The sequence below is a fragment of the Sporolactobacillus mangiferae genome, assembly GCF_023336505.1.
Taxonomy (GTDB): domain Bacteria; phylum Bacillota; class Bacilli; order Bacillales; family Sporolactobacillaceae; genus Sporolactobacillus; species Sporolactobacillus mangiferae.
The window spans coordinates 1-52,082 of sequence record NZ_JAMAST010000019.1; the positions used below are offsets into that span (position 1 = coordinate 1).

Sequence of the window (52,082 nt, forward strand, 5' to 3'; positions counted from 1 at the left end):
CCTTCTAAGACAAACGCATCGTCACGCACTTCCCAGATAGAAAATCAGCAATGATCTAAGAAATGTCTTTAGCTTCGCCAAGCTTTTGGCAGGGCGAAGCCGCCGTCGCACTTATACGATCATCCGCTGAGTTTTAAATTTTCTTATAGCATTAAAGAAGAGGCAGCAAAAACAGAAGTGAAACGTTTTTGCTGCCTTTTATGTGTTCAGTCATGAGAACCTGAAAAAAAGAGCTCTCGATCAGTTCATCTTACCCATCATGTCCATCATTTTGGTCATCATTTCATCACATTTGTGCATACAGCTCATCATTTCATCCTTGTTCATCATCTTGTCATCCATCATGTCCATGCTCGACATTCGTTCCATCATCATCTGCATGCATTTCATCTGGCTCATCATCTTATTCATTTCCATCATCATCATCATGCTCATCGGCATCATCATTGATTTGTTCATCATGTCCATCTTTTCCATAGTAAATCCCTCCATGATTTGTTTTGAGGAGCGTTGTTCGCCGCTGTGAGTCGGTGGACAATCTTTCCCGCATCCTTAATTTACCATGAAAAAGTGCCCGCTTCAAAGTCGTTCAACCCTTCGCTAAAAAAAGCGAACGTCAAACAGGGCGCGATTTACTAGTCTCACGCCCATTTCTGAAGATAGAGTGATAGAAAATTTCTATCACATATGAGTTAAACTCTTATTTTTCACGTTATTCATTTACAGACACTTGGGTTCTGAAGTTTTAACCGATCAATTTCCTTCCCCAGCTCGATTCGGCGATGTTTTAACGCAAACAGTTCCGCACTCATCTGGTCTGTTGCCCTACCGTTCAATTCCCGGATTTGACGGTACAGATAGAGAATTCGGCGGTTCACGGATACAAATTGTTCTTGAAGTGCTCGCTCTGTCTCCTGTCCGTGTTTGTCAGTCCCGCCAGTCAATCCGGCCAGCTTCAGTCTAATCTCTTCCTGCCATTCAGAATCACGAAGTCTTTTTGCCAGTAAATACAGATCCAGACAATCATCAATTTGCGTATTCTTCATCCTTGTGAACATTTAAAATACCCCTTCTTATCTTCATTCCGGAATTAGCACGGTGCTGCTTTTTCATCGCCCGTTGCTGAAACTTCATAGGGCCGGTCCCTCCGCCTCTCTCGATAAGAATGATCCGGCATCTTTTCAAAATGAAAAGCGGCATTTTTCCGTAAGATTTGGAAAAATAACCGCTGTAGCCGTCCGCATTATTTTTCTTATCTCTCAGAATAGATCTGCTGGAATTAACACCATGCACATAAATGTGTTGGTTGTCGGGTTTCATAGGGCCAGTCCCTCCACCACTCTCGATAAGATTATTTTATTGTTTAAAACTTAACGCATTTGATTAAGTTTGTCAATAGATTAATCGTTAGTTTTCTTATCGGATTTTATTGGTCTCTGTTTTGATAACGGAGCCGGCGATAAAGTCGCTCGTGCCCTATTGTACATATTGACCATCCGCTTCGCTATCGGCACCATCTTCCGCCCTTCTTCAGTCAGACGAACATGCTGGTTGCTGCGATCAAAAAGCGTGACATTCAACTCCCTTTCCAGAGCTTGAATACGTGAAGTCACTGAAGGCTGCGAAAGAAAGAGCTGCCTGGACGCGGCGTGATAGCTGAGGCATTTCGCGACCATCAAGAAGGTTTTTAATTGATCAATGGTCATGACTTATCACGATCCTTTTTTTGCCTTCCCAGATTCGAAAACTGCACCTGTCTGACGCGTCGTTTTATGAACGAAATGTCACAAACATTGGTTGGTTTAGATTTTACGACCTTCAAAAGAAGTCGTCAATGATTATTCATATTATATTTATATGTTTTATGTGTTATAGGGCGATTTCATGTCCAAACGGTGGCGGATTGAGGAAAACCCGTGCAGCAGAAGAATGAGAATTGAACTTTCACGTTGCCAAAGTGTTCATGAAACAGGCGAAAATAATACAGGAAACGAAAAACGGCCGCTCCCTTTATTCGGGGGGCGACCGTTTTGTTTTAACGACTCAGCCGATACGGCGATTTTTCTCTCTGATCTGACCAAGCTCAGCTTCCAGCTCCAGACGGCGCTGTTTGAGCGCATACAGTTCATTTTTCATCGATTCGGTGAGGGCGGCATTGCGCTGGCGCAATTGCTGATACAAACCGAGGATTCGGCGATTGACATAGCCAAGCTGCACACGCAGATCACTTAATCGCCGACGTTCGAGATCAGCATTTTCTTTGATAAAAGCAGCCAGATTCTCTTTGATCTCCTTTTGCCAGGCATGATCATTCATTTTCGCGGCGAAGAGGTACAGGTCCAGATAGTCATCGATTTTGGCATTCATCAGATGATTCATCACGTATTGCATCCTCCTTTTGTCTGCTTGATCTTTTTTCGTACGCACTCGTTGCCGATAGCGACAGGTGTCTGAGAATGCGACCATCTCTAACCGCAATTCTGACGAAAAAAATGTATTTGTCCATCATACGATAAGAATCGGAAAATAGTTACCTTTCACAATCATTTGAAAAATAAACAGGCAAATGACCCTGATCACCGATTCTCATCATTTTCGTCAGCCTCCATGAATTTTTTCTTATTTTAACGTGAACTGCATGATCTGTCAAAATATACTTCTTATCTAGTGAATTGAATGCGTTCGAAGCGCGCGCACGGCTTCCCGGTATATATGAAGAATATTTTCGGCATACGGGAGGAGCGCTTTCCCCTGATCGGACAGAGCAATTTTTCGTCCTTTACGAATAAACAGCGAAGCATTTAATTCTTTCTCAAGCATTTGAATCCGCATGCTCACTGAAGGTTGCGTGAGAAAAAGTTTACGCGAAGCATGGCGAAAACCATTATGCCTGACTACAGCAAGAAAGGTCTCGATTTGTTCAATGCTCATCGTACATCGCCTCTTTCTGTCATTTCAATGGATGTTCCGAAATGCCATGTTTTTTATCTGAGCATTTTCTATTTGGAGCGTCGAGCAATGAAGATCCATAATTCAAAAAAATTAACGGTAGGAAGCTGATCTCAGCACTTTTTTAGCCAGTTCTTTCTGATTGATAAACGACTGTATTTCCGTTTCTTCCTTTGCTGTTAAACTAACAAACTGAATCCCGTAATCCACTGTGTCACAGTCGTGTTTCATTTCCTTGCGCATGACGCTCCCCCTGACTCTGATCAGGGTACCATCCTTTTTTTTGAACGACAGGATTAAAAGCACTTTCTCTCTGATTGGAAAATTAATGGAGCATCTGATCTTCATTCCGCTCTGGCTGATATCGCACATTTCGACATCAAATGATTTATTGTTCAGGCGTTGCAGCGCCTGATCTCCGAAATCAATGACCCGCACCGTGCATTTCTGGTCTTCCAGTTTAAGACGATAATGACGTCGCTTTTCTTTGCTGTTCATACCGATCACTTTTTCTGCGGCATTTGCTTTTTCTCTGAGTTCCGTGATCAGTTCGTGATTCTTTTGTAAATTTCTACGATAATGAATGATAAACGCGCCAAGCACAGCCGCCCAAAACAGTCCTTCAATGATTACACCTGTCATCAGAATTGTATTGTCAGACATGCTCATCACTCCTCGATATCTTCGATATGTGCTGCGGCTTCCCGAGCGCGTATCCCTGAGCATAGAGAACGCCCAGTCTTTGCGCGCAGCCAATATCATTCGCTGTCTCCAATCCTTCAAAGATCAGTTTGACATTAAACTGGTGACAGTAATGCACAAGAAACATGACATAGGCTTGCTTCTTTCTGGAACGGAGCAGATCGACTGAAAAATAGCGATCAAGTTTAATGTAATCCGTGTCGATTTCGATGGTTCGGTTAATATCGTCCGAACCCTTGCCAAAATCGTCCACAGCAATCATAATACCCATTTGCTGCAGAAATCGGAGTGTATCTGACATTGAATTGAAATCGGTTATTTTCTCGTGCTCAACAATTTCCAGAACGATCTGGCCAGCGGGAAGAGCATAACGTTCAATCATCTGGAGCATAAAAGAGGAAAAATCTTCATGCATGATCGTTGACGGATACACATTCAGAAACAGCTTCCTGCCCTTTTTTACGGGCCCATGACGCGCAAACATATGTATGGCTTTTTGTATCGAATGGACATCAAGTTCGAAAAGCCGATTTTTCCGAATCGCCGCTGTGTAGGCATTTTTCGGATCACGAAAGTTTTTGGAGCGAAAGAGTGCCTCATAACCTTCAACCTCTGAAGTCTGCAAATTAACAATTGGCTGATAATGATGAAAAAAACGCTCACTTTGGAGTAAACGAAAAAACCACATGATTCCTCGCCTCTTTGTTCAACAAAACGACGCACCGAATAAATGTGGAAGTCAGGCATGATTGTATCCGCTTCCATTCGGCAACCCGGCCGCCATAGTTCCTCACCTTAGGCCCGTAGCTTTGCGACCCTACTTTTCAATAGGAGTGCCATTTCGATTGAATAGATTTAGTGTATGTACATTCTTACATAGTAGTTCTTAAGATTCAAGTTCTTTAGACCTATTTTATCTCGATATAAAACTTTTCTATCAGAAAATCAGAGAAAATAAGTTCAAAAATTGTAAAAATAGAGTATCAAAATTCAAATTCATAAGGATGGAAAACAAATACAGGGGATGCACCTCAGAGCTTCCGATAGGGATTTAAAAATCTGATTCTGCGTGCATTGTCGGGAAAACAGCATTTGCGAGGTTTCGCCAGTCTTCGCCAGAACGCCCAGCCAGGCAACTGCTTTGTTGCTGAGAGCGGGACTTTTTCACTATGGACTGGCTTATTTGTTTGTTTGTGAAAGATACAGACTGCTTACATAACTTTGCTTGCTGAAGGATTCAAAAGGGCTTAGATAACCTGGCTTTGCCAAGCCTCTGGCGAAGGCAAAGACGCCGTCGCACTTAAAGTGTAAATTCAAGAGTACAAAAAAAGAAACACGGCAGGTCCGTGTTCATTGGGGAGGATCGGTTTTCATTTTTTTCATGATATCAAGCATTTCGTCCGAAAGTGCACTGCTTGCCGCATCGCTGTTTTCTTTTTGGATAGCCTCATAAATTTCGCCACGATTGACGTCAATTTCCCGTGGTGCCGAAATGCCCAACTTGACCTGGTCACCGGAGACCGCAACGACTTTCACTTCAATGGTATCGCCGATTTGAATCGATTCACCTTTTTTTCGCGTCAGAATAAGCATCGGTCACACCTTCTTTTCCTGAAGGTTTGCGTTAATCGGCGTCCGGAGTGAATAACCGGATCGCTCCGGAATATATTGTTTGCCGATTCTGTCCTTAATATTAATAATGATCGGTGCTCTAAGATTAACCGTTGACTGCGAAAAAGGCTGCCGCACACTGACAATGACCCAGACCGTCACATCCTCGTGCGACTGAATATGTAACTGATCAATAAAATGATCGGGAAGATCAACACTGTAGTCCTTAAAATAAAAAAACGGAGAAGTAATGATGAACGCAACATGTGCTTCATTCACTGACTGGAGAACGGAAAACAGTTCGCCAAACGGCTGAATGACATACTGTTTATTCTGCACAAAACCGGGAATGCCGGATGAAAACCGAACAATATCCGTTTCTGTGATTTCCTGTTTTCCAAAATACTTCGTCTGAATCATCATTTTGTCGCGACTATCCTTTCTCATCCACATACAATCCGACTGCCTGAATGTCAAGCGAAGGATAACGTTCCATCGAAATCGTCACCTGTCCGGGTTGAAAGGCATATTCGGGAGCCTGCGGTTCTGCGCGTACAATCGGCTTGTGTGTCTGCCAGTTAATCTTAAGACTTCCAGGCACAACATCATAGCGAACGGCCTGAAAAAGCGGGGTACTGCCTGTTTCATAGTGAGTACCGATCACACTTAATTCTACATGGTCAGCCGCCTGCTTGGCAATTAAATTTTTCCCTTTATTACGTTCGATATGCAAAAGCTCATTTCCGTCTCTTGCCCGTCGCGCAATTCCTTCCAGAACCGCCTGTTTTCCAGCATCTGCTGCTTCTGCAACACGTACTCGAGCCGATTTCAGATTAAGATTATGCCATGCTTCTGTCTGATCAATTCGAACCTGTGCAGGCTTGCGCTCAACGGTCATCTCCGCTTTGGGCTGCTCAATCGTCTGCGTCGCCTTCGGCTGATGGATCGTCAGCGCAGCCTTCTGTGTCTGGATTGAAATTCTGCCGAATACTTGATGCATCTCCAGATGAGGATCTGTACTCATCATAATATCACCATCTCACATGAGACCCTGCCGCGCACCATTATTGTAAGAAGTCGACAAGCGAGGTCTGTATGATTCTTGCACCGACGGAAAGGGACGCGTTAAACACATTCTGCTGTTGATTGAGGTTAACCAGTGTCTCTGCATAATCTGCATCCTCATTGCTGGACATTACTTTGGTGGCCACCGTTTTCTGCTGGTCCAGACGGCTGCTGATCAGTTCAACGCGGTTCGTTTTGGCACCCAGATCTGCCTGCGCATTGATGATCTCAGTTAAATGCGTGTCAATTGTATCCAGATAACCGCTAATCTGACTTTCATCCGCCGTTCCGGATTCTAAATCAGATTTTAAATTATTCAAATCATTAAACAACCCTTCCGTAAACACCGTATTGGGGTCAACATTGATGGTCATTTGAACACCGTCATTAACTGCTACGCTGTAATCGGGATTGGCCAGAGCTTCAGCATTTGCCGTAATCGTTCCGTCTGCTTCTTCCGTCAATAAAGGCTGATCGGAATTACTGCCGCTGAAAATATATTGATTGCCAACCTTCGTGTTCCCTAAAGTCACCAGCTGCTGCGTCAGCTGATCAACTTCCGTGGCGATCGCCTTCCGTTCATCTGCAGTCTGTGTGCCATTGCTTGCCTCATTCGTCAGTTCACGGATCTTCGTCAGCACATCATTCGCCTGCTGCAGCGCGTCATCGGAACTGTCCAGCCATTTAGTGGCGCTGGTTACATTTCTCTTATATTGCTCGACATGACTGACATCAGTGCGATAGGCAACGCCCATGGAGGCAACAATCGGATCCTGAGACGGCCGGCTGATCTTCTTTCCGGTCGACAGCTGATTCTGATAATCAGAAATTTTACTGTATCCATTCGAAATATCCTGCAAAATATTGTTACTCATCATTCCCTGTGTCACACGCATCAATGATCAGCTCCCCATCTTATTGATCAGCGTATCCAGCAGCGAGTCAAGTGTGGTGACCACTCTCGCTGAAGCGCTGTACGTATGCTGAAACTGGATTAAGTTCGTTAATTCCTCATCTGTTGACACGCCGCTGACGGACATGCGCCGATTCTGCGCTGCCTCAAGTGTTGTCTCGGAATTGCTCTTGAATTGATTGGCCGATTGAGCATTAACGCCGATTTGCCCGACAAGACTCTCCAAATATTTTTTCAGTGTAACCGGGTCATCCCCATTGCCGTCAACATCGTAAGTATTGCTTGCAATCACATCCGCCATCGCGGTCGCTCCGCTGTTGTCGCCGGTCGGTGAACCGTTCTTGTTTGCCGTAATGTCATTGCCTGTCAGATCTTCATTAACATGAATATTGGCCGCGGTGACGGAACCGCCTTCACCCTGGAAAAATTCTGTGATTCCCGAAGAGACTGATCCTTCAGTAGTTGCATAGGCGTTATTAAATTCTGCAGCCAGTGTACTCGCCATATTGTCCAAACTCTTCAGCACACTTGGATAGTCCGTTGTATAAGCGTCAACCAGCCCCTGAAGTTTGCCGGAGAAACCGGTGAGCGATTGGCCCGCCATTGAAATGGTGACTGAAGGGCTCGTTGTATCTGCCCCTGTGATCTCCGGATCATCCAGATGCGTTGTCGTCAGGTTAGCACCATCCACCAATTGCGCAGGCGGATCATAAGAAGCCCCATCACCATTAACAATCTCAATGGAATACTTGCCCTCAGCGAGTTTCGAAGGATTGCCACCGCTTTTGTCAGTCGATACTTTGACGTTCACGATTTCCGACAATTTATCAACCAGTGCATCGCGTTTATCATATAAATCATTTGGAAGCTCTCCGTTGGCCTCCTGCTTTTCGATTTCCTGATTTAACGTGTTAATCTGATCCGCATACTGGTTCACCAGATCAACATTTTCCGTGATCTGACTGTTCAGGTTGTCCTGCACCTTGCCAAGCGACTGCGAAATATAATTGAACGTGTCCGCCAGTGCAGCTCCCTTTTGCAGCACAACCGTACCTGTTGAATCTGTGTCACTTCCAAGATCCTGAAGTGCGCTCCAGAAATCGTCAAGCGTCGCTGAAATTCCCGTATCCGTCGGTTCATTAATGATATCTTCCATCTGACTGTATGCATCGCTGATGGTGCTCCAATAGCCATTCAGATTCGTATTGTCCCGGACCTGAAGATCCACGAACTGATCACGGATCCGGGTAATGGATTCATCAATCACACCTGTTCCGATTTGACCTGCTCCTCTTGCAGCATTGATACCAATGCTTGGATAAGGCAGCCATGTCGCCAGATTAACGCGCTGGCGGGAATAACCGTCGGTGTTTGCATTGGATATATTGTGACCTGTTGTCTGAATGGACGTCTGCGTCACTTGCAGCGCCCGCTGCATCATATTTAAACTTGAAAAAATCGGAATCACCGATCAGCACCTCCGCCTGATTATGTTCGTGAATCAATGCGTCCGCCAAAGCCTGGAGACGCCGCATGCTCATGTCTTGGATTATCATAATTGCCCAGCTTTTTTTTCGGTCCGAACAGGCTGAGATTGAGTCTGACCCATATCAGCGAATCGTGCAGCAACTGCTGATTCAGGGTATTTGCCTGTTTCAATGCATAAACGCGGCTCGCCAGCGCTAAATAAATAGTCTGCCATTCCTCGCGTTCTTTTGCGTCCATCACCGCCTGTGACCACTCAGTGAACGTTGCATTTGCGTGCGATGAACCAAGATCTTCCTGAATCACAGCTGAACGCTCTTCTTCAAGCCGGCGCAATCGGTCAACAAGTACCGTCTCTTCCCTGGTCATTCTGTCGACTGACTGCACATCACCGTTTTTTATTGCTTCCTTTTTTAAATCGGCAAGTCTGAGCAACGCATCATGTTCCTCGGTCATCGTTTTCAGTATTGATTTCATGTGTGCAACGGTCATGCCTGCTCACCTCTCATTGCCTGTTCCAATAGTGGTACATTTTTTCCGCAATGTTCTGAGCCGGAACCTCATAAGTTCCGTTCTCAATCTGCGACTTCAGCTGCTCTATTTTTTCATTCCGTGTTTCATCGAATTTATGGGACCCCTGAAGCCTTTTCGCGGCCGTTGATATTTCAAGTCTGTCATCTGTCTTCGCTGGTTTTGCAGGCTGTTCACCTGAACCGGCTGCTGTCTGGTAGGCACTTGAGTAGGCCTGTACAGATCCGTATCCACTGATTTTCAATATACTCACCTCATCTCCAGAGGATTATGCTTTCCACATTTTATATCGGCATCTGCGGAAAATTATTTAATTCCGCCGCACGTGCCTTTCCGTATGGTATGTCTTTCCTCTGATTTCCTCAATGATTTTCTTTTGTCTCCGGTTACTTTCAATGTCCCGTTCTAATTTTCCTCTGCAATCGTCGCACAGTGTCCCTGTTTGAATTAATTTCCCGCATGAACGGCATGGATAACCAAGATTCGGAAACACGGTCGTTTCGAGACGTCCCTCACGAATCCATTGATAGATCAACTCGGTTTTGACACCGGTTGCTTCGTGAACCTGTGGCACCGTGGCGGTCCTGTTCTCCTGCCGGCGTATAAATTTATAAACGATTTCAAACATTTTTTCCTGTTCTTTCAGGCAATCAGGACAATAAGGAGAGGAAACACGGACGAACAGCCGACCGCATCCTTTACAATTTTCGAGTTCTGGCAACGGGATTCCTCCTCATCTGTAAAACATTCTGCTGTAATCTGAATCTGACTTTATTATCGGTATGGAATCGGTAAGTTTTAGGCAAACAGTTTACCTATTCGTCATCTGGAAGAATCACTTCATGTGCCGAACAAACCTGACCATATGAAAAAATCAGTTGTTATGCGCACGGGCGACTCATTCGTAAAAAATGCGGGCCTTTTCACCGTGAGAAACGAAAACTTCGTACTGAATGATCTTAAATCAAGTTTATCCGCATAACCGGCATTGAAAGGAGCGGGCAGAATTCATAACTATAGGCCGCTCGCTCTTATTAAAGCACGGGAATAGATGGAAAAACAAGCAATCAGCTACTGCAGCACACTAAATTTATGATATTCACAAAGCTGAACGCAGGGATCGGGATCGAACATGGGGCGGAAACCAGGGCGAGCTCGTACATTATCGGTCTGTTTCTGAATTGTATCGGTCTGTTTTGGGAGTTTATCGGTCTGTTCCTTAATTGTATCGGTCTCTTTGCATATTGTATCGGTCTGTTTCCCATGACCGCCGGCTCTGTACTGACTCGCGCACCGAAAAACAGGCACCGCCCTCAATGAAGAAGGCAGCGCCTGCTAATGTTGAAGCTCGATGTGTCTACCGAATCCACCATAATTGGCCAATCATGGAAAGATTTTAGTTTTCAGCCGTGAATCAAGGTAAGCGAATCGACGCTTAAGGGATGGGCTGGAATCAATGTGTGCGCAGCCAGACGCATGGTTACACCCGTCGTATAGATATCATCAATGAGCAGTATTTTTTTATTTTCCAGCAGATGGATGCACTCTTTGTTTAATTGAAATGGAGATTCACGGGAGGCCAGACGCTGACGTCGATTTTTCTTGCTCTGCTTCATTTCGTGCTTCTCGCGCACAAGCCCCTGCACAATGGGGGGCCCAATCAGTTCGGCGAGCACTTCTGCCTGGTTGAAGCCGCGTTCCCGAAGCCGATGCGCGCTCACGGGAATGGGGATGATCACAAATTGTGAGCTGTCCGTCATGAAAAGCCTCTGCCGCCAGGTACTTCCTTTCTTCACGATCCGGTGAAAGGCACATCTCAGGTCACATGCAAAGCCGGCCGCCAAAGCAGTGTCTCCACGAAATTTAAAGCGCGTGATCATTTCCTTAATCAATGGATTATAACTGAACAATGCATTATTCGTCCCATATAGACCATTTCGTCCACTATGCTTCCACCAGATGCAATCCTGGCAAATGTGATGTTTAACGGCGGTCGACTCAAGCAGAGAAAGATCCCGCCCACAGCATCGGCAGCATGCATCCGGCGCAATCGCGGCCAGACGTCCGCGGCATGTATCACAGAAGGACGGTGTATCATCTAAAACGAACACGGTTTGAAAAGTCAGGGGTTTTAAAAAATCAGCTCCGCAAAATAAACAGCGCATTCTACTTAAATCCTCCGGCACGGTTCATCTGCTCAATCTGTCTGCGTGCACGAATCATGGCCAGCGTTTTTCCATTATGAAAAAAGACAACGTCACCCCTGGGACAATCACCAGATCGACCGACGCGCCCGGAAATCTGAACAAGCGCACGATCATCGAATACCCGATCATCAGCGCCGAATACAGCGACTTCAACACCAGGAACCGTTACCCCGCGTTCAAGAATCGTTGTGGTCACAAGAGCGGCCAACCTGCCCTCGCGAAAATCGGCCAGCTTCTCATGGCGATGCGGATCGTCAGCATGAACTCCGGCAATACGCGTGTACCCGGAACGCTGCAGAAGTTCCGTCAGTTCATGAACGAGCGCTATGGACGGAACAAAGATAAACGCCTGCCGTTTCTGCGTGATTCTCTCTCTTAGCCAAAGACTGAGCGGATAAGGAAGCCAGCCCTTGCATGCAGCGTGCGCCCCGTTCCCGATCCATTGAAAGCGTGGAACGGGAAGCGGATAACCGTGATAGCGGCGCGCAAGCATGACGCCACGCAGTTTTCCTGATAAGTACGCATTTTTCAGAATGTCCGGAGGTGTTGCTGTCAAAAAGATAAAAGGCGCGTTCGGTTTTGCGGCTTTCCGTACAGCATAGTCAAGCATCGCATCAAAATGATAAGGAAATGCATCCACTTCATCGATGAAAACGCAGTCAAATCGATTGGCACTACGAATCAGCTGATGTGCGGTTGAGATTACCAGCGGCGCATCGGGAATCGTTTCCTTACTGCCAGCATAAAGCCCACTGACTGGGATATCCGGAAATGCCGCACGGATACGCGGCAATAATTCACGCACCACATCCGTTCGTGGCGTGGCCAGAACCACCCGATGCCCTTTTTTCAGCTGTTGTTCCAGTGCCGAATAAATGATTTCGGTTTTGCCTGCTCCGGCAACCGCCCAGATCAGAAAAGATTCGCGCGCTTCAAGAGCCTGAAGCAACGCCTCCGCGGCTTTCTGCTGATCAGAGGACAAGCTGCCCTTCCAGTGGCACAGCGGCCGCCCGATTAAGACATCTTCAGGCAGTCTCAGTTCCGGCACAGGGCCGCACCATGTGACCAGTTTTGTGCATGCACGCACAATGCCCATTGTCAGGCAATGCCGGCAGTAAACACATTTGCTCCCGCATCTGGCACAGCTACAGACAGCAAATGACTCCTGTTCACGGTTGCCGCAGCGGACACACAACCATTTTTTCTTTCCAGTTAATAGATCAAAAATGTTTTCATTCAAGGGGATGATGCCGTGGCGGACGGAGACATAACCGGCATTCACGTATTCCTTAAGACGCTTTTCGGGAAACGGGAGCTCTTCAGCGCGAAACTCCCGCCCATGCAGCGCATGCTGCACTTCCGTAAAATCATTTGGTGTGGGTACGGATTTACGGGAAAGCAAAAGCATAGGCATACCTACCTTCTTTCGGAGAATGAGTGAGGACTTTTTAAAAACAAAAAAGGGGCAAGAATTGAGGATTTTGCATGTCGAAAAAAACAGCGTACATAAAAATGAGGAAAATCAAGCACATTGAGAGAAAATTGTACTCTTAGTTACTATTCGACATCTGCTGCTTGAATCCTTCAAAAATCATGTGAATTTTTATTTCAGCATTAGAAACTTGGCTTTGCCAGGCCTTTGACACGGGCGAAGCCGCCGCACTTATAATCCTATTAAAAAACCGCGTGGTCTGCACGCGGTTCATCATGACTTGATTTAATATATTTTTACCCAGCCGTTCTTAATCGCTTCAACTACAGCCTGGGTGCGATCCTCAACACTCATTTTCTGTAAAATGTTGCTGACGTGGTTCTTCACTGTTTTTTCACTGATATACAAATATTCGCCGATTGCCCGGTTGCTTTTTCCATCCGCCATCAGCTGCAATACTTCGCATTCGCGATGAGTCAGAATGTGCAGGGGCGGACGGTACTCCAGATCCCGAAATCCGGAAAGTTCAGTGGAGTACCCTTGTGTCGCCAGTCTCCGAAATTCATTGACTAAATTGTGTGTCACTTTCGGGTGTATGTATGCGCCGCCCTGTGCAACGATCCGCACAGCATCAATCATTGAATCTGCATCCATCTCTTTGAGCAGATAGCCGAGCGCACCCGATTTGAGCACGTGGGTCACATAGCTTTCATCATCGTGGATTGAAAGGATGATCACCTTCAGGCCGGGATGATTTTTAATCAGCTGCCTTGTTGCTTCAACGCCATTTAATTTTGGCATATTGATATCCATAAGCACGACATCAGGATTGGATTCCTCAATTAATTTTTCTGCAGTACTTCCATCATCGCCTTCAGCAACGACTTCAAAATCGGTTTCCATATCCAATATTCTTTTTACGCCTTCCCGAAAAAGACGATGGTCATCAATCAGTGCAATCGTTGTCACTTTAGGCCGAACATTTGTCACAATTCTCTGCTGTCTGACAAGCGTCACCGCTGATCCCGTGCCGCAGCAGTTTTTCACCTCTCTTTTTTTCTGTCGATGCAGACAGCGTCCGGGATTGACCCTGTCTGCCTTTCTCGTTGCCGCATTATTCAAGTATGTCTTCACTCTGAAGCGGGATATGAACCAGCACTTTGGTCCCCTTCCCCATTGCCGAGTGGATCATCAGCTCACCGTTCAGCAATTCGGTTCGCTCCCTCATGCCAACCAGGCCATAGCTGCCTTCTTTTGTCTCTGTCATGTCGAAGCCAATTCCATCATCCTTAACAAGAATCAGTACTTTATCTTTTCGGTATTCAATCCTTATGTTGATGACCGACGGTTTCGCATGGATGCATGCATTCTGCACCGCTTCCTGCACTAACCGGAATAATGCGGCTTCAATTCTCGATTGCAGCCGTTTATCTTCTCCGACACAGTTAAAGTTGATGTGTACAGAAGGATAGTCACCATTTACGCGATGAAGATATTTCTGCAGCGTTGGAACAAGTCCGAGATCATCCAGGCTCATTGGGCGCAAGTCGTAGATAATTCTGCGTACCTCGGCAAGTGCTCCCTGAACCATTACCCGATACTTCTGCAATTCGGCATGTGAAGCTGCCATACCTTCTTTTTTGCCAACACGTTCAACAACATCCAGCCCCATCAGAACCTGTGCCAATGTCTGAGCCGGACCATCATGAATTTCACGCGACAGCCTCTTCCGTTCTTCTTCTAGTGCTTCGATTACCTTGAGCCCGAACGCGCGCTGCTCCCTTGCGCTTGCGATCACCTCGCCTACTTGTTTCAGGTCACTTGTCAGATAGTTCAGGACAACAGTCACTTGCCCGACCAATGTCTCTGCTTTCTGAATGGTGGCCTGCAATTGAACGAGGCGGCGTTCGAGCTCATTTCTTCTTTTTTTCATCTGCCGTTCCATCTCGCGCACGATGGACAGTTCATTCTGAATTGAATTCGCGTTCTCATAGGCATGGCGAATATCTTCCTCGCCATACCGGGTAAACGCCTTACTGATCTCGGCTAACTGTCCTCTCGATTTTCTTGCTTCAATCTCAAGTGTGTCGCTTCGATCAATAATTCCGTTCAATTCCTGTTTGACCAATTGGAGTTCTTTAACCAGTGCGTCATACTCTTTTCGTGATTCTTCGCCGATCTCGAAAATCTGAGTTTTACTGTCGCTCACATTATCAATCATATTATTGATAATCAGATCAAGATGCTTGACATCCAGATCAACAGGTTTACTGGCTGACATAATTTCCCTCCATCATAACTGTAGCCGAACTGTTTCAGACGTGCTACCCGCATTGTGCCTATCTGTGTATGGGTATTTCGCACTAATTAATAAAGAACAAATTTTCAAATGCGGAAGCCATTGCTCCTGTTCCACATTTTAAATCTAGCAAATTCGACATAGTGAAAAGTTAATGCTTATCTATACCCATTGTTGATGAACAAAAATCAGATAGCAAGTGTAAATGTTACCATGATGCGCTTCGCCGTCAAAGCGCTATGAATAAATATCCGATTATTTGGACCTATTTTAAGATGGATTTTCCATGTACTATAAGAAGTATAAGATTTTACAGCGTTGATACAACGATTAGCGCCATTTCATCATGAAGCCGTCTCAGGACACAAAAGCACGAAGCATCCGCGGTCGCTGAAGGCAAGTTTTCTAACACAAATTTGAAAAGATAAAAGATTTAGTGGAATTTAGTGTAAGTGCAACTATGCCTTCGCTTTCGCCGATGGCTCACCGATGGCAAGTTTTCTAACACAAATATGAAAAAATAAAAGATTTAGTGGAATTTAGTGTAAGTGCAACTATGCCTTCGCTTTCGCCGATGGCTCACCGAAGGCAAGTTTTCTAATATTCCAGTTTTTTCTCGCCTACGGACGAAACAGTCAATAGACCTGTCGAAAGTAAGTAAAAGTGGAAAATTGCACGTTTCTGGACCCTCGCGTCTTTTTCTGCCATCAACCCGAAGCACTTAACCGAAATGGGAAAGAGAGGGAACATTCATGACACTCATGACTTATCTTACCGTCCGATCTGTTGCCAAAGCAGAATCTGAGATTAAAAAATCACGCTTTATTTCCTCTGTATATCCCGTGGAGAGCGAAACAGAAGCGGTACAATGGATCGAAAGCGTTCGCAAGGAACACTGGAAAGCAAATCATAATTGCTTTGCCTATATCATAGGAAAGAAACAGGAAATTCAAAAAGCAAGCGACGACGGCGAACCTAGCGGTACGGCTGGTGCACCAATGCTTGAAGTACTGAAGCAACGCAGCATCTGCAACGTGCTTGTCATTATCACTCGCTATTTTGGCGGGACAAAACTGGGTACCGGTGGTTTAATCCGTGCATATGCCCATTCAACAAGTGCCGGGTTAAACAAGGCAGGGATCATCAGGCAAGTGCCTTCGGAACAATGGACTGTCACCGTTGACTACCATCAGAGCGGCATGCTGGAGAACAAGCTGCGTGAATCTCCTTATACCGTCAAGAGCATCGGCTACAGCGACAAAGTGACTTTTGATCTGTTAACAGACCAGAAGGATCACTCAGCGTTTATTGAATTCATGACCAATTTGACGAACGGTCAGGCAGAAATCGAAAAGAAACGCGAATTATATGTGCAGGAAGCGTTACCGTCCACAGGCGAAAACTGACTGGCCCGTAAATTTACGGAGACACAAGAAACAGATATATACAATTATTTTGCGAATTTTGCCGAAAATACACTGAATTACATTGATGGAACAGACGGACTTCGATAAAATAAGACTATTGCCTGTGAATATGACCAACGGTCTATTAATTAAGCAACGGTCGGATTGTTTTATAAGAAAACTTGGCTTTACCAAGTCTCTGGCGAAGGCAAAGAGGCCACCGCACTTATACTATAATCCGCTGAAGACTTTAAACTTTTTTAATAATATTAGAAAAACCGGGCAAAAAGCTCCCGGTCCTATTTTCACAGAGCGTACTTTCACAGGACGTGATGGCTTTCGCGTTGCATACAGGACGTATGCGACCTTAGCGAAATTTCCTTACATTGTTAGTAGAAGTTTCTTTTACAACCAGCGAGAGTTCCTTCTCTATCATGATTTATTGATTTATGCCTGTTGGATGCATATCGCTGGCGGTCTTGCATCTCGGCTTTGATGCACAGACGTGATACTTTTTTTGGTTTATTATTGAGTAATCATATACTTTCTAAAAAACTGGCGCCTATCTGTGAAAGACTAAAAACCCGGAGGAGAATACGTCAAAGATGGCACTAAGCAGAACAGAGACTCGAAAAAGCAAAAAACATACTAAGCGGAAAATAATCGTCTGGATTGTTATATCGGTATTTCTCCTGCTGGTCGGGAGTGGCGCGGCATATGGATATTATTTATCAAAAAAGCTCGAAAATGTAACTTCAAATGCGCAAAATAAACTGGCACGTGGCAGCAAGTCAGATCTTCGCGCGGAAAAAGTAGATCCGGTTAAGGATGATTTTTCTATCCTGTTTATCGGAATCGACAAACGAAAAAACGAGCCGAGCCGTTCCGATGCACTTGTGCTCGCAACCTTTAATCATGAGTCCAATCAGGTGCATATGGTCAGCATTCCTCGTGATTCCAAAGTACAGATCGTTGATCCAACCCGCACACATGATTACGGCTTTTCCAAAATCACGCATGCGCATGCGTATGGTGACGCAAACAATAATCAGGGTGCTGACTATACAATCGCCACGGTTGAAAATCTCTTTAAAGTACCGGTGGATTATTATGTTCAAGTCGACTTCAAGGCATTTATAAAAATTATTAATGCACTTGGCGGTGTTGAGATGGACGTTCCGGTAAAACTGGTGACGCAGAACAGCAACGATAAGAAGGGTAAGGATGCCGTTGTACTTGAACCGGGCAAACAGCTGCTCAACGGTGAGCAGGCACTTGCACTGGTCCGCAACCGAAAATCTCCAGGATCAGGCGGTGATTTCGGACGCGGAAAACGTCAGATGGCCATGATCGAGGCGATCGTTAAAAAGAGTGCAACTTTGTCCTCAGTGACCAAGTACAGCAAGGTTATTGATTCGCTTGACAATAATTTTGAAACCAATCTGACTTTTGGGCAATTGCTCAGCCTGCGCCGCTATGCCGGCTCACTATCCAAGATCGATTCACTGCAATTGAAAGGTACCGACGACATGAGTTCCGGTGTCTATTATTATGCGCTTGACGAAGATTATTTGAATCAAGTGCGGGATGAACTGAAACAGCAATTAAATTATTCAACAGCTTCCGAGAGCAGTGATGATGGGGAAAGCAGCAGTACGGCACCAGCAACTGCGGATGAAGATTCTTCAGGTATCGTAAATGATTCATCCGGCAGCGCAAGCAATCAATGAAAAAGGAATCACCATTAAAAATGGATGACGCCCAGTCTTTGGTGAGCGCGAAGACGCCGTCGCACATTCACAAAATTTATCTGAATTCTATCTTGTAAAAAAAGTATCTGATCTAAAGCAAGTGCATTTAGATCAGGTGCTTTTTTATTCACTGTACGTGATCGTGATTATCCGCTCAGCGATTGTATAGAAAAAGCCTGCTCAATATCAGACTTTCTTTCATTTGCACTGATATATTTACACGGATAATAATCGGTTAATCGGCAAACACGTAAATACAAATGATCATCGATGACAATGTATGGCTCCTGATCAATCCTGATGAGAGCCTTTTTCTTAAAATGTCGTTTATGGCAGATAATGAAAAGTTCATCTGTCTTATACCAGACGGCTCTTTTTCGATCCAGAAATTTAATCATGACAACCTTTTTTCTCATTGTAACTTCCTCCCCTGATTCTTCTGTACTTGAAGCCGTCATCATGGGGCTACTTAATTATCCATAATCTTTTCTTACATTAATTAAATTGACTGTATCCATGCACTTCAAACATATTTTTGCATATAATAATTATTTAACGGGAAAAACGCTTAAAAGTTTGTGGCATAACCAGCATTCTCGGCCATTTCAATAATACTCCCCATTGTGCGCGCTCATGTTTTTTGCTGCAGTTAAGCTCCACTGTTGTTTTTTCGTCTTACGTGACGGTCTTCATCTTTCACAAAAAGGGAGATTCTTCAGCCATTCTCTCATCCAAAGAGACCGTTTCAGTTATGCATTTATCACCCATAAAATGATCAGACTAAGGAAATAAGGCTTACTACTTACATCGGTGTTTTTTCCATATTTTACATTCACATATTGTTACAATTTTCACAATAACGAAAATGAATGCTTCTATCGAAAATAACAGGAAAACAGGGCTACGCCCGGTTCTTTGCCATCGATCCGCTCGTTTGCCGCGAGGAGTCCAGGAACCTCCACGGGCATGCCTGGTCCTTAATCTCCAGCCACATGTCATGGGTTCGTGTCTTTATGTTACTGAATCGGCGCTTCAGTAGTTGCTCACTTGCCATTGGCGCGCCGCGAGCTTCCTCGGGCAAACTGGAATCTGCGGGATCATGCTGGCACCTGATCAAAAGGAACGTTCCGCTGGCGCCAGCGCACTTTCGTGTCTGGTCTACACTCTTTTTATGCTTAGCTAAAATCTAAACTTTCTTATAGTACAAAAAAAACGGCTCATAAAGAACCGTTTCTTCAATATATATTTTCACTATTATTCGTTCATTAATTTCAGACAGTGAAAACATTCATTATTTGACTTTTGCCAGTCCCAGGATCCGCTTGTATGCATTAAGAAGCGGTTTGTAATTTGCGCTGACAAGCCCTACGCCTTCCACTACCAATTCAATGATCAGCATCACACTGATAATAATGATCAGCGAGCCGAGCAAAGTGGAGGTTGAGAACAGGATCGCGGCCAGCGCGAACATCGCACTCATGCCGTAAATGAGGACTACGGTCTGCCTCTGCGTAAATCCATAACGCAGCAGACAGTGATGCAAATGTGATTTGTCGGGTGCCGTCAGTGGCTTTCGATTGACCAGTCGGCGAATAATAGCGAACAGTGTATCTGAAATGGGAACTGCCAGAATGATGATCGGTACAACAAGAGAAAACAGGGTCACATTCTTAAATCCGAGCAGCGCAAGCACCGAAATGACATATCCGAGAAAATAACTGCCCGTATCGCCCATGAAAATCTTCGCCGGATGAAAATTGTAAGGAAGAAAGCCGAGCGCGCTGCCCAGTAAGAGTGTGCTGACTGTAAAGACGAACATATTGCCCTGGATCAGAGACAGTCCAGCCATCGTCAGCAGGACAATGCTTGAAACACCAACGGCAAGTCCGTCAAGACCGTCGATCAGATTGATCGCATTGGTAATGCCCATAATCCACAGCAGTGTGAGCGGAACACTGAGCCAATATAAATGCAGTACCCCATTGAACGGAAGATTGATGAAAGAAACCTGAATGCCGCTCTGCACAATAACCAGAGCAGCAAAAAAATGAGCAACAATCTTCACTTTTGGGGACAGAGAATACAGGTCATCCAGAACACCAGTCAAAATAATGATGACGCTGCCTATTAGAAGCGGCAGTGTAAAGCTGCTGTCCGGCCACAGGATCAGCATTCCTGCAAGAAAAGCCAGATAAATAGCCAGCCCGCCCATTCGCGGCATAATTGTCTGATGAACTTTGCGGGCGTTCGGAAGATCGGTCGCACCGATACGAATCGCTAATTTCCTGACAAGCGGCGTCAAAGCAACCGCAGCAAGAAAACAGATCAAGAATGTCACATAGACCATCTTTCAGTCCCGCCCTTATCAATAGATTCAGATTTGCGCTGCCAGATAAACACAGGCAGACTTGCAAACTTTCTTAATCGAAATTATACCACAATGTAAAGACAACGTGCCTAAAAACTTTACAATATTTTAACGGTCAACACAATCCGTTAAAATTAGTTTACAATATTGAATGGGCTGTTGATCAAAATCGGGATTTTTTTGATGATTCCAGGTCACTCTTTTTGCTGATGATCAACTGAAATAAACAACGCATATTCGAGAACTATATATCATATCTGCACGTTAAAGGATGGAATGGCAATGCATGAAAAAAAACAAGTAGGCACACTCTATATGAATGATTTTCAGACAAAGCGGGAATTCGCGGCCCTGTTTTCCCAAAATATGAACCGTCATCAACCCATGAATCTCTATTTTCTTAATGATCATGGATTTAATATTGCTCAAAAAGACCCGGAGTATAATGAAGTGCTGAACCGCGCGGACTATTTACTTAATGACGGGATCGGAATCAAGCTCGGCGCAAAATTGTGGGGAATCCGTCTCCGTGAGAATTTAAACGGTACGGATCTGATTCCCGTGCTTCTCGATCAATGTGCCAGAAATCACTGGTCGGTTTATCTGCTCGGTGCCGCGCCAAAGGTTGTCCGGGCAGCCGCGCAGAAACTATCAGAGAAGCACACGCATCTGCACATTGCCGGCATCCATGATGGCTATTTTGACTCAGACGAGCAAATCATCGCGGAAATTAATCAGTCCGGAGCCGACGTCCTGCTCGTGGGCATGGGCATGCCGCTTCAGGAAAAGTTTATTGACCGGAATACGCATGCGCTCGCTCCACTGGTACGTATCGCTGTTGGCGGTTTTTTCGATTTTGCCTCCGAGACAAAACCACGTGCACCTAAGCTGATGCGCCGTCTGAACCTGGAATGGCTGTTCCGAATGGCACTGGAACCGCAGCGGATGTGGAAGCGCAATGTTGTCGGCCATGCGCAATTTTTCGCAAAAGTACTTTGGCTGAAGTGGAGCAGCCGCCACTAAGATTCATTGCTCTGCCGTGACATGATATTTCGGTTACTGATGAGAAATGAGCGGAGAGATTTAGCAACAGTATTCATATCCCCCCCTTTTTTACAAGGTTAATGCTAGAATAATAGAGGATGAACTTACTGACGAAGGAAGGATCTGCATGGAACAGAATTTTTTTATTCAGAACCGGAAGAAACTGTATGAATCCCTTGAGGATCAATCGCTGACCGTTCTTTTTGCCGGCGAAGCGGCACACCAGTCCGCTGATGAAAGTTATCCGTTCTATCCGAACCGGAATTTTTATTACATGACCGGCATTGCAGAACCAAAGGTGATCTTTGCCGCGGCAAAATTTAATGGAAAAATTGAAGAAACACTGTTTATTGAACGTGCGGATCCGTGGATGGCGCGCTGGGTCGGTGAAACGATTACACCAAATGAGGCTCAGGAAGCTTCCGGCATTCAGAACATTGAATTGCTTGATAAGTTTGAGAGCTATGTACGCGGCCAGTTTGACAATCGTGTGTATCAGCATCTCTATGTCGATCTTGAGGCGAAATCATGGGAATTCACGGCAAAACCTTCGAATAAATTCGCATCCGAGGCTGCTGTTATCTACCCTTATTTAACCATTCATAATTTATATCCTGTTCTTTCACGTTTTCGAGTGGTCAAAACGGCTGAAGAAATTGACTTGATCCGCGAAGCTGGAAAAATTACTGCAGACGGAATTAAATATGTGCTTGCCAATGCAAAACCGGGCATGAAGGAGTATGAACTTGAAGCCTACTTCAACTTCGTTCTGAAGAGCCGCGGATGTACCGAATTTGCTTTTCCTACTATTCTCGCAAGCGGTTTTAACGGAACGGTGCTTCATTATTCGGCAAATACGGGAACAGCCGAAAACGGTGATCTTGTGCTTCTCGATCTTGGTGCCCAGTATCAACTGTACAATGGGGACATCAGTTATACATTCCCGATAAACGGCCGCTTTACCCCGCGCCAGAAAACCATTTATGACATCGTCCTGCGCTGCAATCAGGAAGTGACAAAAATGGCGAAGCCTGGGATTGCCTTTAAAGACCTGAACAACTTCACAATCCAGTTCTATACTGAAGAGCTGTCAAAAATCGGATTGATCAGAACGCCTGAGGAGTTGCGCAAATACTACTTCCACAGTGTCAGTCACTCACTTGGTCTGGATACTCACGATGTCGGCCCATATCGTGAGATGGAGCTCGTTCCCGGCGAAGTGATCACAAACGAACCCGGACTCTATATCCCTGAAGAAAGCATTGGCATTCGTATTGAAGATGATCTGCTGATTACAGACACAGGCGCAGAGGTATTAACAACCGGTCTGCCGCGCACTACGGAAGAAATAGAAAATTTCATGGCGGGCGGCCATTCTGATCTTTAATGGTCCGGGCAACGACTCATAATGAATCCTGTGCGGGTGCCTCAGAAGTCTTTTATGACGCTGAGACATCCTTTTTCTATTTCAAGAGAAGCAGCATATCTGCTTCGTTCTGACATATGATCTGCCCATCTGTTACAATGAAAACGACGCTAACGAAAAGGCGGGACCATGGATGAAAATACGTAAAATTGTCATTGCGCCTGATTCATTTAAGGAGAGCCTGACCGCCCTTGAAGCTGCTGAGGCGATCCGCGACGGCCTGAGACAAGTATGGCCGAATGCCGAGTATGTGCTTGTTCCGATGGCTGACGGCGGCGAAGGGACGGTGCGTGCCCTTGTTGACGCGCTTCACGGTGAAATCATCACCCAGACAGTAACCGGTCCGCTGGGCACCCCTACCGCAGCGTTCTATGGACTGATCAATCATGGACACACGGCCGTGATTGAAATGTCTGCGGCAGCGGGAATCGAGAAAACAGGCCCCGAATCCCGCGATCCGCTTCATGCAACCACATACGGTGTCGGTGAATTAATTCGCTCCGCATTGGATCATGGGGCAAACCATATAATTCTCGGATTAGGCGGCAGTGCGACGAATGATGGCGGATGCGGCATGGCACAGGCGCTTGGTGCCCGCCTTCTTGATAACGGTGGAAATGAATTGTCTGAAGGCGGAGCTTCGTTGATCCATCTGGAAACGATCGACTTATCGCGGATGGACCAGCGGTTGAATCATGTGCGTGTTGAGGCCGCTACGGACGTCACCAATCCTTTAACCGGACCTGAGGGCGCATCTGCAGTGTTCGGGCCGCAAAAAGGTGCAACCCCGGACATGGTTCGCCTGCTTGATCAGGCACTCACCCGCTTTGCACGGATTGTAGCGCGCGACTATCACATTGATATTAATTCCCCTCCAGGCAGCGGAGCAGCTGGTGGTCTTGGTGCAGGAGCCCTTTTCTTTTTAAAAAGCTCCATTCGGCCGGGCATTGACTTAGTCATTAAAGAATCTGGATTAGAACAAAAAATGGCGGATGCTGCACTGGTCATTACGGGTGAAGGAAAAATTGACGGGCAGACTGTTTTTGGGAAAACCCCTGTCGGAGTCGCACAATGCGCCAAAAGGGCACATCTTCCGGTTATTGCATTGGCAGGATCACTGGGGGAAGGCTGCGAGGCTGTATATGATCATGGCATAGACGCACTGCTGCCGATTGTTCCCGGTCCGGTTTCTCTTGATCAGGCACTGCACCATGCGCGATTTAATTTAATCCGAACGGCTGCGAATACCGCGCGTCTTTGGCAGCTTGCCGGCTACGGCCAATCATTTTAATTCACCTGGATACCTGCATGCAGGGTATCCAGGTGAACATTAGAAAACTTGGCTTTGCCGAACCTTTGGCACGGGCGAAGCCGCCGTTGCGCGGCCATGGACGGCCTAATGTCCGATAAGCCGCAGGACGCGGCGTTTTTTCGGACCGCTTATACTATGTTCCTTAAATTTTATATACTTTCTTATAGTAGAAACAAAAAAGGTGGTCCATCCGCCAATAAAAATGGCTTTGAGACACACCTTGATTACTGTTTATGATTTGTTCAGTCCCCATTGCTTGCTGACGTAATCGATCCAGATTTTTTGTCCGGAGGCATTCATTGTCTCCCCATCCTCTTTAACAACATCTGCTCTCTTCGCACCATCCGGCCAGTCGGACAGATAATCAAGCAACGGCAAGTCCTGCTTCCGAATAAAGGCACTTAATTCGTCAATGCGGTCATTCATATATGCCTTATTAGAAGAGTAGTTTGGCAGATTCACAAGAAATGATGCTTTAGGATAGGCATCGTTTACTTTTTTCTCCAGAATCAATGCCGCTGTCCGTGTATCAGCCGTACTTACCTGACGATCGTCATTGTAAACAAGCGGTGTAAAAATAACCAGATCCGGTTTTCCATCAGCACTTTGTACAAGATCCGCGATCTTAGCGCGATTCAGAGCAAGTGAAGTGGTTTTTCCCAAGTTTTTTGCAGTAACCTTAAAAAATGCTTCACCAAAGGTCTGATCAAGTCTTTGCTGAAGCAGAGGCGCAAGCTGCTCCTCATTGCTCGTTCCAAGCAAAGCAACACGTACCTGCCCATTTTCCCGATTGGCATTCTGCGCCGCACTGCGCAGTGCTTTCGGCAACTTTTTAATCCGATCTGAAAAACTCTGGCCGCTGCCCGTTTCGTCAATATTCGAGGCATCTATCTGTCCCTGCTGGCTTGCTTTTTTCACTTCATTCACTTTATGATTCCAGTACAGCCTGCCTCCGATCAAACTCGAAAGGCAAAGAATTGTGACGATAATAAGCCATATACGTTTCACATCTGCCCACCCTCAGTTTTCTGCATTATGTACGATGTATGATAAAAATAGATTCATACAATTACTATATCGATTAAGAGGGCCGGATGCAATCTGTTATCTGTCTTGTCTCACCGTTTTTTCTCAGTCACTCTCTGTGGCCTGCTTCTCTTCGCGAATCACCACAATGTTGACACGTCTGTTCATTGATTTATGTTCCGGTGTGTCATTCTTCACGACCGGACGATATTCACCGTAGCCGACAAAATGCATGCGTTCCGGTGAGAGACGGTCATTTTCAATCAGAAAGTTCATCACATTCTGGGCACGTAACCCGGACAACTCCCAGTTCGAATGGACGCCGCCGTCATCGTTACGAAATGGGGTATTATCGGTATGCCCCTCGACACTGATCTCGTTCGGCACATGATTCAGAATACTTCCAATACGTCCCAGAACCACTTTTGCACCCTTTTTCAGATCGGCCTTGCCAAGATCAAAAAGAATTTTTTCGCGGAAAGTCAGCTGTACACCTCGTTCTGTCTCCATTAACGAGACTTCCGGGTTCAGGTGATTCTCTTTGATATACGCGTTCAGCTGAATGTACAGCGCGTCCAGCTTCTTTTTGTCTTTTTGTTTTTCGGACTGGCTGATCGGCTGTGATTTTTCTGCCACAGGGACAGACGAAGACATTTTTCCTTTGTCTCCGTTGGAGTTGCCGATAACCTGAAGTATGGAATTCCCCTGAAAGGACGTTTTCAGGGATTCCATCAACGCATCGAATTTCTGATTCTCAACACTGCTTATTGAATACATCACGATAAAAAAGACAAGCAGCAATGTGATTAAATCTGAATAGGTAATCAGCCAGCGTTCCTGATTATGGCTCGGTTCCTCGGGCTTTGAATAACGCCTTCTCTTTCTCTCTTTCATGGCTGACCCGCTTCTTGGAACGCACGTCCGTTGTTGACATGGTTTGCTGATATGCCGCCAAGCTGTTCTTCAACAGTTCGGCGTTCTTCATCTGTCAGAAAGGCATAAAGCTTTTTCTTAAGAATCATCGTGCTTTCTCCGTACTGGATTGAGAGAATCCCTTCCGTTTTAAGTTGTCTGGTTAATATATCAATGGCAAGATTATTCTTGATTTTTGTATGAATCGGCAGGTAAATAACATTTGCGCTCGCCACGCCATACAAAGTTGCGATAAAAGCGACGGCAATGGCCGGACCGAGCGCAGAAGTGTCTTCCAGACTGCCAAGGACGTGAACAAGCCCCATAACCGTGCCGATAATGCCCATCGTCGGTGCATAACCGCCGGCGGATTCAAAGATCCGGGCTATGGAGAGGATCTTCTGTTCATAAAGTTCCATATCGCGATTCATAATATCGTCAATGACATCAGAATCAACACCATCGACAACCATTTGAATGCCGTTTGACATAAACGAATCGTCCGCAAATCGATCCTGTTCGCCTTCCAGTGCGAGCAAGCCTTCACGCCGTGAAATATTGGCCAGGTTAATCATTTCGACAACTGTATCGCTCGGACGCTCCTTTGGGCGTGTGAATGCATATTTTAAAATAAAAGGGGTTTTTGCCAGAATTTTCCCCGGGAAGCTGACAATTACTGCTCCAATCGTTCCGCCAAATACAATTAAGAAGGCAGTAATTTTCAGCAAAGCGACCAATTCGCCGCCTTCAAGCAAAAAACCGATAATTAACGAAAGCAGACCGACCAGCAGGCCGATGACTGTTGCTACATCCATGTAAGTCAACCCTTTCCGCTGCTCTAATACCAATCACTTTTTTTATCGGCTATTTACAGGATATATTCAAGACTTTTTTTAAAATCAATTCGTCAGACCTATGACCCGAATCATAAATGGGTATTTTGGACTGTTTGCCAGTGCCTCGTTCTGGAGATGCACTTCGAAAGTTTCATTGTATGGATTCTCATTTTTCCACTTCCGTTTTTTTACATCCCTTGATACAATGTTAATTGTGGTTCGTTGTCGAAATATGGCTGATAATCTTTGGTGCAATGCACGCATCAGGAACCACCCCCGCTTGGATCGCTGCTTTCACTGGCGAACCACAAACAGAGATTTCATATATCACAGACTTCGATTCAGTGAACGGGAGTGTCGGAAACCTATGCCAAAAGTCGTAAATCTTGAGTGCCTAAAAGACGGCTGTGTTCTTGCCAAAGATATTTATTTCAATTCCTCCGTACTCTATCGAACCGGGATGCTGATCACCTCCGAGCTTATTGATTATCTTAAGCGCATCGGTGTCCGATCAGTCACTATTTTCGATGCACCTCCAATTGCTCCCTTTCGAAAGCAGTTTACCCCTCAATCACAACTGACTGAAAATGAGCGTAAAGAACTGACATCAAGATTTCAGAATGAGATGACACAGATCGCGAATGAATTGCGCTATGGACGTATTCTGCATTCCGAATCCTCCTATCATTGGCTCCATGCCATTTATGTGAAATTTTTTTCAAACCCGACCGTGCGCTTTCTCATGGACGCTTTAAAACAGTGGGATCCGGTTTGCTATATTCATTCGCTTGACGTCTTCGTACTGACCAGTCTTTATTTCAAACATGTGGGCTGGACCGTCAGCCAGGATTTTATGCTCGGTTGCCTGCTGCACGATATTGGCAAACTGTACACCCCCATTGAGATCCTACTGAAACAGGGGAAACTGACGCAGCGCGAATACCATAAGATTAAGCAGCATACCACAGACGGTTATCAGCTGATGTACCATATGCACTTTCCGGAGGAGACATGCCGTGTCGTCCGTTCCCATCATGAGCGTTTAGATGGAAGCGGATACCCGGATCATTTGCACATCGAGGCAGACGATCGCGCGTTAAAATTAATGATGATTGTCGATGTATACTCCGCGTTAACGTTGAATCGTTCTTATCGAAAGCCGATGCACGCAACGAAAGCGATGCAGATTATCCTTGCTGACAGTGCCGAACGCCATCTGTTCGATCTGAACATTTGTTACTTATTTATAAATTTTATACATATATTTCCCCCCGCAACTCGTGTGCTGCTGACTTCCGGTAAGCCCGGCGTTATTCTTGCCAATCCTTCCGGTTCAGACATCCTGCCACGTATCAAGCTGGAACGCAGCGGAGAGATTGTCCAATTGCCCAGCGACTTGTCGCTGACTATTGAAAGCATCACAAGCTGGGACAGCAGTGAGGTCGTGCTGCAGGCAAGACAGACCTGGAAGGACTATATCCGGTTCCTGATTAACGGTGACAGCGTCAAAGCAGTAGACTGCCTCGACACGCTTTCCGACGGCATGCGCATTGAGGATGTATTTGTCAGGCTTTTTGAGCATGCCTGGAACGAAATACAGAAAGGAACGGTCCTTCAGCACTTTATGGTGAGTGAGTCAATGTCTGCTGCGATGACTCTTTTACGACTGCTCAGCTGGAAAATGTTAAAAAACCTGCATCAGCTGCCAGGCAACAATATGGGGCATGTCATCGTTGCGAACCTGAATGCCTTTCAGGGACTTGTGCCAACAAAATTAATCGACGACCTGTTTACTCTGAACGGATGGAAAACAGAATTTCTACCAGAGATCGATGAAGTAAGCGCCATCTATGCCCGCCTTCGCCGAAGCAAAGCAAACTACCTGGTCGTCTCACTTATTGATGGAAGTCATTGTGCTTTGCTGAATACATTGCTTTCGCAGATAGCCAGTGAATTCCCGAATTTAACTGTTTTCGTCCATGTTCCCGGCAGGCATGTGGATCTATCCGATCAATCAATGCCAGAGCATCTCCTGATCAGTACGTGTCTCAGCGATGTCATTACGCATATCAGGCATTTCTTTATAAAAGGCTCCGTTAAAAAGTGAGATTGTTTTTAGTACCAGGTATTCCTTTAGGTGTGGTTTTCCGGCCATTAGGTGCGGTTTTCCGGTCGTTCGCGACATTTTACCGGTCATCGCCGTTCTCACAATCTCCGAACATGAACCGTTGATCCATTCCTTTGGTATCCATCGTTGCCGTGGGCGCCCCACGTGCCCTGGCAACGTGGCAGCAATGAAAATGCCAGCGGCCTATTGCGCGAATACTTTCTCAGGGGGCACGACCTGAAGCAAGTTTCTGACGCTGACGTTCAACATCATGTTGATAAACTGAACCACCGTCTACGCAAATGTCTGGGATGGCGAACGCTTTTTGATGCCTTTTATTATCGGGTGTTGCACTTAGTTTGACAATTCAAAAGCACAAAAAAAGAAATCGGCATCTTCTTCCAATGCCGATCCTTTTCAAAGGCTTAACGCGAACCCTGCAGCTGCAGTCATATGATTTTCAGCAGTTGCAGGTTTTTTTACTGTCTCAGTTAATGTTTGCTGTATTTGCCATTGTTTTCACTTTCGCCGCTTTTAATGCAATTAAATACGTACGTACCATTGGAAGAAACGCGGTCTTCAAATCACTGGCCCAATTGTTCATTAATCATGTCATGTACCCTTTGCTTCTCGGCAGAGCCCACGACTAAATAATAAATACCGTTGATTTTCTGGCCCTGGCCCTTGACTTCGTAGTCAATCGTATGCTTGCGCGTATCACGATAATTGAAGGCGAGGCTCTTCATATCATCAAAGGTCAGGTTTGTTTTCACGTTGTCCCCAAGTGCATCGAGAATCTGCGAATAGCGGGAAACCGAAGAGACATTGGCCATTTTATTGACAATCGCCATGATGACATCGCGCTGTCTCTGATTCCGACCGAAATCGCCCTGAGGATCCAGATGGCGCATACGTACATAACCCATCGCTTTTGCACCGGTATCAAGAGTAATTTCACCACGCGCATAATGATAACCTTTCTTATAGTAACCTTCATCATGCCAATCCAGTTTATTGTTGACGGTTACGCCGCCGACTGCGTCAACCAGGCTGCTCATACCTTCCATGTTAATCTTTATGTAAAAATCAAATGGAATATCACCGATGAATTTTTCGACCGTGTTCTGTGCCATTTTTGTTCCGCCATATGCGTAGGCGGCATTGATTTTATCAAAGGTCCCTTTTCCAACAATCTCCGTGCGGGTATCGCGCGGTATGGAGACCATCTGCATCGTATTCGTTTTAGGATTAAGCGTTGCTACTATAACTGTATCTGAACGCCCACGGTCCCCCTTGCGCTCATCAACGCCAAGAAGAAGCAGATTAATCGGTTTTTTCTGATTAATCGCGTCGTGATTTCCCTTGCCGGCTGATGCTTCGTACATGTCGCCTGCCGTTGACGCTACCGAATGATACATCCACCAGGCATAGCCTGCCCCCGCTGCGAACAGGACGACAATAATGCCACCGATCGTCAGTAAAATTTTCTTTTTCATCTTCTCTACCCTTTTCTTCTTAAATTCACAAATCAACGTACAATTCGCTGATCTGTCTTTGCAGATGCTGTCTAAACGAATCATACCATGTACCTAATATAATGTGAATCTTTTCCTGTGATTAAAAACCAGGCTGAAAAGCCAGAGGTTCGCAGTACCAAAAATAAAGAGCCCGTTAAAATCTGCGGTTGTTTTTCATCGTCTATTGCCCTGTGCTCGCTTGCCGCGGGCGATCTGGAAGTCTCCGCGGGCAGACCAATTCCTGCGGGATCTTCCGGATCGCTGATCAACAGGAACGCTCCGCAGGCGCCAGCGCGCTTTTTAGAAAACTTGGCTTTGCCAGGCCTTTGGCGAAGGCACAGATGCCGTCGCACTTATATGGTAATCCGCCGAATGTTAAACTTTCTTCTAAAATAAAAAGGCGCACAGAAATTCATCTGTTGCGCCTTCTCTTCTTTATTAAGTAATAAATCAGTCAACGACTTCGATTTTGTCCTTGCCGCCGAACTTATCGTACCAAGGTGTCGCATTTTCGGCAAGAATTTCATTAAGATCTTCAATGTTTTTCTTACCTTCAGTTCTCAGCCATTCTACAGCGCCAGCTTCTCCGCCCTTGCCGTAAGCTTCAACACCGCCGCGCCATGTTGCACGGCCACAAAGTACGCCGTTATACTTGGAGCCAGCTTCTTTGGCAAAAACAAGTGTTTTCTGGAAGAGTTCAGCCGATACGCCAGCACTCAGCCAAATATACGGAATCGGTGAAGTCTTTTCTACTTCAAGGAAGTATTTCTTTGCTTCTTCAGCAGAATATACTGGTTCATTCTCGCCAACGCCTTCAACGCGGCTCATGTCAACCGGAACTTCCAGCTTGAGCACGTCAACGCCGTAGCGCGGTTCGGTGAAGACTTTAACCGATTCGATAACTTTGTGCGGTTTAACTTTTGCATATTCTGCTTTGTCCGAGATTTTTTCATCGTAGGTAACGATTTCAAGGAACAAAGGAATCTGTTCTGCTTCGCATTCGGAACCAACGCGTTCAACAAATGCTTTTTTTACATCGTTGATTTCATCCGGTTCATCAGGATCAAAATAAACGAGCAGTTTTACAGCAGTACCGCCGTTCTCTTTGATACGTTTTACGGACCAGTTTGGCAGCAGATCCGGAATACGGCCAGGTTCGGTTGCGTCATAGCCGGTCTTTTCATAGGATGTCAGCAAACCGCTGGAAGCCGCACGTGCTTTTCCGGCCGGAATGCCAAATTCAGGATCAAGCAGGATTGCGCTTGCATATGGAGTCAGTTCTTTAGACACAAGTGTTTTGAAATCCGAGAGTTCTTCAACCGTAGCGTCGGAGCCTTTAGCCGCACCGATCATTTTCTTCAGAGAACCACGCTGATCAATTGCAAGAGCAGCGATCACACCGTTCTTATCAGACAATTGTTCGAGAAATTCAAACTTGCCTTTAGAAATTTTAACCATTACTTATAACCTCCAAGAGTTTGTTGGACAACAGCAATGTCCGATGCTATTGCTTAAACAGTCGCTGCAGCGAGCAGCAATCTTTTTATCTCACAGCCTTCATTTTACGTCATTTTCTGTCATAAAGTCAATTTGGCAAATTCAATAATCCTGTGAACAAAGTTTCAGGAACCACATATCAGCAAAAAAATATTTTCAACGCAAAGCTTCTGGTTCCATCGCTCTCCCGCCCTGTCACCCAAAAAAAGTTTGATAAAGCAGAAATACATTCAATGAGATCACTACTGCGGCAATGCACCAGGCGACAGCCGTAGTTCGTTTTTTATTGACAAGATCGCCCATCAGCGATTTATTGCTCGTAAAAATAATCAGCGGAATGATGGCAAGCGCAATGCCAAAAGAGAGAACAACCTGGCTCATGACCAGCGCTTTCGTCGGATTGGCGCCAGAAATAATCAGAATGAGTGGCGGCAGCATCGAACAGATACGGCGCAGGAAAACCGGAATTCGTTTATGAATAAAACCCTGCATCATGATATCCCCGGCCAATGTCCCCACCGATGAACTTGACAGCCCTGCTGACAGCAGTCCAATACCAAACAGAATGCCAGCTGCCGGTGCAATGTAATTGCTGAATCCATGAAAAGCCAAGGTCAGATCATCAATGATTTCTCTGCCGAAGAACGTTGAACCCGCGACAGCAAGCATAATAGCATTAATCAGTCCGGCAATGATCATGGCGATCAGAATATCAACCAGCTCAAATCGAAAGATCTTCTTCCGCTCTTCTGCATTTTTGCCGATGACACGGCGGCAGGTCAGCCCGGAATGCATATAAATGGCATGCGGCATGACGGTCGCACCGAGTATACCTGCAGCAAGCATCACGCTTTCTGTTCCCTGAAAGCGCGGAACGAAGCCTTGAACGAAGGGCCTGAATTCAGGTAATGCAAAGAGTATTTCAAAACTGAATGCAAGGACAACAACAAAAACCATTAATGCAATGACCAGCTCAAGCGGACGATAGCCTCTGACCTGGAACATGAGAATCAGCAGAGCACAGAGTGCCGTTAAGATTGCTGCCGGAATCATCGGCAGGCCAAAAACGAGATGAAAACCGAGAGCCGCCCCGATAAACTCGGCAAGATCGGTTGCCATGATCATAATTTCACCTTGCACCCAGTAAAAGAAAGTGACTTTCCCGGGCCAGCGATCACGGATAATTTCCGGGAGGTTGTGCGCCGTCGCAATACCGATTTTGGCTGACAGCGTCTGAATCAGAATAGCCATCAGATTAGAGATCACGACGACCCAAAGCAGCAGATAACCGAATTGAGAACCCGCCTGAATATTGGTTGCATAATTGCCCGGATCAATATAAGCAACCGCCGCAATAAATGCCGGTCCGATAAAGGGAAGCATCTGCCGCCATCCTTTGGTTGCGCCGACTGCCTGTTCGTAAGACTGCATATGGGGAACCGACCCATTTTCCTCGGAAGATTGTCCGCCGTTCATCATCTTTTTGTTCAAGCGGTTCAGTCCGCCCGCCGCCTGTTCCTGGTTGGACATGACGTTCCTCCTTTTTTCGCTCAAAGAATATAAGTTTCACGCAAGAAACTTATATGCCTATCATTAAATTACTTGATTCGCCCGTATATTGCAACTTGTTTTTTTAAAAAGTAGATTTCGGGAAAATTTTATTTCATAAAAGGAAGCCGTTCAGCGGTGTTTCTCGGGGAGGCGGACCATGCACATATAAACAAAAACAAAGGCACAGAGCACGCCGTTCAATGGATAAAGCGTGGCAATCAGCGAGCTGTAACTGAATTGGCCAATAATCATTGTGCATACCAGCAGAAGACACATGGCCGTCCGCAGGGAAAACAGTGCCGGAAAAATACTGCAGAGCTGCCGGGTCATGCCAAATATATTGCCAACAAATGTGGTGAGAATTTCTCCAAAGATTACAGTAACAAAAGTGAAATGCAGGAGCGTTCCAAACGGGCGAACCATTTCTGCCATCGGCAATTCATATAATTCTATCCCTGATTTTCCTGACAGCATGAGATGTGACAGCACGAGAATCAGTGTAAGCCCCAGGCCGCCAATGATGCCGCCCCAACGGATGACCTGTTCATCCTTAAAAGCCATAGCCATCGGAACAAGGACAACGAGCGCAGTCGACAGATTAAAAGCTGCATAGTTGAATGAGGCAAGGAACCAGCGTATATGTCTGCTTTCCGGAAAAATTTGTGCCCCGGTACCATTGGTCCAAAAGGCGAAAAAAATAAGCCCGATGAGCAACGGAACGACAATGACGTTTACGAGCAATAACCCACGGACCCCTCTGACAAGAAACAGTCCAGCAAAAAATACGGTCACAAAAATACCCAGCTCCCTGCTCCACCCTATCTGTTCAGCAAATACTGCGCCCGACCCTGCCAGCATAACCCCGGTGATGCTTAATATGATGAAGAACAGGAGTGCCTGAATGACATTGCCAACCTGCCTGCCAAACAAAGCGGTCAGCAATTCATTAAACGAGTAGGCGTGGATACGCCGTGCATAGATCATCATTTTTGTGCCAACCCACGTCATGAATATACCGCTCATGATCGCACCAATCGTGCCTAATCCATGGTATTGAGTGAAAAACTGAATGATTTCTCTTCCAGAGGCGAATCCGGCACCGACAATGGTACCGATAAACGTTGCCGCTACCTGCAAACTGTTGAGTAGTTTACGCTTCATGCCTTCGCCCTCTTCTCATCCGTTCATTTTTACAGACCGCATTTGTTCCATCTTATGCGCGGCTTGTCCCGGGCATGCCTTTTGAATCGGGCTTTACAAAGCAGACTGCGCCTTTTATACTTGAGCTATGCGAAAGAGGGCACCGGCTCATTTTAGAAAAGTGAGTGCAAGATCAGACAATGCCCGTACTTAAAAATGGGAAGGGGACATGTTTTATGGTGAACAGCTTATGCACGACTTCAGACAATCTCATTGCTGCACGCCGCCAGTCCTCTTTGCCCGTGATTTTCTGAACGTTATACGGACAATTAGGGATTGGCGGCCGTCACAGGGGTCTATCCGTTTGCTGCGAAAGAACCGTGTGAACGGTTCTTTTTTTATACTATAAGAAAGTTTAAAATTCAGCGGATTATAGTATAAGTGCGACGTCATCTTTGCCCTCGTCAGAGGCTTGGCAAAGCCAAGTTTTCTAATCCCTAATTTTTCTTATAACAGGAGGATTTTCTTTGAATTTAATCACATATGGCTGGAATCAGCATTTAAAAGACCTGCCCCTGAATTTGATGTCCGATCAATCGGTTGGACGCATTATTTCTGAGTATAAAGGACAATACAAACTGATCACGGAGCGTGGTGAATACTTGGCAGAGGTAGCCGGGAAAATGCGCCATCAGGCAGAAACGCGACAGGATTTCCCGGCTGTCGGCGATTGGGTCGTCGTCCGAGAGCGCCATTCCGAGCACAAAGCAACCATTGATCGGATTCTGCCCCGCTTCAGCAAATTCTCACGCAAAACGGCCGGTTCTGCTACCACTGAACAAATTGTTGCCGCAAATATCGATACGGTCTTTCTTGTCATGGCACTTAATCACGATTTTAACCTGCGCAGGCTTGAGCGTTACCTGACTATGGCCTGGGAAAGCGGCGCCAACCCGGTAATTCTACTGAGCAAGGCAGATCTATGCGACGATCTTCAGGACAAAAGAACCGCCGTCGATTCCATTGCTTTCGGTGTACCTGTACTTACAGTCAGTGCATTGAATGATGAAGGAAAAGAGCAGCTTGCTCCCTACCTTGGCACCGGGAAAACCGGCGTATTCCTTGGTTCTTCCGGTGCTGGCAAATCAACATTAACCAACTGGCTCTGCGGTCGGCAAATCCAGACAGTCAATGCCGTGCGGACAGACGATGACCGTGGACGGCATACGACAACCAATCGCGAGCTGATCGTACTTCCGGGCGGCGGGGTGATCATCGACACACCAGGTATGCGCGAATTACAGCTCTGGGCCGCGTCTGATTCATCGCTCGATCATAGTTTCTCGGATGTCGAAGCACTGGCTGCAAATTGTCGATTCGGCGACTGCACGCACCAAAGCGAACCCGGATGCGCCGTTCAAAAAGCACTGAAAGACGGCCGTCTGAGTGCGGAGCGCTACAGAAGCTACCTGAAATTGCAGCGTGAACTTGCTTTTGTCCGCCGAAAGACCGACCCTCAGGCAAGGCTCATAGAAAAAGCGCATTGGAAAAAAATCCATGTGCAAATGCGTCGGCGACCAAAATAAAATGGACCGAGTTTGTTGGAAAATCGGATCTCGCTAAAACAAATGCGAAGCCACCGTTTCCTTTTATAGTACAAAGCAACACCAATGTCAGCGATTCTGGACATTGGTGTTTTTGTACTGCAGATGAATGTGGGTGCACGGAAAATGCTAACGGGGTTTCTAAGCTGGCTACCAGCCATCGCGAACGGTTTGCCGTTCGTGCAGCGGGATTTCCGGTCATCATGAACGGTTTTCCGACCATTGTGAATGGGTTTCCGACCATCGATCGTAAACGGGGTTCAGACCACCATGAACGGATTGCCGGCACTGCACCATTACGCTTCTATGCTTATGATGCTAGAATGAAAGAGAACAATCGATCAACCTGTCATGGAGGAGAGCATGCATGAGTCAGATACTGAAGCCGCTGTGCAAAAAAGACTTTAACCTTTTTTATCAATTGATGGAGGCCTCATTTCCTGAGGAGGAATATCGCGCGTATGATGAAGAACTTCACTTGCTGGATAAGAAGGCATTCTCCGTTCTTGTCCGCTACGACTTATCAGGGCGAAGAATCGAGGGCTTCATCGCTGAATGGCGCTTCCGAACCTGCTCCTTTCTTGAGCAGCTCGCGGTTGAACCAACCTTGCGTGGAAGAGGAATTGGCTCGGAAATGTTGAAAAGCTACCTCAGTCAGACCGATAAACCTGTGCTCATCGAAGTGGAACGGCCGTCAGCTTCGGAGCTTGCCGCGCGCCGCATCGATTTTTATCAGCGGCTGGGGTTCATCCTCTGCTCATTTGGCTACACCCAGCCGGATCTGAGACCGTCCGGGTCACGTGTCGATCTCCTCTTGATGCACTATCCGTTTGCCCTATCTGAACATGACCTTCTTGCCCGAAAAAAAGAAATCTTCCACACTGTGTATGGGACGGAAATTTAAAAGCTATGTACGAAAATCGACAGCAACCACTGCCGATTCCTATTTTGTCAATAGCACCAGGCCGCGCCAATGATGATTAAGAGAATAAAAAGCACAACCAGCAATGCGAATCCGAAGTTTTTGCCAATGCCTTCAGAAGCACCCATGATGCTCATCACCTCCAGTCAAGTTCCCTATATCCTATGCAGCTGTCTCTGATCGTTTCGCTGGTTTTTAAAAACACCGATACCACATCTTCAGCGGCATGATGTTCTGTGTTTACTGTGATAAAATGGCAATGATTCATGTATCGGACACATCACTGTCTGGTTTTATGGTACGGATCACATAAGGAGGCTTTGCATATGGAAAACTTTGAAGACTTATTAAACCAATATGCCGATGTTACCGTAAAGATCGGCCTTAATGTTCAGCAAAATCAGCAGGTAATGATCTTTGCTCCAATTGAATCGCCGGATTTTGTGAGAAAGGTCGTGCAAAAGGCCTATGAAGCCGGGGCAAGCCATGTTTATGTCGAATGGTCGGACGAACAGACGACGCGACTTAATCTTGAACGGGCACCGATGAAGGCACTGAGTCACTATCCGGAGTGGCGTTCGAGCGCTTACAGAGAACTGTCTGAGCAGAACGCAGCATTCCTTTATATCTATTCACCGAATCCCACGCTGCTTCAAGGCATTGATCCGCTGCGCGTCGCGGCGGCACAGAAAGCAGCAGCGGCTGCAAACAAGCAGTTCTCCAATGATAAAAGCAGTGCCAGGGTAAGCTGGACAATTGTGTCGGTCCCGACCTCCGCATGGGCCGCAACTGTTTTCCCGGATAAGAGCGAAAATGCACGCATCGAAGCACTCTGGCGGCAGATTTTTAAAATTACCCGTGCCGATCAAAAAAATCCGAAGGAGGCATGGGAAAAACACATTCAAACGCTCACAGACAGATTGAATTATCTGAATGAAAAGCGTTTCAAAAAACTGCTTTACAAGGCGCCGGGCACAGATCTGACAATCGAGCTTCCCTTTGACCAGCTCTGGGTTGGCGGAGGTATGACTAATGATCAGGGGGTTCCGTTCCAGCCAAATATACCGACTGAAGAAGTATTTACCATGCCACTGAAAAACGGGGTCAACGGCACTGTCTCCAGTACAAAGCCGCTGAATTACGGCGGTAGTCTCATCAACAATTTTCGGATTACGTTTAAAGATGGGCGGATTATTGATTATCATGCAGAGCAGGGAGCGGATACGCTGAAACAGATCATTGAGACTGACGAAGGGGCGCATTATCTCGGTGAGGTTTCTCTCGTGCCACACCATTCACCCATTTCAGAGACAAACCTTATCTTTTATAATACGTTGTTTGACGAAAACGCCTCCTGTCATTTGGCCATCGGCCACGGTTTCCCATTCAACTTGCGTGACGGACGGAACATGTCCGAGGAGGCTCTTGCTGCTGCAGGGATGAACCAGAGTCTGATGCACGTTGATTTTATGGTTGGTTCCGCTGATCTTGACATCACAGGCGAAGCTTCGGACGGCACGCGCATACCGATTTTCCGGGGCGGCAACTGGGCCATTTAAGATTAGAAAACTTGGCTTTGCCATATTTTAACTAAGGCAAAGCTCTAGTTGCACTTATACTATTTTCCTTAAATTTTATATACTTTCTTATAGTATTAGAAAACTTGGCTTTGCCATATTTTAACTAAGGCAAAGCTCTAGTTGCACTTATACTATTTTCCTTAAATTTTATATACTTTCTTATAGTATTAGAAAACTTGGCTTTGCCAAGCCTTTAGCGATAGCAAAGACGCCGTCGCACTGATACTATATATAATCCGCTGAATTTTAAACTTTCAAGAATATAAGAAAAAAGGCAGATCGGACATTGATTCCGATCTGCCTTTTTTGGTATGGAGACAACTTTCACGTTTTGATGAATCCACGCAGCCCTTGATCCATTTATGTAAGCTGGGAGAGACACTGCCAGGCACACACCGATTCTCACCGGATGCTTCAATAATCATGTAAAAGATCAGATTTTAAACCGTTTAATTTCATTCTGCATCAATTGCGCCTGTCGCTCCAAATCACCAGCCAGTTTATTCAGCTCTTCCATCGAAGCTGTCTGTTCCTGAACCGAAGCGCTCATTTCTTCCGTGCTTGCAGCCGTTTCCTCACTCGTCGACGCAATGGTCTGCATGCCCTGATTAATTTGCTCAATCTGCTTATTAGTCGAGATAATCGCATCAGCAATGGTCTGCATACCTTTTACGTTTAATTCAATGGTTCTTTTAATTTCCTCAAAACCTTTATTTGCTTCAGCAACCGCTTCATGCTGACCTTCCAAAGTCTGGTTGGTCTGCTCGCAATAAGCGACGGCCTCCTGGATTTCTTTATTCATCGACTCAATCATGTCGGTTACTTCCTGCAGCGAATGATTGGTCTGCTGAGCGAGCTTGCGAATCTCATCGGCAACAACGGCAAATCCTTTCCCCTGTTCGCCGGCATGTGCCGCCTCTATGCTGGCATTAAGAGAAAGCAGATTGGTTCTCCGCGCAATGCCATCCAGCACATCAATGATCTTGTGGACATTTTTCGCATGTTCATCAAGCCGCAGAACCGTGTGAATGATTTGCTGGGTGGTCTCTGAAGATGTCTTTGATTGTGTGGACAAATGATTCATTTTGTCGAGTCCGTTCTTCGCGTAATCAGTCATCCGGTAAGCCCCCTGAAGCACATCCTTGCTTCGCGCGTCTATTCTGCCGACTGCTTCAAGAAGCGTTTGCATGGTGCTTTGACTCTCGTCAATCGACTGAGACTGATTTGAAGCACCGGCCGCAATTTCCGTAACGGTTGCACTGATCTCATTTGCCGAAGCAACGTTCTCTTCAGCACTTGCTACTAGAGTCTGGGAGGCACCGGTAATCTGATGGGACACATCGATCATCTGTTTAAATGCTTTCCGGTTCGTGCTCGCAAGTGCGTTTATACTTTTCGCTACCTCTGCCAGTTCATCTTTACTGCTGATCGGAATATGGACGGTCAGATCGCCATTCTCGATACGGTGGGCAGCCGTCTGAAGCGTTTTAAAGCGCCGGGTCACCCGGCCAAGCACATAACTGGTAAAGAGAATCGCAACACCGATAATAACAAGCAGCGTAATGATTGACGGCAGGACAATCAGATTCGCTTTGCCTGAAATTTCACTTTTGTCAATAAAGCCCAGCAAAGTCCAGCCGGTTGTCTTATTCGTTTGGAAAATCACCAATTCCTGTCTGCCATTAACGTTGGCATAGAACTGTCCGCTTTTCCCACGTTTGCGCAATTCTTTATAAAAATCCTGTCTGGCGATGCTTTTGCCGATCTGATTCTTTTTCGGCGACGCAATATAAGTACCCTTGCTGTCCAGCAGTGCCGTATAGCCGGAATCCCCTAATTTGGCTTCGCTTACCTGCTTAATAATGGACTGGATGAACAGATCCATTTTCAGAACGCCCTTAATCTGGCCGCTATCCATGACCGCCTGAACAACACTGACAACGTTCTGGCTAGTCACTTTATCTACGTATGGATCGGTCCACTTCGACTGGCCGCTTCCGGACGCGCCGCTTCGATACCAGGGCTCTTCAGTCGGATCATAGCCCTTGGGGAAAAAATAGATTGGCGAGCGCACAACCGCGCCCTCGGCAGAAGCGTAAGTCAGCGCCTGATATTTTGTATTTGAGCTGAGCACATTTTGGAATGCCTGCTGAATGTCTTCAGAATTTTTTTGCACGTTATTCAGTGACTTACTCATTGTAAACTGGCGGGCAACCGATTGTGCGTCATCGAAATAAGTATTAAAAGTCTGATCCGTCGCGGTCAGCTGCCCCATTGAAGATCTGATCAGCTGATCGCGGGTCAGCTTGGCCCCATAAAAATAACTGAACAGGCCGCCGATAATTCCGACTACCACAATCATGCTGATAATCGGGATCAGCAGTTGTTTACGCAAGCTTTTGTTCCTGAGGCGCCGCTCAATAAGTGCAACGGGCAAATAACGAACGAGTTTATCGCTTGATTTCAACGTTTTTCTAATCCTGTCCATGCCATTTTTTCCAGACTTCTGATTACGGACCTTTCCTGTATTCGCCGTTTTCTTCGCTGTGCCCTTCTCTTTATTCATTGCATGTGCCCCCCGAAAAGTAATCCCCCGCTGCTCTCTGATCCATCAATCACTCATTTGCTCTCTATATTAAAAGGCTCATCTTGTTATGACAGCTTAAAACCTGCCAACGCTTGCTTAATAATCAATGCATCCGCGTCCAAATCAGAGGCCAGTTTTGTAAGATGCTCCATTCCTGCTGTCTGCTCCTCAATGGATGCAGTAACTTCTTCGGTTCCAGCCGCCGTCTGTTCGCTGATCTGAGCCATCGTGTCAATATGTGTTTTAATCTCCTGGATACGGATGGCCATTTCCTGGAAGGACGACGAAATCGCCTGAATGCGTTCACTGTTCTCCAGAACTGCCTGAGCAATCTGCTCCGAAGCTTTTTCAAAATTGCTGACCACAACAAACTGTTCCTCAAGCACCTTGCTCGTGTTGCCGGCAAACTGAACTGTATGTTCAGTATCCGAACGAATCCCATTCATGAGTTCAGAGATCTGCTTCAGCGCGAGATCCGTCTGATCCGACAGTTTCCGTACCTCATCTGCGACAACAGCAAAACCCTTGCCCTGTTCCCCGGCTCGCGCTGCTTCAATCGCCGCATTCAGCGCAAGTAAATTCGTCTGCCCTGCAATTTCAGATACGGTTTTAATGATCTTATCAACATTTTTTGAACGCATCTGCAATGAAGATATCGCATCAATAATATCTGCGGTCGCACTGATTGTCCGTTCCGAATGATTTCTCAGCTTCTCAACAGACCGTCTGTTCCCGTCAGAAACCTCGGATAACTGTTCCGCGCCGTTCTTCATCAGCTCCGTTTGTTCGGCGACATCGCCCATTTTCTCTGTAATTTCATCCGTCGCTTCTTTATTTTTCGACATTAATTCTGCCTGATTCGACGCACCGGCAGCAATTTCCGACATGGTTGAACTGATTTCGGTCGCCGAAGCCGTTTGCTCCTCAACGCTTGCAACCAGAGCCTGCGATGCATCGGTAACCTTTTCGGAAACCTCGCGCATACTTTCAAGCACATTATTATTCAGGCTGATCATATGATTGATACCTTCGGAAAGGCGGGCAAGTTCATCATTTTCCTTATCCTTAATGACAACACTCATATCGCCGTTTTCCGCTTTGCCTACGGCCGTTCTCAGTGTACGGACGCGCTTATTGTAACCGAAAAAAATCAATCTGAGGACAACCAGCCCCGCAATGAGCGCGGCAACACCGACAATCCATGCCGGAACTAGCATCCCTGCCGCACCGAAATAGTAAAACAGCAGTGCAATGCCTGAAGCACCAATGAAAAAAAGAGCAAAGTACACACTTTGCAAATTGATGCGTCTTTTCTTCGGCTGTTCATCTGTTTTCTTTTTATCTGTTACTGCCACAATCGATCCACCCCTTCATGCCCCGTTCGATCCCTTGCCACTTGTATTGCTCGTTATTTTCCTACTTGTTTTATCGGACAAAAGGCCCGAAATGTTTATGCTCTTTTGTCGCTTATCCGTGCTGTTCGGCACGAAAACGGGAAACATGATGGCTGCCCGTATAAAAAAGATAGTAATAAACATCCAGCAGGAACACAATGACCATTGCCAGAATCATGCCAGCTAAATCAAACGTAAAGGCATCAATCAAATGACCCGTGCGTCCTGCAACAAAAGTCTGATGCCATTCGTCAAACATCGCATAGCAAAGTGCAAGAGCAGGCCCGCAAAGGTAGCACAGCAGGCGCGGCATGACGGTCGTCATGAGCAGGTTGATCATCATAAATGCCAGCAGGCAGTATTCAGCGACATGGCTTGCCTTTCGAAAAACAAATTCAAACAGCGCATAGGGCTCATCGGAAGTCACCCGCTGTCCGCCATAGTTGAAATCGACATGCGGAAAGGTCTCCGATGTCCACTGAAAATGATCTTTTAAAAATGGCTTAAGGTCCTGATCGGCATAGGGTGTTGACGATCCTTTGTAGATCATCCCGATAATTAAGAAAATCAGAATCAACCAGAAAACAAATGCTTTAGGATTTTTAAACATCGCTCAATCCTCCAGATTCTATACTTTTCGGACACAGGCACGCTCATCTAAAAATAATTGCGGACTAATTGTAAACAGATAAATACAATCACTTAATTATTTCTCAATTATAGCGCAAATACATGATCATTTTGTAGATTTATTGTGCCATTCTCCAGATAAGCCGCTCAATGCCACCCAAGAAAAAGTAAATGAAGCAATAATTACAGTATTTACGCATCTTTCTCATAATCGTTTCACAAAATCCGCTGCACTGGTGCCTTTATCTGAATCGCTCCCGGGCACAGGTTTATTCGTTACTTTTCTCTTGGCTGAGCGCCGCGCTCGACACCCGTCAGGCCTTCAAATGCCGGATGGGTAAATGCATAAATCACTTTTGATTTGCACAGCTTATCCATATTGCTGTTTGAGAAGAAGGAGGTCCGCGCCATGAACAAGGAACAGGTATTTAAGCGTCAATTCAAAGATCGCGACAATCACGGAGAGCACCACAACGGAAGGCTTGCGCAGCAGAAAAATCACGCCGACCATCATAATGATGCGCCAAATGAATATGTTCATGACCATGAAGAACGAAGAAGTTAATCAGATACATGCAGTCGGGAAGCGAGGGCATATTCAGCTTCCCGATTTTTTTGTGGAACCATCCCACCACCGGTTGCCCAAAAAAGATGCGTTGCGGAAGCAAGCGTACCTTCTAAGTGATGCTGCCTCAAATAGGCTTTGCCACACCGGTCTGACAGCAGCATTAAAGGCCCATAAATACCTGCTGCCGCAGATGGTTCCACCCAGTGATTTTCAGTATCCTTCAAGGCTTTTAAAAATTGAAAAAGCCGGTCTTCCGCAATCGTCATGCACCCGGAAATGAGGTGCCCAGCGGCTTTTCCGGCAAATGCCGAAGGTCTGGCAACGGCAAGGCCATCGGCTGCCGTCCGGTTGTCAAGGCCAAAATCGCGCACCGATACATGATTATGCAGCCCGGTCATCAGTCCGAGCAGAAAACATGGTGCATGCGTCGGCTCAACAAAGAAAACATGGACGGATTCACCGAATGCCTGCTTTAATCCGAACGCAACACCAGCCGGACCGCCTCCGACGCCGCAGGGAAGATAGACAAACAGCGGATGGGCTTTGTCTACGGAAAGGCCGGCGTCCGCCAGCTGTTTCTTCAATCGATGGCCTGCAGTCGCATAACCGGCAAATAAATCTTTCGAATTTTCGTCATCGATAAAATGGCAGTTCGGATTCTGCTCAGCCTGCCTGCGCCCTTCGGTAACCGCCACGCTGTAGTCAGCCTCATATTCTTTTACTTTCGCACCCTTCTGGCGCAGCAATGCCTTTTTCCATGGGCTCGCATCGGCAGACATGTGTACCGTCGTCTGAAAACCCAGTGCCGCCCCAACGATGCCAACACTGAGGCCAAGATTTCCCGTCGATCCGACTGCCATTGAATACCGCGAAAAGAAACGGTGAAACGAAGCATCAGCAAGACAGGTGTACGCATCATGTTCCGTCAGAAGACCGGCGCGGATCGCAAACTGTTCTGCCGTCTTAAGTACCTCATAAATGCCGCCGCGTGCCTTAATTGATCCGGAGATCGGCAGTTCACTGTCCGCCTTCATCATGAGCGTTCCCGGGATAGTCAGGCTGAACGCCCGCTCAAGCAGATGCTTTAACTCAGGTGCCGGATAAATCGGCGATTCAATGATGCCGCCGGCAGGCGCAGTCTCCGGAAACACGTGCGCAAGATAAGGCGCAAACCGGCAGAGACGTGCTTCCGCCTCTGCCGTATCCTCGCCGCTCACCAAATCTGCTGCTGCCTTTCCATAATTGGGGTTCAGCCACATCACTTCACGATACGCCTCAATATCTTTGAGCAACGGCTGCTCCCTCTCCCATTCTCCAATGGTCCTGCCACCAATTAACGCCTTCATCCTGATGCCTCCTCATATGTTTTTATTTTATCCGCCTGCACTTTCCAATTGGCTCAGGACATCAAAGATCAAATGAAAATTCGAATACCGCTGCACCGAATGATTGCCCTGCTCGATAAAGCGCCACGTCTCATCAATCGATCCCTGTACGGCAAAGGGCTGATCATGGAAGAAATGATAGAAATGCTCCGGATGCGCTCGGCAGCTGTGTTCAAAATCCCGTGATCTTCGGATCTTCTCCTCCACCGGCATATTCCGATTGTTATGCATCACATGATCCAGGTTACAAGAAAAATAGAACAGAAAATAGTAGATTCCTGCCATAATCTCGGCTGATGCACACATAGCGCGAAGTTCGGATGCCTTCTCGCGGTTTCGTTTCTGTATGTATTGCCGGATACCTGCATTTCTGACCACGATCCCATCTTCCCGATAATTCGGATCTTTTCCGACCGCACTGTCAATCATGACATCCTGATCACGTACAAACGTACCGTCCATATCCGTCAGCTGTACCACAGCAAGAATTTCCCGTTTGCGGAATTTGGTCGCATTCATCACTTTTTTCACCTGATCGGCGACCCGGACCTTGATATTTTTTCTGACACCAGGCTTCGTGAACAAATCGCCGCGGGTGATATGAATATAAACACGGCATGACCCGGGCACATAATTGCGAATGGCAGCAATGACACGCTCATCGGAAACGCCTTCGACAATGAAAATCACCACTTTTTTATCTGCCATGACCGAACTCCCCCGCTTCATCAAATGCTTCCATAATCATACAGCGGTCCGTCGGCTCATAGACTTCTTCCCCGTCATGGCCAAGCTGAATGGCTCGAATATACATATCACGGATATTGCTGCGCTCCCGGATTCCTCTCAGCACAATATACCGATTCTCCGGATTGGCAGAGGTAAAAACAAGATTTTCTCTTTCCAGCACCTCAAGCAGCCTTAAATTATGCGATGTAAACAGCAGCTGCCCCTTCCCGCCGTCGTTTAAGATTTTAACGATTTCACCAAGCAAAAATTCATAGATGCCGGCATCCAGTTCGTCAATGACAACACATGCGTTTTCGTCATTATACATCACCACCAGCGCGCTGAGGATCGTCAGCAGCTTTTTCACCCCATCTGACTCGCAGTCAATGGGAAGCAGCCGTCCGCCACGTTTTACCGCCAATTCGATGTATACACCTTTGTGCCGCTCATTCGTCGTCTGGCGCAGTGGGCGCGCCTCAACCGTCAAACCGGGCACCAGCTCCCGAAGCACTTTACTGATTGCGCGAAGTACATGCCGCAGTGTACCATGCGTTGCATGATCCACCCATTTCGGCTGATTGATCGGAAACGCAACAATTTTATAAGACCGATCCGCCTCAACCGGACAATGAATCGGAATCGACATGTTTGCAAGTGACAGCCCTGACTCGCGGTTATTCAGAACGAACAGCCTGCTGGCAAATACACGTTTCAATGCGTGAAGCAATCCGAGCGCTTGCTGATCAAAAGCATGCTGCAGCAGTTCAAATCCCTGCTCACAAAACAAAACCGATGTACGCCGCTGCACAGCCATCGCCACATTGACCCTGAAGGCAACCATGCGATCATCTTTCCCAGACCTTAGCTTTGCCGCAGCAGCATTCGGGGACACACGGGCTTCACCACCATCCATCGAAAACGAGATCAAAGTTCTGTAACGCGCGCCTTTTACTAATTCCTTATAGCGAATCTCCTCGTGAGCGACAAAAACCGGATCATACACACGATCATTCGCAAGATCCACAGCATCATCCGCATCGAGATCCTGCTTTGATAATGTAAACGCATAAACCAGTTCATAATATCTGCGATCCATACAAACCAGAAATGTAAAAAGAAAGCGTGCACAATCGGCCTGCTGATCAATGAGCCGGACCGCATCCGGCTCCAGCGCCTGTCCGTGCAGCAGCACCTGCAGCAGTTGAAAAGCCGACACAGCCGCCGATTTCCCTGTGCCGTTCTGTCCGTACATCCCCAGCACATCCGCGCGCTTCATCGTTCGGCTCTTCGAACACGGAAAGTAGAACTTGCCATGGACCACATTTTTGCAATGAAACAGCTCAAGACTTGAGACACGTACCGTTATCTGCATGAATAAGGACTCCTTAAAATTTAACCCGGGTACGCCTGATGCGTCCCCCCTCCTTATTCATTATCCTGGAAAAGCAGAGGTTCTATACATGGGGGATGCATATTTGAAATGCAGCCATAAGTTCATTGGTAATTCAAATCCCACTTCGTTCAGATAAAAGCGTTTCTCTTTGGTCGAGCAACAGCTTATTTTGAACATTTATATCCCACTTCGTTCAGATTAAAGGGAACCCCGACCAACCAGAGGCTCATATGCTCGCCTCTTTATATCCCACTTCGTTCAGATTAAAGAAGACAAAGAATCATTGCAGGAGGTTATCTGATGGACTTTATATCCCACTTCGTTCAGATAAAACTCACAGGGCAGGATTATGCGGCATGAGACCTTAAACTTTATATCCCACTTCGTTCAGATAAAACTTAATCGTTTTCGTCCCTGCTCGTTTAGGTTGCGTCTTTATATCCCACTTCGTTCAGATAAAACACTTTTCTGCAGCGTTTCATCATCTAGCTCTGCGCCCCTTTATATCCCACTTCGTTCAGATAAAACGATAATTCGTTTTAGGGTCAAGATCTTCAATCGTATCTTTATATCCCACTTCGTTCAGATAAAACGCGCCGGGCACCTTCCACCCCCCCTGTCGTCTCGTCTTTATATCCCACTTCGTTCAGATAAAACACCGCCCCGTTGCAAAGTTGCAGCAGCTTGTTGGACCTTTATATCCCACTTCGTTCAGATAAAACAAAAAAGGAGCACACCATGAAACCACTCTTGAGGGCCTTTATATCCCACTTCGTTCAGATAAAACATCAATCCACCGCATTAACGTTTCCGTGTCATCGCTTTATATCCCACTTCGTTCAGATAAAACTCGGTCTACGATGATACAGTTGACCAATCGGGACCTTTATATCCCACTTCGTTCAGATAAAACGGATAAAAAAGAGAATTTTGAGCCAATAAAACCACCTTTATATCCCACTTCGTTCAGATAAAAGTTGAAAAATTTGCCTGTGAGTATGAGATAGACGGCACTTTATATCCCACTTCGTTCAGATAAAAGCTCTTCATCAATCAGCTTAGAGTCATTAAAAATAGACTTTATATCCCACTTCGTTCAGATAAAAGCTCATGGATTGGACGGTTGGGAAAATGTTTAAAAACTTTATATCCCACTTCGTTCAGATAAAAGCTTGGCTGAATCAAAATAGTCATACAGCAATTGCCATCTTTATATCCCACTTCGTTCAGATAAAAGGGCGATCGTTCTCTGGCTACTGACACGACTTGTTCCTTTATATCCCACTTCGTTCAGATAAAAGTTGGTGGGTTTGTTGCGTGGATGATTTTTTTATGGGTCTTTATATCCCACTTCGTTCAGATAAAAGTAAAGACCTACCAACTCAACTAGCCATTCTAAAAACTTTATATCCCACTTCGTTCAGATAAAAGGCCCGCATCAAGATCATTAATGATCAAGTCTTGTTCCTTTATATCCCACTTCGTTCAGATAAAAGTTAATAGTATATGATTAATAGCGGTCTTGGATCGTCTTTATATCCCACTTCGTTCAGATAAAAGGGTCATAAAGTTCCGTTCTACCTTGGCGATCTGAAAGCTTTATATCCCACTTCGTTCAGATAAAAGAGAACCGCAGACTTTTGATCCAGCGGTAAAGCCAGCTTTATATCCCACTTCGTTCAGATAAAAGATGGAATCGGTTAACTGTGCTTTGATATACGCCAATCTTTATATCCCACTTCGTTCAGATAAAAGCCCAACCAGTGGCAGACGCTTTCTGCCGATTGACGTCTTTATATCCCACTTCGTTCAGATAAAAGTGATCGACTGCGGAACATTCGCAGATCGCACTATTGCTTTATATCCCACTTCGTTCAGATAAAAGTCTTCGTCTTTTTTAATAAACATACCCCCGTAGTCCCTTTATATCCCACTTCGTTCAGATAAAAGTGTTTCGTGCATGTGTTCCAGTTCTGCGATTCGATTCCTTTATATCCCACTTCGTTCAGATAAAAGTTAAGGGGGCGTCGTCATGATTGCAGATTGGGTCACTTTATATCCCACTTCGTTCAGATAAAAGCGCGGCGGTTAAAGATATTTTAAAAGCAACCGTCGACTTTATATCCCACTTCGTTCAGATAAAAGTGCGGAGCAGGCAGCGAAGCACGCCGATATGAAAACTTTATATCCCACTTCGTTCAGATAAAAGATTGCAGGCATAGCGTTTTTGCTTGTGGCATATAGCAACTTTATATCCCACTTCGTTCAGATAAAAGGATACCCGTTCATTTCACACCTATCCCATTGCCACAGCTTTATATCCCACTTCGTTCAGATAAAAGGTTTGATGCGATTAAAGAGAAATTAATTGATAAATTCTTTATATCCCACTTCGTTCAGATAAAAGGCTGCAAAGCTATGAGGAAGCGACGCCGGAAGCCGACTTTATATCCCACTTCGTTCAGATAAAAGTTGGCTCTGTATCGTTGGTCAACTGGCTGAAGAGTACTTTATATCCCACTTCGTTCAGATAAAAGCCAATCGCGCAGAGCGTCCATTAAACGTGCTTCTACGCTTTATATCCCACTTCGTTCAGATAAAAGGGTCTATCATGAAATAGCACACGCTTTTGATAGTTTCTTTATATCCCACTTCGTTCAGATAAAAGGAATCTGACGTGTACCATAAGAATATTTTTTTGACAATCTTTATATCCCACTTCGTTCAGATAAAAGGTTTAACACTAATGAGATGAAGACTTTTTTCCCAACTTTATATCCCACTTCGTTCAGATAAAAGTCGGCGCAGAGACCGGAGCTATCGGTACGGACAAGCCTTTATATCCCACTTCGTTCAGATAAAAGCTGTGCACCTACATTCGTGGCTTCGGTAAGCAGAATGCTTTATATCCCACTTCGTTCAGATAAAAGTTATTGGTGAAGACATGTCAACATCAATATTAAACGGCTTTATATCCCACTTCGTTCAGATAAAAGTGGCACCTGCCTTGTAATAGAACCCGCGTTGGCTTTTCTTTATATCCCACTTCGTTCAGATAAAAGATCTTTTCAAACGCTTGGTTACTGACCCGCTCCGGCCTTTATATCCCACTTCGTTCAGATAAAAGGCCGTTACGCGCTTTGACATGTCGCGCGCGGAAGACTTTATATCCCACTTCGTTCAGATAAAAGCCGTTGGCTTTTTTGATTACAATTATCGGGCGATTTTCTTTATATCCCACTTCGTTCAGATAAAAGACGGTAGTCGGCTTTCTAACGCCATACCGAAAGCTGCTTTATATCCCACTTCGTTCAGATAAAAGTTTCTTGGCAGCTACCTACTTCACCCGAATGAAGACTTTATATCCCACTTCGTTCAGATAAAAGAACCGCGGAAGCTTTTTTATCCGAGCCATCCTCGGCCTTTATATCCCACTTCGTTCAGATAAAAGGAACACATTACCTGTGGTCATTGTACCACGAAACGGCTTTATATCCCACTTCGTTCAGATAAAAGAAAATCTCTGTTAAGACTAACTCCGATTTGTCGATACTTTATATCCCACTTCGTTCAGATAAAAGAGTTACGATAGCTGAATGGCAGTCTTTAAGTACACCACTTTATATCCCACTTCGTTCAGATAAAAGTTGCACGTGGCGCAGAGCAATTGATTGATTACATGCCTTTATATCCCACTTCGTTCAGATAAAATGATCGCATCATTAATATCTTTGCTTATCGAAAGGCTTTATATCCCACTTCGTTCAGATAAAAGTGCAATTTTTCGCCGTTAAAAGTTAGAGCTTTCAACTTTATATCCCACTTCGTTCAGATAAAAGGTATGCTTGTACGGATACTTTAAGAGCATCAGCGATCTTTATATCCCACTTCGTTCAGATAAAAGTTTTAGCGATATCAATCTGTCGCAAAGAGGGGTAGTCTTTATATCCCACTTCGTTCAGATAAAAGTCCTGTCGCCCGTCCTGATAGTTTACGAGAAAGTCCTTTATATCCCACTTCGTTCAGATAAAAGCCGTCTGGCAATGTCTTTTATCCGCAGACACACGCACCTTTATATCCCACTTCGTTCAGATAAAAGTATTGTTTCTGCGGATTCATCGAGATTGAGGAATGTCCTTTATATCCCACTTCGTTCAGATAAAAGACAGATGCTCTTTGCCTTTAAATATATTAAGTACCGAC

General features: G+C 45.9%; 47 protein-coding genes, 1 pseudogene, 1 CRISPR repeat array and 3 riboswitches. Of the genes and pseudogenes, 13 read left to right on the top strand and 35 right to left on the bottom strand.

What is annotated here, in order from left to right:
* Positions 1–240 precede the first annotated feature (240 nt).
* The 15 genes from M3N64_RS12005 to M3N64_RS12075 all read right to left on the bottom strand — a co-directional run bounded on the left by M3N64_RS12005 (position 241) and on the right by M3N64_RS12075 (position 9,977).
* Complete coding sequence (locus M3N64_RS12005; protein ID WP_249102596.1) at positions 241–477, bottom strand: hypothetical protein; 237 nt, start codon at positions 475–477, stop codon at positions 241–243.
* Positions 478–716: 239 nt separating this feature from the next.
* Positions 717–1,058, bottom strand: coding sequence for a hypothetical protein (locus M3N64_RS12010; RefSeq protein ID WP_249102602.1), 342 nt, complete (start codon positions 1,056–1,058; stop codon positions 717–719).
* A gap of 12 nt (positions 1,059–1,070) precedes the next feature.
* Positions 1,071–1,166, bottom strand: a riboswitch (SAM riboswitch).
* Between the two features lie 83 nt (positions 1,167–1,249).
* Positions 1,250–1,352: riboswitch (SAM riboswitch) on the bottom strand.
* 48 nt (positions 1,353–1,400) lie between these two features.
* Positions 1,401–1,706 carry a LysR family transcriptional regulator gene (locus M3N64_RS12015; RefSeq protein ID WP_249102603.1) on the bottom strand — a complete coding sequence of 102 codons (306 nt, stop codon included), beginning with the start codon at positions 1,704–1,706 and terminating at the stop codon, positions 1,401–1,403.
* A 337-nt stretch (positions 1,707–2,043) separates the two neighbouring features.
* Positions 2,044–2,382 carry a hypothetical protein gene (locus M3N64_RS12020; RefSeq protein WP_249102604.1) on the bottom strand — a complete coding sequence of 113 codons (339 nt, stop codon included), beginning with the start codon at positions 2,380–2,382 and terminating at the stop codon, positions 2,044–2,046.
* 282 nt (positions 2,383–2,664) lie between these two features.
* Positions 2,665–2,931, bottom strand: a complete 267-nt coding sequence (locus M3N64_RS12025) for a LysR family transcriptional regulator (RefSeq protein WP_249102606.1) — start codon at positions 2,929–2,931, stop codon at positions 2,665–2,667.
* Positions 2,932–3,042: 111 nt separating this feature from the next.
* A complete protein-coding gene (locus M3N64_RS12030) occupies positions 3,043–3,612 on the bottom strand; it encodes a PilZ domain-containing protein (protein ID WP_249102608.1) in 570 nt (189 codons plus the stop codon).
* Entirely contained in the window at positions 3,605–4,339 is a 735-nt protein-coding gene (locus M3N64_RS12035; RefSeq protein WP_249102609.1) for an EAL domain-containing protein, read from the bottom strand. Before M3N64_RS12035 ends, M3N64_RS12030 begins: the two co-directional genes overlap by 8 nt.
* 76 nt (positions 4,340–4,415) lie before the next feature.
* Positions 4,416–4,499: riboswitch (cyclic di-GMP riboswitch) on the bottom strand.
* 502 nt (positions 4,500–5,001) lie between these two features.
* Positions 5,002–5,244, bottom strand: coding sequence for a carbon storage regulator CsrA (gene csrA, locus M3N64_RS12040; protein ID WP_249102611.1), 243 nt, complete (start codon positions 5,242–5,244; stop codon positions 5,002–5,004).
* 3 nt (positions 5,245–5,247) lie between these two features.
* A complete protein-coding gene (gene fliW, locus M3N64_RS12045; RefSeq protein WP_249102613.1) occupies positions 5,248–5,709 on the bottom strand; it encodes a flagellar assembly protein FliW in 462 nt (153 codons plus the stop codon).
* A complete protein-coding gene (locus M3N64_RS12050; RefSeq protein ID WP_249102615.1) occupies positions 5,696–6,286 on the bottom strand; it encodes a DUF6470 family protein in 591 nt (196 codons plus the stop codon). The genes fliW and M3N64_RS12050 overlap by 14 nt, the downstream gene beginning before the upstream one ends.
* Before the next feature lie 40 nt (positions 6,287–6,326).
* On the bottom strand, positions 6,327–7,223 hold the full coding sequence (gene flgL / locus M3N64_RS12055) for a flagellar hook-associated protein FlgL (RefSeq protein WP_249102617.1): 897 nt from the start codon (positions 7,221–7,223) through the stop codon (positions 6,327–6,329).
* A 6-nt stretch (positions 7,224–7,229) separates the two neighbouring features.
* On the bottom strand, positions 7,230–8,708 hold the full coding sequence (flgK, locus tag M3N64_RS12060; RefSeq protein WP_249102618.1) for a flagellar hook-associated protein FlgK: 1,479 nt from the start codon (positions 8,706–8,708) through the stop codon (positions 7,230–7,232).
* Positions 8,709–8,728: 20 nt separating this feature from the next.
* Positions 8,729–9,217 carry a flagellar protein FlgN gene (locus M3N64_RS12065; protein WP_249102619.1) on the bottom strand — a complete coding sequence of 163 codons (489 nt, stop codon included), beginning with the start codon at positions 9,215–9,217 and terminating at the stop codon, positions 8,729–8,731.
* Positions 9,218–9,230: 13 nt separating this feature from the next.
* Positions 9,231–9,500 (bottom strand): flagellar biosynthesis anti-sigma factor FlgM, encoded by a 270-nt coding sequence (flgM, locus tag M3N64_RS12070; RefSeq protein WP_249102620.1) that lies wholly within the window; start codon positions 9,498–9,500, stop codon positions 9,231–9,233.
* Between the two features lie 66 nt (positions 9,501–9,566).
* A complete protein-coding gene (locus tag M3N64_RS12075; protein WP_249102621.1) occupies positions 9,567–9,977 on the bottom strand; it encodes a TIGR03826 family flagellar region protein in 411 nt (136 codons plus the stop codon).
* Positions 9,978–10,348: 371 nt separating this feature from the next.
* On the opposite strand from M3N64_RS12075, the gene M3N64_RS12080 reads away from it, so the two are divergent.
* On the top strand, positions 10,349–10,576 hold the full coding sequence (locus tag M3N64_RS12080) for a hypothetical protein (protein ID WP_249102622.1): 228 nt from the start codon (positions 10,349–10,351) through the stop codon (positions 10,574–10,576).
* Positions 10,577–10,659: 83 nt separating this feature from the next.
* On the opposite strand, the gene M3N64_RS12085 is transcribed toward M3N64_RS12080, so the two are convergent.
* From M3N64_RS12085 to M3N64_RS12100, 4 genes are all read right to left on the bottom strand, one after another.
* Positions 10,660–11,421 carry a ComF family protein gene (locus M3N64_RS12085; protein WP_249102623.1) on the bottom strand — a complete coding sequence of 254 codons (762 nt, stop codon included), beginning with the start codon at positions 11,419–11,421 and terminating at the stop codon, positions 10,660–10,662.
* Position 11,422: 1 nt separating this feature from the next.
* Positions 11,423–12,877, bottom strand: coding sequence for an ATP-dependent helicase ComFA (locus M3N64_RS12090; protein WP_249102625.1), 1,455 nt, complete (start codon positions 12,875–12,877; stop codon positions 11,423–11,425).
* A gap of 303 nt (positions 12,878–13,180) precedes the next feature.
* On the bottom strand, positions 13,181–13,885 hold the full coding sequence (locus M3N64_RS12095; protein WP_249102690.1) for a response regulator: 705 nt from the start codon (positions 13,883–13,885) through the stop codon (positions 13,181–13,183).
* Positions 13,886–14,009: 124 nt separating this feature from the next.
* Positions 14,010–15,176 carry a sensor histidine kinase gene (locus M3N64_RS12100; RefSeq protein ID WP_249102626.1) on the bottom strand — a complete coding sequence of 389 codons (1,167 nt, stop codon included), beginning with the start codon at positions 15,174–15,176 and terminating at the stop codon, positions 14,010–14,012.
* 770 nt (positions 15,177–15,946) lie between these two features.
* Here M3N64_RS12100 and M3N64_RS12105 point away from each other — a divergent pair.
* On the top strand, positions 15,947–16,600 hold the full coding sequence (locus M3N64_RS12105; protein WP_249102630.1) for a YigZ family protein: 654 nt from the start codon (positions 15,947–15,949) through the stop codon (positions 16,598–16,600).
* A 605-nt stretch (positions 16,601–17,205) separates the two neighbouring features.
* Positions 17,206–18,330, top strand: coding sequence for an LCP family protein (locus M3N64_RS12110; protein ID WP_249102632.1), 1,125 nt, complete (start codon positions 17,206–17,208; stop codon positions 18,328–18,330).
* 167 nt (positions 18,331–18,497) lie between these two features.
* Here M3N64_RS12110 and M3N64_RS12115 read toward each other — a convergent pair whose 3' ends face one another.
* Both M3N64_RS12115 and M3N64_RS12120 read right to left on the bottom strand, forming a co-directional pair.
* A complete protein-coding gene (locus M3N64_RS12115; RefSeq protein WP_249102633.1) occupies positions 18,498–18,767 on the bottom strand; it encodes a hypothetical protein in 270 nt (89 codons plus the stop codon).
* A gap of 875 nt (positions 18,768–19,642) precedes the next feature.
* Positions 19,643–20,698: a glycosyltransferase family 4 protein gene (locus M3N64_RS12120; protein WP_249102635.1), complete on the bottom strand. Its 1,056-nt coding sequence runs from the start codon at positions 20,696–20,698 to the stop codon at positions 19,643–19,645.
* Positions 20,699–21,001: 303 nt separating this feature from the next.
* Here M3N64_RS12120 and M3N64_RS12125 point away from each other — a divergent pair, with 303 nt between their 5' ends.
* From M3N64_RS12125 to M3N64_RS12135, 3 genes are all read left to right on the top strand, one after another.
* Positions 21,002–21,742: a WecB/TagA/CpsF family glycosyltransferase gene (locus M3N64_RS12125; RefSeq protein ID WP_249102637.1), complete on the top strand. Its 741-nt coding sequence runs from the start codon at positions 21,002–21,004 to the stop codon at positions 21,740–21,742.
* Between the two features lie 148 nt (positions 21,743–21,890).
* Entirely contained in the window at positions 21,891–23,150 is a 1,260-nt protein-coding gene (locus M3N64_RS12130; RefSeq protein ID WP_249102638.1) for an aminopeptidase P family protein, read from the top strand.
* Positions 23,151–23,322: 172 nt separating this feature from the next.
* Positions 23,323–24,480 carry a glycerate kinase gene (locus M3N64_RS12135; RefSeq protein WP_249102645.1) on the top strand — a complete coding sequence of 386 codons (1,158 nt, stop codon included), beginning with the start codon at positions 23,323–23,325 and terminating at the stop codon, positions 24,478–24,480.
* A 252-nt stretch (positions 24,481–24,732) separates the two neighbouring features.
* Here M3N64_RS12135 and M3N64_RS12140 read toward each other — a convergent pair whose 3' ends face one another.
* From M3N64_RS12140 to M3N64_RS12150, 3 genes are all read right to left on the bottom strand, one after another.
* Entirely contained in the window at positions 24,733–25,509 is a 777-nt protein-coding gene (locus M3N64_RS12140) for an SGNH/GDSL hydrolase family protein (RefSeq protein WP_249102647.1), read from the bottom strand.
* Positions 25,510–25,632: 123 nt separating this feature from the next.
* Positions 25,633–26,421 carry a flagellar motor protein MotB gene (locus M3N64_RS12145; RefSeq protein ID WP_249102649.1) on the bottom strand — a complete coding sequence of 263 codons (789 nt, stop codon included), beginning with the start codon at positions 26,419–26,421 and terminating at the stop codon, positions 25,633–25,635.
* On the bottom strand, positions 26,418–27,254 hold the full coding sequence (locus M3N64_RS12150) for a flagellar motor protein (RefSeq protein ID WP_249102651.1): 837 nt from the start codon (positions 27,252–27,254) through the stop codon (positions 26,418–26,420). Before M3N64_RS12150 ends, M3N64_RS12145 begins: the two co-directional genes overlap by 4 nt.
* 388 nt (positions 27,255–27,642) lie before the next feature.
* On the opposite strand from M3N64_RS12150, the gene M3N64_RS12155 reads away from it, so the two are divergent.
* Both M3N64_RS12155 and M3N64_RS12160 read left to right on the top strand, forming a co-directional pair.
* Positions 27,643–29,382, top strand: coding sequence for an HD domain-containing phosphohydrolase (locus tag M3N64_RS12155; protein WP_249102654.1), 1,740 nt, complete (start codon positions 27,643–27,645; stop codon positions 29,380–29,382).
* Between the two features lie 156 nt (positions 29,383–29,538).
* A pseudogene (locus M3N64_RS12160) lies at positions 29,539–29,745 on the top strand (transposase); the annotation flags it as partial.
* Between the two features lie 221 nt (positions 29,746–29,966).
* Here the strand turns inward: M3N64_RS12160 and M3N64_RS12165 are convergent.
* The 4 genes from M3N64_RS12165 to M3N64_RS12180 all read right to left on the bottom strand — a co-directional run bounded on the left by M3N64_RS12165 (position 29,967) and on the right by M3N64_RS12180 (position 35,108).
* Entirely contained in the window at positions 29,967–30,878 is a 912-nt protein-coding gene (locus M3N64_RS12165) for an LCP family glycopolymer transferase (RefSeq protein ID WP_249102657.1), read from the bottom strand.
* Between the two features lie 471 nt (positions 30,879–31,349).
* A complete protein-coding gene (gene lacD / locus M3N64_RS12170) occupies positions 31,350–32,357 on the bottom strand; it encodes a tagatose-bisphosphate aldolase (protein ID WP_249102660.1) in 1,008 nt (335 codons plus the stop codon).
* A gap of 234 nt (positions 32,358–32,591) precedes the next feature.
* Entirely contained in the window at positions 32,592–33,872 is a 1,281-nt protein-coding gene (locus M3N64_RS12175; RefSeq protein ID WP_283163447.1) for an Nramp family divalent metal transporter, read from the bottom strand.
* 204 nt (positions 33,873–34,076) lie between these two features.
* Positions 34,077–35,108 (bottom strand): YkvI family membrane protein, encoded by a 1,032-nt coding sequence (locus M3N64_RS12180; protein WP_249102661.1) that lies wholly within the window; start codon positions 35,106–35,108, stop codon positions 34,077–34,079.
* Between the two features lie 506 nt (positions 35,109–35,614).
* Here M3N64_RS12180 and rsgA point away from each other — a divergent pair.
* From rsgA to M3N64_RS12195, 3 genes are read left to right on the top strand one after another with little or no spacing between them, the layout of a single operon-like run.
* Positions 35,615–36,673 carry a ribosome small subunit-dependent GTPase A gene (gene rsgA / locus M3N64_RS12185; protein WP_249102667.1) on the top strand — a complete coding sequence of 353 codons (1,059 nt, stop codon included), beginning with the start codon at positions 35,615–35,617 and terminating at the stop codon, positions 36,671–36,673.
* Positions 36,631–37,062 carry a hypothetical protein gene (locus tag M3N64_RS12190; RefSeq protein ID WP_249102668.1) on the top strand — a complete coding sequence of 144 codons (432 nt, stop codon included), beginning with the start codon at positions 36,631–36,633 and terminating at the stop codon, positions 37,060–37,062. The genes rsgA and M3N64_RS12190 overlap by 43 nt, the downstream gene beginning before the upstream one ends.
* The gene (locus M3N64_RS12195; protein ID WP_249102669.1) at positions 37,059–37,595 is read left to right on the top strand and encodes a GNAT family N-acetyltransferase; all 537 of its coding nucleotides are present in this window, start codon (positions 37,059–37,061) and stop codon (positions 37,593–37,595) included. Before M3N64_RS12190 ends, M3N64_RS12195 begins: the two co-directional genes overlap by 4 nt.
* Positions 37,596–37,642: 47 nt before the next feature.
* Here the strand turns inward: M3N64_RS12195 and M3N64_RS12200 are convergent, their stop codons facing one another.
* On the bottom strand, positions 37,643–37,741 hold the full coding sequence (locus M3N64_RS12200; protein WP_249102672.1) for a YjcZ family sporulation protein: 99 nt from the start codon (positions 37,739–37,741) through the stop codon (positions 37,643–37,645).
* A 198-nt stretch (positions 37,742–37,939) separates the two neighbouring features.
* On the opposite strand from M3N64_RS12200, the gene M3N64_RS12205 reads away from it, so the two are divergent.
* Positions 37,940–39,172, top strand: coding sequence for an aminopeptidase (locus M3N64_RS12205; protein ID WP_249102674.1), 1,233 nt, complete (start codon positions 37,940–37,942; stop codon positions 39,170–39,172).
* A 454-nt stretch (positions 39,173–39,626) separates the two neighbouring features.
* Here the strand turns inward: M3N64_RS12205 and M3N64_RS12210 are convergent, their stop codons facing one another.
* The 3 genes from M3N64_RS12210 to M3N64_RS12220 form a co-directional block, all read right to left on the bottom strand.
* A complete protein-coding gene (locus tag M3N64_RS12210) occupies positions 39,627–41,759 on the bottom strand; it encodes a methyl-accepting chemotaxis protein (protein WP_249102676.1) in 2,133 nt (710 codons plus the stop codon).
* 86 nt (positions 41,760–41,845) lie between these two features.
* Positions 41,846–43,135: a methyl-accepting chemotaxis protein gene (locus M3N64_RS12215; RefSeq protein ID WP_249102678.1), complete on the bottom strand. Its 1,290-nt coding sequence runs from the start codon at positions 43,133–43,135 to the stop codon at positions 41,846–41,848.
* A 112-nt stretch (positions 43,136–43,247) separates the two neighbouring features.
* Positions 43,248–43,784 carry a VanZ family protein gene (locus tag M3N64_RS12220; protein WP_249102680.1) on the bottom strand — a complete coding sequence of 179 codons (537 nt, stop codon included), beginning with the start codon at positions 43,782–43,784 and terminating at the stop codon, positions 43,248–43,250.
* A gap of 429 nt (positions 43,785–44,213) precedes the next feature.
* On the opposite strand from M3N64_RS12220, the gene M3N64_RS12225 reads away from it, so the two are divergent.
* Positions 44,214–44,369: a hypothetical protein gene (locus tag M3N64_RS12225; protein WP_249102682.1), complete on the top strand. Its 156-nt coding sequence runs from the start codon at positions 44,214–44,216 to the stop codon at positions 44,367–44,369.
* Here the strand turns inward: M3N64_RS12225 and dsdA are convergent.
* From dsdA to M3N64_RS12240, 3 genes are read right to left on the bottom strand one after another with little or no spacing between them, the layout of a single operon-like run.
* Positions 44,366–45,718, bottom strand: coding sequence for a D-serine ammonia-lyase (gene dsdA, locus M3N64_RS12230; protein ID WP_249102685.1), 1,353 nt, complete (start codon positions 45,716–45,718; stop codon positions 44,366–44,368). The two genes, M3N64_RS12225 and dsdA, sit on opposite strands and share 4 nt — an antisense overlap.
* A gap of 27 nt (positions 45,719–45,745) precedes the next feature.
* On the bottom strand, positions 45,746–46,465 hold the full coding sequence (locus M3N64_RS12235; RefSeq protein ID WP_249102687.1) for a hypothetical protein: 720 nt from the start codon (positions 46,463–46,465) through the stop codon (positions 45,746–45,748).
* Entirely contained in the window at positions 46,455–47,858 is a 1,404-nt protein-coding gene (locus M3N64_RS12240) for an AAA family ATPase (RefSeq protein ID WP_249102688.1), read from the bottom strand. Before M3N64_RS12240 ends, M3N64_RS12235 begins: the two co-directional genes overlap by 11 nt.
* A 131-nt stretch (positions 47,859–47,989) precedes the next feature.
* A CRISPR array of direct repeats spans positions 47,990–52,044; the repeat unit is 29 nt; unit sequence CTTTATATCCCACTTCGTTCAGATAAAAG.
* Positions 52,045–52,082: the final 38 nt, after the last annotated feature.

Excerpts from the sequence above, each read along its gene's own strand:
- M3N64_RS12005 (WP_249102596.1), bottom strand. The coding sequence starts at position 477 with ATGGAAAAGATGGACATGATGAACAAATCAATGATGATGCCGATGAGC.
- M3N64_RS12010 (WP_249102602.1), bottom strand. The coding sequence starts at position 1,058 with ATGTTCACAAGGATGAAGAATACGCAAATTGATGATTGTCTGGATCTG.
- M3N64_RS12015 (WP_249102603.1), bottom strand. The coding sequence starts at position 1,706 with ATGACCATTGATCAATTAAAAACCTTCTTGATGGTCGCGAAATGCCTC.
- M3N64_RS12025 (WP_249102606.1), bottom strand. The coding sequence starts at position 2,931 with ATGAGCATTGAACAAATCGAGACCTTTCTTGCTGTAGTCAGGCATAAT.
- M3N64_RS12030 (WP_249102608.1), bottom strand. The coding sequence starts at position 3,612 with ATGTCTGACAATACAATTCTGATGACAGGTGTAATCATTGAAGGACTG.
- M3N64_RS12035 (WP_249102609.1), bottom strand. The coding sequence starts at position 4,339 with ATGTGGTTTTTTCGTTTACTCCAAAGTGAGCGTTTTTTTCATCATTAT.
- csrA (WP_249102611.1), bottom strand. The coding sequence starts at position 5,244 with ATGCTTATTCTGACGCGAAAAAAAGGTGAATCGATTCAAATCGGCGAT.
- fliW (WP_249102613.1), bottom strand. The coding sequence starts at position 5,709 with ATGAGAAAGGATAGTCGCGACAAAATGATGATTCAGACGAAGTATTTT.
- M3N64_RS12050 (WP_249102615.1), bottom strand. The coding sequence starts at position 6,286 with ATGAGTACAGATCCTCATCTGGAGATGCATCAAGTATTCGGCAGAATT.
- flgL (WP_249102617.1), bottom strand. The coding sequence starts at position 7,223 with ATGCGTGTGACACAGGGAATGATGAGTAACAATATTTTGCAGGATATT.
- M3N64_RS12065 (WP_249102619.1), bottom strand. The coding sequence starts at position 9,217 with ATGACCGTTGCACACATGAAATCAATACTGAAAACGATGACCGAGGAA.
- M3N64_RS12080 (WP_249102622.1), top strand. The coding sequence starts at position 10,349 with ATGATATTCACAAAGCTGAACGCAGGGATCGGGATCGAACATGGGGCG.
- M3N64_RS12085 (WP_249102623.1), bottom strand. The coding sequence starts at position 11,421 with ATGCGCTGTTTATTTTGCGGAGCTGATTTTTTAAAACCCCTGACTTTT.
- M3N64_RS12090 (WP_249102625.1), bottom strand. The coding sequence starts at position 12,877 with ATGCCTATGCTTTTGCTTTCCCGTAAATCCGTACCCACACCAAATGAT.
- M3N64_RS12100 (WP_249102626.1), bottom strand. The coding sequence starts at position 15,176 with ATGTCAGCCAGTAAACCTGTTGATCTGGATGTCAAGCATCTTGATCTG.
- M3N64_RS12105 (WP_249102630.1), top strand. The coding sequence starts at position 15,947 with ATGACACTCATGACTTATCTTACCGTCCGATCTGTTGCCAAAGCAGAA.
- M3N64_RS12110 (WP_249102632.1), top strand. The coding sequence starts at position 17,206 with ATGGCACTAAGCAGAACAGAGACTCGAAAAAGCAAAAAACATACTAAG.
- M3N64_RS12115 (WP_249102633.1), bottom strand. The coding sequence starts at position 18,767 with ATGAGAAAAAAGGTTGTCATGATTAAATTTCTGGATCGAAAAAGAGCC.
- M3N64_RS12120 (WP_249102635.1), bottom strand. The coding sequence starts at position 20,698 with ATGGTCTATGTGACATTCTTGATCTGTTTTCTTGCTGCGGTTGCTTTG.
- M3N64_RS12125 (WP_249102637.1), top strand. The coding sequence starts at position 21,002 with ATGCATGAAAAAAAACAAGTAGGCACACTCTATATGAATGATTTTCAG.
- M3N64_RS12130 (WP_249102638.1), top strand. The coding sequence starts at position 21,891 with ATGGAACAGAATTTTTTTATTCAGAACCGGAAGAAACTGTATGAATCC.
- M3N64_RS12135 (WP_249102645.1), top strand. The coding sequence starts at position 23,323 with ATGAAAATACGTAAAATTGTCATTGCGCCTGATTCATTTAAGGAGAGC.
- M3N64_RS12145 (WP_249102649.1), bottom strand. The coding sequence starts at position 26,421 with ATGAAAGAGAGAAAGAGAAGGCGTTATTCAAAGCCCGAGGAACCGAGC.
- M3N64_RS12150 (WP_249102651.1), bottom strand. The coding sequence starts at position 27,254 with ATGGATGTAGCAACAGTCATCGGCCTGCTGGTCGGTCTGCTTTCGTTA.
- M3N64_RS12155 (WP_249102654.1), top strand. The coding sequence starts at position 27,643 with ATGCCAAAAGTCGTAAATCTTGAGTGCCTAAAAGACGGCTGTGTTCTT.
- M3N64_RS12165 (WP_249102657.1), bottom strand. The coding sequence starts at position 30,878 with ATGAAAAAGAAAATTTTACTGACGATCGGTGGCATTATTGTCGTCCTG.
- lacD (WP_249102660.1), bottom strand. The coding sequence starts at position 32,357 with ATGGTTAAAATTTCTAAAGGCAAGTTTGAATTTCTCGAACAATTGTCT.
- M3N64_RS12175 (WP_283163447.1), bottom strand. The coding sequence starts at position 33,872 with ATGAACGGCGGACAATCTTCCGAGGAAAATGGGTCGGTTCCCCATATG.
- M3N64_RS12180 (WP_249102661.1), bottom strand. The coding sequence starts at position 35,108 with ATGAAGCGTAAACTACTCAACAGTTTGCAGGTAGCGGCAACGTTTATC.
- M3N64_RS12195 (WP_249102669.1), top strand. The coding sequence starts at position 37,059 with ATGAGTCAGATACTGAAGCCGCTGTGCAAAAAAGACTTTAACCTTTTT.
- M3N64_RS12200 (WP_249102672.1), bottom strand. The coding sequence starts at position 37,741 with ATGGGTGCTTCTGAAGGCATTGGCAAAAACTTCGGATTCGCATTGCTG.
- M3N64_RS12205 (WP_249102674.1), top strand. The coding sequence starts at position 37,940 with ATGGAAAACTTTGAAGACTTATTAAACCAATATGCCGATGTTACCGTA.
- M3N64_RS12210 (WP_249102676.1), bottom strand. The coding sequence starts at position 41,759 with ATGAATAAAGAGAAGGGCACAGCGAAGAAAACGGCGAATACAGGAAAG.
- M3N64_RS12220 (WP_249102680.1), bottom strand. The coding sequence starts at position 43,784 with ATGTTTAAAAATCCTAAAGCATTTGTTTTCTGGTTGATTCTGATTTTC.
- M3N64_RS12225 (WP_249102682.1), top strand. The coding sequence starts at position 44,214 with ATGAACAAGGAACAGGTATTTAAGCGTCAATTCAAAGATCGCGACAAT.
- dsdA (WP_249102685.1), bottom strand. The coding sequence starts at position 45,718 with ATGAAGGCGTTAATTGGTGGCAGGACCATTGGAGAATGGGAGAGGGAG.
- M3N64_RS12235 (WP_249102687.1), bottom strand. The coding sequence starts at position 46,465 with ATGGCAGATAAAAAAGTGGTGATTTTCATTGTCGAAGGCGTTTCCGAT.
- M3N64_RS12240 (WP_249102688.1), bottom strand. The coding sequence starts at position 47,858 with ATGCAGATAACGGTACGTGTCTCAAGTCTTGAGCTGTTTCATTGCAAA.